This is a genomic window from Streptomyces panacea, assembly GCF_040560175.1.
Classification (GTDB): domain Bacteria; phylum Actinomycetota; class Actinomycetes; order Streptomycetales; family Streptomycetaceae; genus Streptomyces; species Streptomyces panacea.
The window spans coordinates 1-57671 of the sequence record NZ_JARJHW010000007.1; the positions used below are offsets into that span (position 1 = coordinate 1).

Below are 57671 nucleotides of genomic sequence, written 5' to 3' on the forward strand. Positions count from 1 at the left end.
CCGGGCGGCGGGCCCGATGTGGTGGCTGTCATGGTCGTTGCACGCTCCCGTCGGTGTTGCGCAGCAGGGCCCAGCGGTCGTGTTCCAGTGGCTCGGGCACCGGATGCCGGCGCGCCGCCACCTCGTCGAAGTCGACCCCGTGACCGGGCCTCTCGTGCGGGGACAGGGCGCCGTCGTTCGCCACGACCGTACCGGGGAACACGTCGAGCACGGCAGGCTTGAAGACGGCCGCTTCCTGCACCCCGAAGGCGTGGCTGCTGATGTTCATGGCGAGCGTGGCGGCCTGGGCGACGGGGCTGACGTCGGCGGGACCGTGCGGCGCGAGCCGTACGCCGCGCAGTTCGCAGTAGGCGGCGAGCTTGCGGGCCGGGGTGAGACCGCCGAGCGTCGGGACCCGGATCCTGGCGAAGTCGATGGCGGGGCCGTCGAGCAGTGGCAGGAACTGGCATACGTCGTGGAAGAGTTCGCCCACGGCGAGCGGTACGGGGGAGCCCGCGCGCAGCGCCGCGAAGTGGCCCGCGTCCTCCGGGGCGAGCAGGTCCTCCACGAAGTACAGCCCGGCGTCCTCGACCCGGCGCAGGAAGTCCCGGGCCTGCCGGGGGTCGAGGCGTTCGTGTACGTCGTGCAGCAACTCGACCTCGTCGCCGACCTGTTCGCGTACGGCTGTCAAGACACGCGGCACGGTCCGTACATACGCGGCCGAGTCCCACGGCACCGAGCGGGTGCGCAGCGCGTGGGCGTCGGCGGAGGCCGTGGCGCCGGTGCCGTAGGTGTCGGAGCCGGGCACGGACGCCTGGACGCGGACGTGGCGGTAGCCGCGCTCGCGCGCCGCCATCACCTGGTCGGCGATCTCGTCGGCGCCGGCGCCGCTGACATGGGTGTACGCCTCGGCGTGGGTACGGACCCGGCCGCCGAACAGCGAGTGCAGCGGCGCTCCGAGGCGCTTGGCCTTGAGGTCCCACAGGGCGACGTCGACCCCGCCGAGCGCGTTCCCGGTGACCGAACCGCCGCGCCAGTAGGCGCTGTTGAGGAGCAGCCGGTGGATGTCTTCGATGTCGTCGGGATCGCGCCCGACCAGCAGGGGGGCCAGGTAGTCGTCGAGCACGGACCGTACGGCGAGGGTGCGTTGCGGGTCGCTCGCGCAGCCGAGACCGTACAGCCCGGGCTCGTTGGTCTCGACGCGGACGATGAGATGGGGGCAGCCGTGCGGCGCGGTGAGGAAGGTGGAGACGGCCGTGATGCGGATCTTCGCACCGCGGTCCTCGCCCCAGGGAGCGGGGGCGAGGATGTCGGAGCGGGCATCAGGCTGAGCCATACGAACTCCAGCGTACAGATAGCAGGATGGTGTACTGCTATCCGAACGTAGAGAAGGCGCCTTTAATTTGTCAATGACTCTACCAAATATGGGTCGAGCGGTCTTCAGTGCTGCCCGAGCCGTTTGAGGAGGGTCCGCAGGGAATGTGCGGCCTCCGTGACGGCTCCGGCGATCTCCTGCGCGCGGGCGTCGTCCATCCGGCTCTTGGGGGCCGAACAGCTGATGGCGTCGCCGCCGCCGTGTCCCGTGCCGAGGGCCACGGCCACGCACCGGATGTCCACGGAGTTCTCGCCGTCGTCCATCGCCCAGCCCTGGAGCCGGGCCTCGGCGAGCCGGCGGATCAGCTCGTCGGGATCGGTCACGGTGTCGGGCGTGAGCCTGGCCAGCGGCCAGTCGAGCCGGCGCTGCACCTCGGCCGCGTCGTACTGCGACAGCATCGCCTTGCCGAGGGCCGTGGCGTGCGCCGGCAGCCGGCGGCCCACCGCCGAGTACATCCGAAGGGCGTGGCGTGACTCGCGCTTGGCCAGGTAGACGACGTCCGTCCCGTCCAGCCTGCCCAGGTGCACCGACTCGCCGGTCTCCTCGGCGAGCGCGTCCAGGACCGGCCCGGCGAGGCTCGCGACGTCGTCGCCCTCCAGATAGGCCGTGCCCGTCAGCAGGGCCTTGAGGCCCAGGCTGTAGCGGGTGCCCGAGGCGTCCAGGTCGACCCAGCGCCGGGCCTCCATCGTCCGCAGGATCGCGTGCAGGCTGCTTTTCGGCACCGCCATCGCGCTCGCCATCTCGGCGAGCGAGAGCCGGGCGCCCTCGGTGCCGAGCAGTTCGAGCACCTCGAGCACCCGAGCTGCGGACTTGACCTCCTCGGGCTTGCGCCCCCGTGCTGCTGCTGCCACCGATTCCACGGAACCTCCGCTCCCCGCACCGGCGCCCCTCGGCGATCCGGTCAGCACGATTCTCGACGTGCGTCTTGACGCTATATCACCGCAACCATAAGTTCGGTCACTCCAACGCCATTCGGTCTTCTGAACGGTTGATTCTTAGGTAGGGGCCATGCGCACACCTTTCGCGCGGAATGTCCGGCTCGTGGCTCTGGCCGCGACCACCGCACTCGCACTCACCACCCTCTCCGCCTGCGGCGGCTCGTCCGACTCCGGCAGCGATTCGAAGTCGCTGGAGATGTGGACGTTCAAGCAGTCCCACGTCGGCGCCCTGCGCGCGGCGGCGGCGGAGTTCAGGAAAGAGACCGGCATCACGGTCACGATCGAGGCGTACACGCCCGACGACGCCTACACCACCAAGGTGCAGAGCTCCGCCAAGACCGGCAATCTGCCGGACGTGCTCGAAGTGCACTCCGACGGTGAGGACTTCGTCCTCGGCGCCGCCGGCGTCACCGCCGACCTCCAGGACACGATCCCGGACTCCTGGAGCGGCCGCTTCCAGGAGGCGATCAAGGGCTCGGGCACCGTCACCGCGCAGAAGTTCAAGGAGTCGCAGGCCAAGGACTCCACCTTCAAGGGCGTCGAGCAGGACCAGCGCTTCAGCGTGCCCCTGACCGCCGGCACCTTCGGCATCGTCTACGCCAACAAGCGGAAGCTCGCCGACGCCGGAATCACCGAGGCCCCCGCCACCTGGGAGGAGTTCCTGGCCGCGGTCGAGGCCACCCACCACAAGGACCCCAGGACCGGCGGCGTCAGCCTCGGCCTGAAGGTCAAGTCCACCGGACTCACCTGGGTCCTCCAGCCCCTGGCCTACGCCCAGTTGGGCAAGCGGGACTACGAGAGTCTGTGGGGCAGGGACAAGGCGGGCGACTTCAGCTCGGCCAACGGCACCAAGGTCCTTTCCATGTACGACGAGATCACCCCGTACTGGATGCCGGGCAGCCAGACCCTCACCATCGACGAGGCCGACCAGGCCTTCGCCCAGGGCAGGTCGGCCTTCGCCGTCGGCGGCACCTTCACCCTCGCCTTCCTCCAGCAGAACGGCATGACGGCCGACGACGTCTTCGCCTTCGGACTGCCCGCGCCCAAGGACGGTGCCGTCCCCGAGCGCGCGCTCGGCCCGATCGCCCTCACCGGTCTGAGCCTCACGGCGACCAGCAAGCAGCCCGAGAACGCCAAGAAGTGGATGGAATTCCTCTCCGGCACCGACGTCGCGGCGAGGTTCGCCAAGGAGTCCGCCGATCTGCCGGCCACCGAACTGGGCGCCGACTCCGCCAAGGTCCTCGGCCCCGCCCTCACCTCGATGATGGAGAGCTTCCGGGGCACGCCCGGGACCACGTACGACCCGAGCCTCAACGACTTCCGCCCGCCGGGCTACGACCAGGACAGGGCGGGCGAACTCCTCGCCGATCTCACCCCGCTGGGGAAGGACAGCCCGACCGGGGCCGGGGGCAGGCTCAGTGACCTCAACAGCGACTACTGGGCGACGCAGTGACCACAGCACCTCGAACCACCGCACACGGGGAGGCCGGGGGCGACGGCGCGAGCCGTACGCCCCCGGCCGGGGGAGACATCGCCGAGCCGGGCCGCGAGGGCGGTGGGCGGACACCGCGCCGCGGGATCAGGACCGAGGCCGTCTCCGGCTATCTGTTCGTGGCCCCCGCCGTCGTCCTCTTCGCCGTCATGGGCCTGTACACCATCGGCTACGGCCTCCTGCTGAGCTTCGCGTCCTGGAACGGCTTCATGCCGCACTGGACCTGGGTCGGCCTGGACAACTACGCCGATCTGCTCTGGCGCAGCCCCATCTACGCGCCACGGGTGCGCAGCGCGGGCCTGAACACGCTCCAGGTCATGATCTCCGTACCGCTGCTGACGGTCCTGGTGTCGTTTCCGCTGGCCATCCTGCTCAACCGGGCCCGCGGAATGCGGTCGGTCCTCCGGTCGGTCTTCTTCCTGCCGTACGTGACCAGCGGAATCGCCGTCTTCTTCGCCTGGCAGTACATCCTCCAGCCGGACGGCGCCGTCAACCTGCTGCTCGACCAGCTCGGACTCGGCTCGCTCCAGCAGCCGCAGGGCTGGCTCGGCAACCCCGACACCGCCCTGCCCACCATGATCGTGGTGACCGTGTGGGGCCATGTCCCCGTCGCCATGCTCCTGTATCTGACGGGCCTTCAGACCATCGACCGCAGCCTGCTGGAAGCCGCCGAACTCGACGGCGCCGGCTGGTGGCGCACCAACCTGTCCGTCGTCTGGCCCCTGCTGCGCCCGATCACGGCGATCGTCGTCCTGCTCAACCTGCGGGACTCGCTCCAGGGCTTCCAGACCTTCCTGGTGATGACGAACGGCGGCCCCGGCGACCACACCAACGTGCTCGGCCTGGAGGCGTACAGCCTCGCCTTCCTCGAAGAGCTGCGGCCCACGCTCGGCCTCGCGAGCGCGCTCGGCTGGCTGCTGTTCGCCGCCGCCCTGGTACTGGCCCTGATCAATCTGCGAGCGCTGCGGAGCAAGACATGACGTCGATCCCCCTGGCCGATCCGGCCGGCGAACGCGCCCACGCGACCGAAGGCCCCCACCGGGCCGGCCCGACCGGCAAGGCGGGCCCAGGAGGCGACCGACCGGGCGGGAACAGGGCCCGCACCCGCCGGATCCTCGCCCGTACCGTCGTCGGTCTGCTGCTCGGAGGATACGGACTGGTCAGCGTCTATCCGTTCCTCTGGATGGTGTCGGCCGCGTTCAAGGACCAGCTGGAGGTGGTCAGCGGCGGTCATCTGATCCCGAGGAACCCCACCTTCGACACCCTGATCGACACCTGGAACAAGCTCCACTTCTTCGACTTCTTCCTCAACAGCCTGCTGGTCACCCTCTACACCGTGGCCCTCACACTGGTGATCTACGCGGCGGCCGGCTACGCCTTCGCCGTACTGCGTTTCCCCGGACGCACCTTCCTGTCGCGGCTGTTCGTCTCGCTGCTCTTCGTGCCCGGCGTGACGGTGATGCTGCCGATCGTGCTGCTGGAGAACGAGCTGGGCATCCTCGGCACGCACTGGGGACTGGTGCTGCCCTTCGTCAACGGCGGTGCCCCGCTGTCGATCCTGCTCATGACCGGCGCGTTCGGCGCCATCCCCGCCGAACTGCGCGACTCCGCGCGGGTCGACGGCGCGGCCGAGTTCCGGATCTTCCTCAACATCTATCTGCCACTGGCCCAACCCGCCCTGATCACCGTCGCGTTGCTCACCGCGATCCCGACCTGGAACGAGTACCTGCTCACCCGGGTCTCGCTCAACGACCGGTCGGCCTTCACCCTCCCGCTCGGCCTCCAGACCCTCGCGGCCGAGAACGTCCCGCACTACAACAACCTGATGGCCGGAGCCCTCATCGTGGTCATCCCCGTCGTACTGCTTTTTCTCTGTCTTCAGCGATACTTCGTCAACGGTCTCGTCGGGGCGGTGAAGGGCTGATGCGCGTACTGGTCACCGGAGCCGCCGGACACATCGGCGGCCATGTCATCGACGACCTGCTGGCCCACGGCCACCGGATCGTCGCCACCGACCTCGTCCCCGTCGACGACCCACGGCTGGACCGCGTCCACACCGGCGATCTGCGCGATCCGGAACTGGTGCGCGACGCCATGGCCGACGCCGACGCCGTCGTCCATCTGGGCGCCGTCCCGCACCCCAACTCCGACGACGACAGCGCCCTGTTCGCCACCAACTGCCTCACCGCCCACCGGGTCCTGGACGAGGCGGGCCGCACCGGCGTACGCCGCGTCGTCGCCGCCTCCAGCCTGGCGGCCGTGGGACTCGCCTGGTCACCGAAGCCGCAGTCCCCGCGCTACGTACCCCTGGACGAGGAACACCCCACGCTCGTCCAGGATCCGTACGGCCTCTCCAAGCTCGCCCTGGAGGAGACGGCCCGCGCCACCCACCGGCGCCACGGCACCGACATCGTCTGCATGCGGTTCCCGTTCACCGGCACCGGCGAACGGCTGGCGCGACAACTCGCCGCCGTGCGCCGGGATCCGGCCGCCCACCGGATGGACCTCTGGGGGTGGCTCGACACCAGGGACGCCGCCAGGGCCGTCCGGTACGCGCTCCTCGCCGAGCTGACGGGCTGTCATGTGCTCAACGTCGCGGCGGACGACACCTCGTCGCCCGTGCCGACGGCCCAACTGCTCGAAGAGCACCACCCGGGCGTGCCGTACTTCGCCGAACTGACCGGCCACGCCTCGCTGTTCGACACCTCGGCCTGCGCACGGCTGCTGGGCTTCGCCCCGAGACACCGCAGAAGCCCCCTCGGCGCCGAGGACGCGGACGCCGGGGGAGCGGAGGGAGGAGCGTGCTGAGGGGCGGTACGGCTCCCGCGCGGAGTACGGCTCCGACACCCCGGGCCCGCTGGGAGAAGCTGGCCGACCGCCTGCTGCTCGCCCCCAGGCCGTACGCCTCCGACCACCGCGCGCTGATCCGGCTGCCGGGGCCCGAGAGCGCCAACGGCCGCTGGAGCGACGGCCTGGAGGGCTACGCGCGCACCTTCCTGCTCGCCGCCTTCCGGCTGGCGGGCGCCAACGGCGAGGACCCGCACCACTTCGCCGAGTGGTACGCCGAAGGGCTCACCGCCGGCGTCGACCCGGCCTCCCGCGAACGCTGGCCCACCTTCGCCGAGTCCAACCAGGCGAAGGTGGAGGCGGCCTCGATCGCGATCGCCCTGCACGAGACCCGGTCATGGATCTGGGACCGGCTGACCGGACGCACCAGAGAGCAGCTGCTCCACTGGCTGGGGCAGATGGTCGGCACCGACATGCCGCCCAACAACTGGATCTGGTTCCAGGCCGTCACCGAGGCGTTCTCCCGTACGGCGGGCGGCAGTTGGCGCGCCGACGACCTCGACCGCACCATCGAGCTGACCGACGCCTGGTACACGGGCGACGGCTGGTACTCCGACGGCCTCAGCGGCGGCGCACACCGCAACTACGACCACTACAGCGGCTGGGCCATGCACTTCTACCCGCTCTGGTTCTGCCGGATCCTCGGCGACGCCGCACCCGAAGGCCCGGGACAGGATCTCGCCGACCGCTACCGGCGCCGCCTGCGCCGCTACCTCCAGGACTACCGCCGGCTCGTCGGCGCCAACGGCTCGCCACTCGTCCAAGGGCGCTCGCTGACCTACCGGTTCGCCACCCTCGCCCCACTGTGGACCGGCGCGCTCTTCGACGCCACCCCGCTCGAACCGGGCGAGACGGGCGCCCTCGCCGACCGGACCCTCGACCACTTCACCGGCCACGGCGCGGTGAACGGCGACGGACTGCTCCCACTGGGCTGGCACCACGCCTTCCCGCGGATCCGGCAGGCGTACTCGGGCCCCGCGTCGCCCTACTGGGCGAGCAAAGGCTTCGCGGGCCTGCTCCTGCCCGCCGGGCACCCCGTCTGGACCGAGCCGAGGACCGCCCTGCCCGTCGAGCGCGCGGACCACGCGCTCACGCTGGCCGCGCCCGGCTGGCTGGTCTCCACGACCGCCGCCGACGGCATCGTCCGCGTCGTCAACCACGGCAGCGACCACGCGGACCCGGCGCGCCCGGTCTCCGACGACCCCAACTACGCGCGCCTCGCCTACTCCACCCACACCGCGCCCGGCATGCCGCGGGACCCGGCGGGCGGACCGGTCGACTCCACCGTCACCCTGGTCGACGAGGCGGGACACGCCGCGCACCGCCGCCCGCTGCACCGCATCGCCGTCCAGGGCGCGACAGGCGTCTCGCGCAGCCGCGCCCACTGGCCCCACGACGAGGAGTGGGACCCCTTCGGCGGTCCCGACACCGCGCACCGCCTCGGCCCCTGGATCACCGTCGGCTCGGTGCTGCGCGGCGCCGTCGAGATCCGGGCCGTCCGCGTCGACCCCGCGGCGGAGGACAACGAGCCGCAGGGCTCCCCGCACACCGTCCACCCCGGCCCCTGGCGGCTGCGCCTCGGCGGGTGGCCACTCGCCGATGCCGACGCCGATGCCGACATCGACGCGTACCGGAACGCGACCGACGGCGCCTCGCCGCGCGTAACCGTCGGCGGACCGGACGGCACCTTCTCCACCGTCGTCGGGCTCGCCGGCTTCGACCACGCGGGGCTCTACGAGTCCCGGGGAAGCACCCCGCTCGGCGCGGTCTGCACCGTGCCGCTGCTGCTCACCGACGGCCCGCCGCGATCCGGCCGCGTCCACGCGGCGGCGGTCCACCTCGGCGGCACCCGGCTGGACGACGCCCAACTGCCGCACGTCGCCTGGCACTTCACGGAACCGGGCGGCGACGCCACGGTCACCGTCAGCTGGCCGGACGGCCGGACCGACGCCCTGCGGCTGCCCAAGCCGTAAGGGGCCGGGCCCCGACGCCCCCCTCACCGCACCCCCGACGCCAGCGATCCGCCTCTGCGAGCCGGGAGTTCAGCACCGTGCATGACGACCGTCGACTCACCGAGGAACGCGTCACCAAGTTCCTGGAACGGCGCCTGCGCCCCGCGCTCCACAGCGCGGCCGTCCCCCTCACCCCGACCGCCTGGGCGGTCCCGCGCGAACCGGTCCCGGGGCGCGGGTGGCTACGCGCTCAACCTCCCGCTCCGGGCGCGCTCCGGCCGCGCCGACACCGCCCCGCCGGTCGCCGTCGACCACCCGGACGTCGTCGTCGAGTCGGTCAAGCTCGCCGACGACCGGTCCGGCGATGTCGTGGTGCGCCGGTACGAATCGCGCGGCGGCACGGCACGGGCCGCGCTCACCGCCTCGTACGGACCGGTCGTGGCCCTCGACGCCGACCTGCTGGAGGAACCGGGAGCGGCACTGCCCGCGGCGCCGGACGGAGCCGTACCGCTGCGGTTGCGCCCCTTCGAGATCCGGGCGATCCGGCTCCGCGCACCCCATTGATCGGGACCCCCGGGAAGTGGGGTTAGGCTCGGGCGCGCCGCCCGCCCGCAGCGGAGAATCGGAGAACGCGCACCATGGACACCACCCCGCGCCCCGCCCCCGGCCTGCTCACCTACCGGGACGCCACCGCAGACGACGTCAAGCGGCTCGTCGCGCTCATCGAGTCCGCCTACCGCGGTGACAGCGCCCGCGCGTCGTGGACCTCCGAGGCCGACCTGCTGGAGGGGCAGCGCACCGACGAGCAGGGCGTGCTCGACGTGATCGAGGCCGACGGCAGCCGGCTCCTGACGGTCGAGTCGGACGGCGCGCTGGTCGCCTGCTGTCAGCTGGAACACCGCGGTCCCGCCGCGTACTTCGGCATGTTCGCCGTCGACCCCGAGGCGCAGGGCGGCGGCCTGGGCAAGCGCGTCATCGCCGAGGCGGAGCGCCGCGCCCGCGCGGACTGGGGCGTCGGCGAGATGCACATGACCGTGATCGTCCAGCGTGAGGACCTGATCGCCTGGTACGAGCGCCGCGGCTACCGCCGTACGGGACAGCTGACCCCCTTCCCGTACGGCGACGAGCGCTTCGGCATCCCGCAGCGCGACGACCTGGCGTTCGAACTGCTGGTCAAGCCGCTCGACTGACCGTGGCGCCGGCGCCACGGTCAGCACGGCGTCAGGCCGTGAAGCGGCCGGTGCGGCGGATCTCCGGGAAGTCGGTGGTCGCGCCGTCCAGGCCGAACGCGCGGACCAGCCGCAACTGGTCCGGGGTGTTCACCACCCACCCGATGATGCCGAGCCCCGCCTCGTGCGCGCGCTCGACGACCTCCAGGGTCAGCCGCCGGATGTTCAGCGCGAGCGAGTCCGCGCCGACCGCGACCGCCCGGTCCACGATGTCACCGCCCCAGCGGCCGGCGATCAGCACCGTCCGTACGCCGGGCACCAGCGCGGAGATCTCGGCGACGGCCTCGTCGTGGAACGAGGACACCTCCACCCGCCCGACCAGCTTCCGCCGGTGCATGACCTCGGCCAGCGCGCGCGCCGCCGCCACGTCCTTGATCTCCGCCTGGAGCGGTGCGCCCACCGCGTCCAGGACCTCCTCGAAGACCGGCACGCGCTCGCCCTGTCCCGCGTCGAGCTCCCGCAGCTCGGCGAGGGTCCGGTCGGCGATCGGGCCCGTTCCGTCGGTCGTGCGGTCCAGCTCGGCGTCGTGCATGACGACGAGGGCGCCGTCCTTGCTCAGATGAAGGTCGAGCTCGATGGCGTCCATACCGGCCCGCTCGGCGTGCAGGAAGGAGCGCAGGGTGTTCTCGGGTTCGACACCCATCACTCCACGATGACCGATGGTGAGGAAAGTCAAGGCTGACTCGCTTCCGTCGTCGGCGGCTCCCGCGCGGCGCTGGTGCCCCACGCGGCACGGCGGCAGCCTAACGGCCACGGTGCCGGTCTGGACCCGTGTCGTACCCGTACAGGCTGGGGACTGTCGTCCACGGGGCGAACGGCAGGAAAAACGCCCGTAAACCCAAAGTGAGGCAGGATAATTTGTGTCGTCCGTACTTGTACGGGAGAATCGAAGACCGATACGGTGCTTTGACGCCAGCTTCTCCCGTGGAGGACGTGACATGACGGAAATTCTTGTGCAGGACCGACCCGGAGGGCACACGGCCGACGCCGAGCGGGTGGTCGAGCACCCCGCCTGGACCGAGCTCAAGAACGCCGTCGAGGAGATCCGCCCCTGGCAGTCCAAGGACGGCTCCATAGATTTCGACGCCGACGACGCGCCCCCGCGCGCCCTCGCCGAGGTCACGCTCGACCGCGTGACCGCCGCCGTCGAGCAGCTGTCGCCCCTGCTGCCGCACGACGCCGCCTACCACGCCGCGCTCGTCTCGGACCTCCGCAAATGGGCCGACAGCGCCTTCGAGGTGCCCGACTTCCTGGACTCGCTGCTCGCCTTCCAGCCCGCGGCCGACCGCGTGGACCGGCTCCAGCACCTGGTCGTCTTCCCGATGTACACGCAGAACGGCAACCCGGACCGCAATCTGGAAGCGGTCGTTCTGCGCATGGTCTGGCCCGAGTGGCTCGCCGAGCTGGAGCGCACCCGCTACGACAACCCCCTCTTCTGCGGCATCACCTTCGAGGACTTCACCGCCGGTTACGACACCAACTCCGCGGTCCTCTTCCCCGAGACGATCGCCGTCCGGCAGGCCCCCGAGCGGTTCAGCTGGGGCGGCATCTTCTGCGACCGCGAGGCCGCCCGCTTCCGCCGGGTCACCGACGCCGCCGTCGGCATCCTCGGTGTCGAACTCCCCGACGACATCCACGAGATGATCGGCGACCAGGACCGCTGCCAGCAGGCCTTCGTCCTCTGGGACATGGTCCACGACCGCACCCACAGCCACGGCGACCTGCCGTTCGACCCCTTCATGATCAAGCAGCGGCAGCCGTTCTGGATGTACGGCCTGGAGGAGCTGCGCTGCGACCTCACCGCCTTCAGGGAGGCCGTGAAGCTGGAGGCCGACGGCGTCGCGCAGGGCCGCGACGTGCAGTACGCGGTCCTCTTCGACCGGATGTTCCGCTTCCCCGTCACCGGCGCCCGTGAGCGCAACTACGACGGCCTCGGCGGCCAGCTCCTCTTCTCCTACCTCCACAAGCACGACGTGGTCCGCTGGACCGACAACACCCTGCGCATCGACTGGGACCGGGCCCCGCAGGTCACCCAGCAGCTGCTCGGCGAGATCGAGAGCCTCTACCGGGCCGGTATCGACCGCCCGAAACTGGTCCACTGGTTCGCCGCCTACGACCTCGTCTCCACCTATCTGGCCCCGCACCCGGGATCGCGCTGGGCCAAGGGCCCGGACGCCCTCGACCTGGATCTGCCCCCGCGCAAGCTCGTCGACGACGTGCTTCCGGACGAGTTTCCGCTCAGCATGTTCTACGAGGCACTGGCCAAGAAGCTCAAGACCGTGATCGCCTCCACCCAGGGCATCACGGCGACGAGCCCCGAGAAGCGAGCCGCGTGAGCCCGAGCGGCGGCGCGCACACACACGAAGGACTGCGGGGGACACCGGCATGACGGAGAAGACGACCATGAGCGCAACCACCGGAGCGGGCGTCGCACTGGACGGCGCCGTTGTCGCGGTCGCCGGAGCGGGCGGCCCCGCGGGGCGCGCCACGCTGCTGCGTCTGGCCTCGGCCGGCGCGACGGTGGTGGCCGGCGACGCGGACGCCACGAGCCTCGCCGAGGCCGTCGACGCCACGCGCCGCGCCCACGGCGGCGCCACCGTCATCGGTGACACCGTCGACCTCCTCGACCCGGTGGCCACCCGCGCCTGGGCGGCCAAGACCGAGAAGGACGCCGGCCGGGTGGACGGTCTCGTCCATCTCGTCGGCGGCTGGCGCGGCGGCAAGACCTTCGCCGACACCGACCTCGCCGACTGGGACCTGCTGGAGAAGCTGCTGATCCGCACCGTCCAGCACACCTCCCTCGCCTTCCACGACGCCCTGCTGCGCAGCGACCGCGGCCGCTACGTGCTGGTCAGCGCGGCGGGCGCGAGCAGGCCCACGGCCGGCAACGCCGCCTACGCGGCGGCCAAGGCGGCGGCCGAGGCCTGGACGCTGGCGCTGGGCGACGACTTCCGCAAGGCCGGGGGCGACGAAGGGCCGCGCGCGGCGGCTGCGATCCTGGTCGTCAAGGCACTGGTGCACGACGCGATGCGCGCCGAGCGCCCGAATGCGAAGTTCGCGGGCTTCACGGACACCGGAGAGCTGGCCGACGCCATCGCCGGGGTCTGGGACCGGCCCGCCGGTGAAGTGAACGGAAACCGCCTGTGGCTGACGCCCGAGTCATGACGTCCCGTACGACGGCCGCGCGTGCGCACCACGACCCCGGCACGCGCGGCTTCGCCAGCGACAACTACGCGGGCGCCCACCCCGAGGTGCTGGCCGCGCTCGCCGTCGCCAACGGCGGCCACCAGGTCGCGTACGGCGAGGACGAGTACACCGACCATCTCCAGCGCGTCATGCACGGCCACTTCGGCCCCACCGCGCAGGCTTTCCCGGTCTTCAACGGCACCGGGGCCAATGTCGTCGCGCTCCAGGCGATGACCGACCGCTGGGGCGCGGTGATCTGCGCCGAGTCCGCGCACATCAACGTGGACGAGGGCGGGGCGCCCGAGAAGGTCGGCGGGCTCAAACTGCTCGGCGTGCCCACCCCGGACGGCAAACTCACCCCGGAGCTGGTCGACCGGCAGGCCTGGGGCTACGACGACGAGCACCGCGCCATGCCGCAGGTCGTCTCGATCACCCAGAACACCGAACTGGGCACGGTCTACACCCCGGACGAGATCCGCGCGCTCTGCGAGCACGCCCACGAGCGGGGCATGAAGGTCCATCTCGACGGGGCCCGGATATCCAACGCCGCCGCCTCCCTCGACGTACCGATGCGCACCTTCACCAACACCGTCGGTGTGGACGTGCTGAGTTACGGCGGCACGAAGAACGGCGCGATCTTCGGTGAGGCCGTCGTCGTGATCGACCCGGACTCGGTGCGCGCGATGAAGCGGCTGCGCAAGCTGTCGATGCAGCTCAGCTCCAAGATGCGGTTCGTCTCCGTGCAGTTGGAGGCGCTGCTGGCCGGTGACCTGTGGCTGCGCAACGCCCGGCACAGCAACGCCATGGCGCAGCGGCTCGCCGACGGCGTGCGCGCGGTCGACGGCGTCGAGATCCTGCACCCCGTCCAGGCCAACGCCGTCTTCGCCCGGCTGCCGCACGACGTGAGCGTGCGCCTCCAGAAGCGCTTCCGCTTCTACTTCTGGGACGAGGCGGCCGGCGACGTGCGCTGGATGTGCGCCTTCGACACCACCGAGGACGACGTCGACGCGTTCGTCCAGGCGCTGAAGGAAGAGATGGCCAGGTAACCGACGACCCGGACCCTCCTCTCGCGGTGCATTACAGTAGACCTCCCGGTGTGCTGTGATGCACCGCTTCCGTACGTCCCGAGGCAAGGCAGACGATGACCCTGACACTCACCGTGTCGGACGAGGTGCGCACCCTCGTCCCCGGCTTCACCCCGCTCGCCGTCGAGGCCCACGGGCTGGTGAACGGCCCCAGCAACGAGGCGAGTTCGGCGCTGCTCGACGACGCGGCCCGCCGGCTCGCCGCCCGTCTGGACGGGCGCGCCCCGCACGAGGACCCGCACATGGCCGCCTGGCGCGCGGCGTACACCGCCTTCGGCAGCAAGCCTTCCCGTACCCGCAACTCCGCGGAGGCACTGGCCAGGCGCGCGCTCACCGACGGCGGTCTGCCCCGGATCAATCTGCTCGTGGACCTCTACAACGCGATCAGCGTGGCCCATCTGATCCCTGTCGGCGGTGAGGACATCGACCGGATCACGGGCGCCATGCGGCTCGTACGGGCCACCGGCGACGAGCCGTTCCACACCGCCGCGGGCGGCGAGAGCGCCGTCGAGCACCCGGACGCGGGCGAGGTCGTGTGGCGCGACGACGAGGGCGTCACCTGCCGGCGCTGGAACTGGCGCCAGGGCGTGCGCACCCGGCTCACCGAGGAGTCGGTGAACGCGGTCTTCCTGCTGGAGAGCCTGGCCCCGACGACCCGCGCCGAGCTCGACACGGCGGGTACCGAACTCGCCGAATCGCTGGAGAAGTTGAGCCCCGGGGCGCGGATCACGGTGCACCCCGCGGGCTGACGAGCCGCAGGCCGGGGGACCGGCGGTACGGACCGGCTCACGGGCTGGTCCCGCGGACCTGCAGTGACGTTTCGGTGCTGTTGTCCGTAGGGCCGCGAGGCTCAGCCGGCTTCGCGGGCCTCGGCCGGGGTCGGAGCCGTACCGCCCAGGTGCGCCGGTACCCACCAGGTGTCGTTCGCGTCCTTGGGCCGTACCGGATAGGCGCGCTGGGCGGCTTCCAGCAGCTCCTGCACACGATCGCGCAGCCGCCGGGTGATCGCACCCGCGTACTGGTCGGCGGGGGCCTCCAGCGGCTCGCCGACCCGCATCGTCACCGGGATGTGGCTGCGCCGGAAGTTGCGCGGGCGCCCCTTGGTCCAGAGCCGCTGGGTGCCCCACAGCGCCATCGGGATCAGCGGCACGCCGGCCTCCTGCGCCAGGCGCGCCGCGCCGGACTTGAAGGACTTGAGCGTGAAGGACTGCGAGATGGTCGCCTCGGGGAACACCCCGATGATCTCGCCGGCGCGCAGCGAGTCGAGCGCGTGCGCGTAGGCGGTCTCGCCCTGTTCACGGTCCACCGGGATGTGCCTCATGCCGCGCATGAGCGGTCCCGAGACCCGGTGCCGGAAAACGGAGTCCTTCGCCATGAAGCGGACGAGGCGCTTCTGGGGGAGCGCGGTGAGCCCGGTGAAGATGAAGTCCAGATAGCTGATGTGGTTGCTGACGAGCACGGCACCGCCGGTACGCGGAATGTTCTCGGACCCCTGAGTCTCGATCTTGAGGTCCAGCGCCTTGAACAGTGTGCGGGCGGCGCCGACGACCGGCCGGTAGACGAGCTCTGCCATCTGGAGGGGACCCTTCTTGTTCCGGGGAGGGTTCTCCCGACGGAAGCTACGCAGCCGTAGGTTTTCGGCATTGGGCAGATCGTGCCCCAAACACGGCCTTGTGGCCAGTCCTGCCGACGGCGCGGAGCGAGATTCTCATCACGTCATTCCCGGGTGATCAGGGCGTTTGCCGCCGGCCGGCCCACCGGGCGGGCTCATTGTTCCGCCGCCACGTCAGAACGTCCGGACGGCGTCCCCGGCACCCGGCACCTCGAACTGTCCCGGGCCGACCATCTCCCCGGTCCGAAGCGGCCCGCTGAGGGGCGACGAGATCATCGAACGCGACGCGGCCTCCTGGTGAGCCGACGCGCGGAACAAGGCGATGCCACATCTCACGTACCGGCAGAATGCTGTCGACACCTGTCTGACGGTGAGCGGGATGCGCGGGGCCGCGCTCGGGGGAGATCGATGACGACACACAAGGGCCTGGACGGCGAGTCACTGGAGAGGCTGCGCATCCTGACCGAGCGGAACGTTGTGGCCCTCTGGGCCGGCGAGACCTTCTGCGGGACCGGCTTCCTCGTGACGCCCGACACCGCCCTCACGTGCGCGCACGTGGTGGCCGGGCGGGACAGGAGCGGCCTGACGGCCACGGTGGAGGGTCGCACCGTCGCAATCGAGGTCGTGCGTCTCACACCTGAGGAGAAGGGCGCAGGAAGTACCTACGGATTCCCGGATCTTGCCGAGGTCCGGCTGAGTGAGCCCGCACATGATCTGCATGGGGTGTGGCTCGGGGCCGGGCCACCCACGCAGGCGGCGTCTGTGTCCGTTCACGGATTCAGCGGCGACACGCTGGACCCGGGCGTTCAGCCCGACACTCTGCATCTCACCGTGGCCGGCCGGAGCGGGCGCTTCGTGCGGCTCCAGTGGGACAAGGTGGTTCAGGGGTTCAGCGGCGGCCCGGTGCTCGACACGACGACGGGGCGTGTGTGCGGGATGCTCAAGGCGTCCCGGCACGAGAAAGGAGCGTCGGGCGGATGGCTGATTCCGGTAAGCGCCGTGGAGGAGTGCTCGCCGGGGCTGCTGCAACGCAATCACGCCGCGCACCGGCCAGGAACGGTCTGGTTCGACCTCGTCGGCGACCGTAGGGGACGCCAGGCGGACCTCTTCGGTCCCGAACCCGGCGGTCCGGGGCAGGGGTTCGGGAACACGCCGGCGCAGATGCTGGCACGCGGGGTCATGCCGTTCGTGGACCGCCCTGAACTCGGCGAGCTCAAGAACTGGTGCTATGAACTCGACGATCAACTGTTGCGCCTGTTGTACGCGCCGGGCGGGTCGGGCAAGACCCGTCTGGCCGCCGAACTGTGCCACCAACTGCGGAACATGGGCTGGATAGCCGGATTCGCGGACAAGAGGTCACTCGGTGACCCCCTGCGACGAACGCGGTGGCTTGATGGTCTCACCGCCGCTCTCGGCGCGGGCTTTCCCTGTCTGGTGGTGTTCGACTATGCCCAAGCACGGATCGGCGACATCAGTGCTGTCATGGCGCACATCCGACGGCACCTGCCTGACGGCATCACGCTGCGCGTGCTGTTGCTGGCACGTTCCGAGGAGCCGCTGTGGCAGGCGCTGAGGGAGGAGTTCGAAGAGCAGTACATCGAGGACTGGGCTCTGAGGAGCGCGAGTTCACACAGGCTGCCCAACACACTGACCGCCAAGGATCCCGCCGCCCTGGTCACCGAGGCGTTCGGAGAGTTCGCCCGCCTGCTTGAGTGTTCGTGGGTGCTCATGCCGCCGTCTCTCGCGCAGAGGGCCGGCCGACAGGACTCGATTCTGGGAATGCTCGCGGCTGCTCTTGACGCTGTCCTCACCCTCCGCCAGGGCGAGGAGTGGAAGGAGGGCGACGACCCGCTTGCACGCATTTGCCGACACGAGATCACGGGATGGTACACGCTGCTGGAGGACCGCCTGGGGACGGGCGGTGTCCTGGCGGGACGTACCGGGCGGCTGATGGCAGAGGGCCTGCTGCTGGTGCCGACCCTGGCCCAGCGGCGTAGTCGGGGTGAACTGACCGAGCTGCTGACGTCCGTGCGCGACACAGCTTTCCCCGGACAGCCGCCCGTGAACGTGCCCGCCGTACAGGCCTGCTTACGCGCGCTGTATCCGGCGGAGGAAGGCGACCACGTCACCCCCCTCGAACCTGATCGGCTGGGCGAGATCCTGGTACGCCGGGTGTTGGCGGAGCCCGAGAGCTCGGGCGACGACGTCGCCTACCTCACGGCCGTGCTGAACGTCTCCACGCTTCGGGACGAGCAGGCGCGGACCAAGGCCGTGTCGGACACACTCGACGTCCTGGCCCGTGCCCGTGGCTGCACGACCGTGGGCCGGGTCGCGGACCATCCCGCCCACGCGGTCCTCGACCGGGCGCTTGCCCACCTTGTGCGCGCCAACCCCCAACTCCTGGTGCCGGCCCTGGTGACCGTCGCCGCGCGGGTGCCGCACGCCGAGCCCCTCGCGGACCTGCTCCAGCCGGTACTTCGGACCTGTTCCACCGACCTGCTCCTGCTGGTCGAATCCCGTCTTCCCGGCTACGCGTCCGGCCTTTCCGCCTTGTCGGCGCTCGTGCTCCAGCGGCTGCTCCAATCCCCTGACACGGGGAGCGACGACAGCGACCGGCAGCTCCGTCTGCGGCGCCTGCGCAGGTACAGCCTGCGGTTGGAGGAGAGCGGACTCCGGGACGACGCTGTGCGGGCAGCCGACGAGGCGGTCGTGCTCAGCCGCGATCTTGTCCGCGGATCCGCGCGGTACCGCTCCGACTACGCCGCCGCGTTGCACAACCTGAGCCTGCTACGGCACCGGTCCGGGGAGACGGCATCGGCATTGGGGCTCAGTGTCGAGGCTGTTGCCCTGTATCGGCAGCTCATCGAGGACAATCCCGGCATGTGGCACACCCTCATGGACATGGCGGGCGCACTGAGTCTGCTCGCCCTGCTGCGGCTCGGAGACGCACAGGTCAACGGTGCGGCTCGGGACGCCGCCGAGGGAGTCATGCGATGCGTCCAGGTCCCCGAAGGTGTTCGGCAGGACGACGTGTACCTCACCTGCCTGGAAATACTCGCCGAATGCCGCCACCGCACAGGCAGGACCGAGGAGGCGCTCAGCTCCAGTAGGCAGGCGGTCGAACGACTGGAGGAGCTGGTCAGACTCCGCCCCGGCCGTTATCTCACCCGGCTGCCCGACACCCTGCAGCGTCACGGCTTCGGCCTGATCCAGGCCGCGCGTTTCAGCGAGGCCTACCGCGCTCTGAGCCGTGCGGCGTTGGAACGCGCGGCGCTGCCGGTGCGAACCTCGCGCCGACTGCGGGAACAGCAGATTCAAGTGCTCCACGTGCTGCTCGAACTCAGCGACGAACTCGACGAATTCGCACACGAACGCTCATCATGGGTAGAGATGAAGACTGTGCTGGACAGTCACGTGAGCTGAGAGGGACCGGCGCCGATGGACAACGAATCTGTGCACGCCGAGCCCCCGCCCATCCGGCGGCAGCGCGCGGTGGAGGTCTTCCGCAACCGTTTCGGCACACTGTTCAATGACGAGGTACTCGCGCCATCGGGCGAGCGGGGCCGTTATCTGCGCTGGCAGTGGTCCAGCATCGGAGTGGTGATCGTCCCTGTCGGACGGGACGGCTTCGCCTTCGTTCCCACGTATCGCTACCCGATCGGCGGAGTTTCCCTGGAGTTCCCCCGGGGCGGATGCGAAGCCGGCGAGGGTCTCGCTGTCGCGGCCGCACGGGAACTCCGGGAGGAGACCGGCTTCGACTGCTCCCCGTCCGCGCTGCGCTCACTGGGCGTCATTCACGCCGAGACAGGTCTGATCGAATCGGACGTGCACGTCTTCGTTGCCGAAGTCCGACCCACCGGCTCGGCAGGTGCCCCGCCCGCCGCGGAGCCGGAGGGCATGGAGTCGGTGGCCCGGCCGATCTGGGTGTCGCGCACGGAGGTGGCGAAGTGGCTGCGGAACGGCAACGTCACCTGCGGTGTGACGCTGGCCGCTCTGGCACTCGCACTCGTTGACGGCCCCGACCACGGGCCAACGGCGTGAGCGACGTCCGGCTCAGCCGGCGTACGCACCTGTGATGACGCGCTGTCGCATCTGCCGCGCGTCGAGTTCTTCGATATCGGCCGCTCCGTCGGCGGTCGGCACAGTCCGGTCGACGACCTGCAGGCCGAGGTAGTCCCCGTCCTCGTCCGTCTCCGGCACATCGAGTCCGGCGCCGAGTGCGCCGGTCAGTGAGTCCTGGGAGATTCCGAAGCGCATCAAGTTGCGGTTGCTGTTGAGAACCGCTCGCGCGCGTTCGTCGTTGTCACGGAAGGTACGGACGAACGTCTCCCGCATCCATGTGCTGAACTCCGTCACAGCTTCCGAGAGGAGGTGCACGTCTGGTCCGGCGCCTCGACGCAGCAGGCCCAACTGGTGGACAAGGACGCCGCGGGACTGCTGCTCCGTGGCCTCCAGGAACACCTCGACGGGCAGTCTGCCGAGCAGGAAACTGTCGAGAATGCCGGCGGGCAGCGTAGCGCGCTCCAGGACCGTGCGGCTCGCGGCGCCGGGTCGTTCGACGCTGCGCGGGGCGGCGGTCCCGGCCCCCAGTACATGAGGGAGTGCCTGGCGGTACGACTCGCCCGCCGCTCTGTCCACGGCGGCGAGGGCGAGCACGATCTCCGTGCTTCCCGACGACTTGCGCCGGAAGGACTCCTCCCAGTCTCTGAGGGCTTTGAAGTAGAGGGGCTCCTGCCCCCTCACGAAGTCCAACGCGGCGTCAATCGTGCCACCGGTCTCTCCCCCGGCGTTCCGTGTCTGCTCTTCGAGCAGCCGGATCACACCCGACTTGAAGGCAGCCGATACGGCGTCAAGTCGGTAGGTGACCGCGTGCGCACGTGTCAACCCGTCCATCAGTTCCGCGTAGGCGGAATCCGGCGCGTGCTCGACCTGCCGCACCGCCTGAGCATCCCGGACGGCCGTCAGTGTCAGCCCGTCCCGGCATGCGACCTGGATGTGGCCGCTGCCTAGGAGCGGCGCGAGATCCGACCTTACGGCGTGGCCGTCGGCCTCGTGAGAGGACACCAGAGCACGGAAAAGGGGGGTGTTGAGTGACTGCGCGTCGCCGATGAACAGAGTGTCGGACAGCAGTACATGGAACAGCACACGCGCCCGTAAGTCCTCGGCGCTCGCGATGGGGGACTGGCGGTGGATTTCGACGTCGGAGAGGTAAATTTCCTCCGGCGGTAACTCGGCCTGTCGGCCCATCATGACCACTCTCCTCCGTGACGGCAGCATGATTTTAAGTGACTGGCCTCCCGGCGTCCCCGGAATCGGGCATCCTTCCCTCTGGAGCTGACAAACCAACAGGAGGCGCACACGTGTCCGATGCAGTGCAGGCGGTCATGCCGGACGGGACCTCCCTATGGGTGAGCGTCAACGACGATGACGACGGCCCCAGGGACACGGGCTTCGGCGAACGCCTGTCACGGCAGCTGGGCGATCTCCCTCAGACCCTGGAGACCGTCACAAACAGCGTCAGATCCGGACTCCGGCGCGCGGCCCCGGACGAGGTGACGCTGGAATTCGGCATCGAAATCGCAGCGAAGAGCGGGCAGTTGGTGAGTGTCGTGACGGATGCCGGGGGCAAGGCCACCCTCAAAGTGACGGTGACCTGGCGCAAAGGGGAGTCCGCGGTGACCGCCGTCACGCAGACAACCGGCGACAAGCCCGAGTAGGACTGCGGACGCATCGGGCCGGGGACCGGATTTCTGGGCAGGGGAAGCGCGTGATCGATTCGGTGGGGCAGCAGGGGCGGACGCCCGCCGGCCTTCGACGAGCATCTCTACAAGCGGCGCGACGTGGTGGAACGGTGCATCAACCACCTGAAGCAGTGGCGTGGCTCTAGGGTCTGTCGTTCGGATCAGGCTGGATCAGGGCGCGGTGCCAGGGACCACGAGCCCGGCAAGATCCGAACGACAGGCCCTAGCGCAGCGCCGCGGTCGTACGGCGCAGCAGGAGGTACATCTCGCAGCCGAGGCAGTAGCCGAAGACCGCGTTGAGGAAGGCGGCGGCGAGCGCGCACGCGGTGGCGGCCATTCCGAGCCAGAGAGGCCCCCACAGATAGCCGACCAGCCCGAACACCGCGAAGACCAGGCCGACCGCCTGCGCGAAACGCGGCGGCTGCGGGGACTCGAACTCCGTGGGCGGTCCGATCCTCGGCCGTACGACGGTGCGGAACAGCCATCCGTACGGCGACCGCCCCGCGCCGGCCAGCGCGCCCACCGCGAAGACCAGGGCCTGCCAGCCGAGAAGCGCGCCGCTGCCGGTGACGAGGACCACGGCCAGGACGACGGTGGTGAGGGCCGCGCCGAAGCGAGGACCCCTGACATCAATGTTCATGACACCAGCATCGCTCAGGGCCGCACGCCCGGGACCGCGGAATATTTTGCGGTCGTGTGAACGCTGCACGGGGGATGACGACGACAGGGCTCATGGTGTGCGTGGCGGTGCTCGCGGTGGCGAGTCTCTTCGGCGTGCTCCACCGCCGTACGAACGGGAGGCTCAAGGTGCGCGGGCGTGACGGTGAAAGGCGGCTCGGCGCGGCCGAGTTGGGCGCGGAGTTGGGGGAGCGCGCCACGCTCGTCCAGTTCTCCAGCGCGTTCTGCCAGCCCTGCCGTGCCACCCGGCGCACGCTCGCCGAAGTCACCGGCATGGTCGATGGCGTCGCCCATGTGGAGCTCGACGCGGAGGACCGCCTGGAGCTGGTGCGCGAGCTCGGCATCCTCAAGACACCGACGGTGCTCGTCCTCGACGCGGCGGGCCGGATCGTGCGCAGGGCGGCGGGGGCACCCCGCAGGGCCGATGTGATCGCCGCACTCGGTGTGGCCGTCTCCGGCGCGGCGCCCGGCAGTTGAGAGTTCCCGGTCGGCGGGCCGGTGGGGCGTTGGGAAGATCACAGTTCAAAGCGCTTGCTCAGCGGGCATCAGGTCGATGTACTGGTGAGTAATATTATGGTCGGTGCGCGGGTCGACCTGACCGGGAAACCCACCATCAGGCGCCTATGCTGCGAGCAGCAAGGCAGCCCAGAAAAGACGATGCGGTAGGAGAGCCGGCGTGAGCCTGAGGATCGTTGTCTGTGTGAAGTACGTGCCCGACGCCACGGGTGACCGGCATTTCGCCGATGACCTGACGCTTGACCGTGACGATGTCGACGGTCTGCTGTCGGAGCTGGACGAGTACGCGGTCGAGCAGGCGTTGCGGATCGCCGGAGCCCACAACGACGCCGGCGACGGCGACGCGGAGGTCACCGTCCTGACCGTCGGCCCCGAGGACGCGAAGGACGCCCTGCGCAAGGCGCTGTCGATGGGCGCGGACAAGGCGGTCCACGTCGAGGACGACGATCTGCACGGCACGGACGCGCTCGGCACCTCGCTGGTCCTGGCGAAGGCCGTCGAGAAGACCGGCTTCGACCTGGTGATCTGCGGCATGGCCTCCACCGACGGCACGATGGGCGTCCTGCCCGCGATGCTCTCGGAGCGCCTGGGTGTGCCGCAGGTGACGCTGCTGTCCGAGGTGTCCGTCGAGGGCGGCACCGTCAAGGGCCGCCGCGACGGCGACGCGGCGACCGAGCGGCTCGAAGCCTCCCTGCCCGCCGTCGTATCGGTGACGGACCAGTCGGGCGAGGCCCGCTACCCCTCGTTCAAGGGGATCATGGCGGCGAAGAAGAAGCCGGTGGAGTCCCTGGACCTGGGGGACCTGGACATCGAGGCCGGGGACGTCGGCCTCGAAGGCGCGTGGACGGCGGTCGACTCGGCCACGGAGCGCCCGGCCCGCACGGCGGGCACGATCGTCAACGACGAGGGCAAGGGCGGCGACCAGCTGGCCGAGTACCTCGTGAGCCAGAAGTTCATCTGACGGGTGCGGTTCACCGCCCCCGTAACCGGTCCCGGTTCCTTCACGCACACGCATTCGCAGGAGAACACATCCCATGGCTGAAGTCCTCGTCTATGTCGATCATGTGGACGGTGCCGTCCGCAAGCCCACCCTGGAGCTGCTGACGCTGGCCCGCCGCCTCGGCGACCCGGTCGCCGTCGCGCTCGGCGCGGGCGCCGCGGCCACCGCGGCCACGCTGGCCGAGCACGGCGCGGTGAAGGTGCTGACCGCCGACGCCCCCGAGTTCGCCGACTACCTCGTCGTCCCGAAGGTCGACGCCCTCCAGGCCGCGTACGACAGTGTGTCCCCGGTCGCCGTACTCGTCCCCTCGTCCGCCGAGGGCAAGGAGATCGCCGCCCGCCTCGCGGTGCGCATCGGCTCGGGTCTGATCACCGACGCGATCGACCTGACGGCCGACGACAAGGGCCCGGTGGCGACGCAGTCGGTGTTCGCCGCCGCGTACACCACCAACTCCCGTATCACCAAGGGCACTCCGGTCATCACCGTGAAGCCCAACTCGGCCCCCGTCGAGCCGGCCGCGGTCGCGGGCGCCGTCGAGGAACTGGCGGTCACCTTCGGTGAGACCGCCACCGGCACCAAGGTCGTCGCCCGCACGCCGCGCGAGTCCACCGGTCGGCCGGAGCTGACCGAGGCCGCGATCGTCGTCTCGGGCGGACGCGGCGTCAACGGCGCCGAGAACTTCGCGATCATCGAAGCGCTCGCCGACTCCCTCGGCGCGGCCGTGGGCGCCTCGCGCGCCGCTGTCGACGCCGGGTGGTACCCGCACTCCAATCAGGTCGGCCAGACCGGCAAGTCGGTCTCGCCGCAGCTGTACATCGCCTCCGGTATCTCGGGCGCGATCCAGCACCGGGCGGGTATGCAGACCTCGAAGACGATCGTCGCGGTCAACAAGGACGCCGAGGCGCCCATCTTCGACCTCGTGGACTACGGCATCGTCGGCGACCTCTTCCAGGTCGTGCCCCAGCTCACCGAGGCCATCAAGGCACGCAAGGGCTGAGCCCGAGCAGCACCCGAAGGGGCCGCGCGACGCACACGCCGCGCGGCCCCTTCGTGCTGCGCGCTCGCTTCCCGGGCCTCTCCGGGCGACCATTGACGCAACCTGGATCAGACGATTAACTTCACCACGCGGATGTTGTATTCCATATGGTGGAAAGTGGAGGCGTGGGAATGGGTCAGGGTCAGCAGGACAGGGTGACGACGAGCCTCGCGGGCGAGGTCGGGGCGAGCATCAGCGCCTCGCTCGCGCCGGTCGACGCGGAACTCGCCCGCCGGTACCCGGGAGACCCCGGCACCCGCCAGCCCGTCCACACCGTCTACGTCCCCGCGGACGCCTTCGACGCGGGCACCGTCCGTTCCTGGGGCGACCAGGCACTCGCCGCCCTCGACGAACACGCCCCCGACGCGGCCTCCCTGGCACGCGTCCTCGGCCTCTCCGGCGAACTCGCCGGCCCGGTGTACGAGCGGGTGCGGGCCAAGCTGGAGCGCGAGCCCGTCGAGGATCTGCGGATCGACTTCGAGGACGGCTACGGGGCGCACTCCGACGAGGAGGAGGACCTCGCCGCCGCGCGCGCCGCGCGCCTGGTCCACGAGGCGTACGCCGACGGCACCGCCGCCCCGTACATGGGCATCCGGATGAAGTGCCTGGAGGCCCCCGTACGGGACCGGGCCATCCGCACCCTCGATGTCTTCCTCAGCGGACTCGTGGAAGCCGGCGGGCTCCCCGCCGGACTCGTCCTCACCCTGCCGAAGGTCACCTATCCCGAACAGGTCACCGCCATGGTGCGCCTGGCGGAGGAGTTCGAGAAGGCGCGCGGCCTGGAGCGCGGCCGGATCGGCTTCGAGATCCAGATCGAGACCAGCCAGTCCATCCTCGCCGCCGACGGCACCGCCGCCGTGGCCCGGATGATCGTCGCGGCGGACGGCCGCGCCACCGGACTGCACTACGGCACCTTCGACTACAGCGCCTGTGTCGGCGTCAGCGCCGCCCACCAGTCCAGCGACCACCCGGCCGCCGACCACGCAAAGGCCGTCATGCAGGTCGCCGCCGCCGGCACCGGCGTACGGGTCTCGGACGGCTCGACCAACGTCCTGCCCGTCGGCCCCACCGGCCAGGTCCACGAGGCGTGGCGGCTCCACTACGGGCTCACCCGCCGCGCCCTGGCCCGCGCCTACTACCAGGGCTGGGACATGCACCCCGGCCACCTGCCCACGCGCTACGCCGCCGTCTACGCCTTCTACCGCGAGGGCCTGGAGGCCGCGGCCGCGCGACTCGCGGCGTACGTGGCGAAGGCCGGCGGCGACGTGATGGACGAGCCCGCCACCGCCAAGGCCCTCAGCGGTTATCTGCTGCGCGGACTGGACTGCGGAGCCCTCGACAGCGACGAGGTCGGCACGCTGACCGGTCTCACGCGCGCCGACCTGGAGAGCTTCGCGGCCCCGCGCCGCGCGGCCCTCACCGTCTCGGCGCCGTAGATCCCGCCCGTCCGGACCGGACCCGGCGCCGCCGGGTCTACCGGTCCGCCGGCGGCGGCAGTTCGCCCGAGCCGCGCGCGATCAGCCTGGTGGGCAGCACCACGCGGCTGGGCGCGTCGGCCGCCCCGTCCAGCCGGCGGAACAGCCGCTCCGCCGCGGTCCGGCCCAGGGTCGCGGAGTCCTGGGCGATGACCGTGACCCCGGGGTCCAGCAGGTCGGCGAGTTCGATGTCGTCGAATCCGACGAGGGCGACGGGCCGGTCGTGCGCGGCCAGGGCCCGTACGACGGTCACGGTCACACGGTTGTTGCCGGTGAAGATCGCCGTGACCGGCTCCGGGGCGCCGAGCATCGTGACCACGGCCTCGTGGACACGCTCGGGCACGGTCGTGCCCAGCGACACCCACGAGTCATCCACCGGCAGACCGGCCTCCGCCATCGCGGCGCGGTAGCCGCCGAGGCGCTCCACCGCCGTATGGATCCGGGGCTGGTCACCGATGAAGCCGATCCGCCGGTGGCCGTGCGCGACCAGATGGGCGGTGCCCGAGCGCGCGCCGCCGAAGCTGTCGGAGAGCACGGCGTCCGCGTCGATCTGCCCGGCGGGGCGGTCGACGAAGACCGTCGCGACACCGGCCTTGATCTCCGGCTCCAGATAGCGGTGGTCGTGACCGGCGGGAATGATGATCAACCCGTCCACCCGGCGCGCGCACAGGGCGAGCACCAACTCCTGCTCACGGTCAGGGTCCTCGGCGCTCGAACCGTTGATCAGCAGCGCCCCGTGGGCGCGCGCGACCTCTTCGACCGCGCGGTTCAGCGGGCCGTAGAACGGGTCGGCGAGGTCTTCGAGCACCAGACCGATACTGGCGGTACGGCCCTTGCGCAGCACCCGTGCCGAGTCGTTGCGGCGGAAGCCCAGCGCGTCGATGGCCTCCTGCACGCGCCGCTCGGTGTCCGGCGTCACGCCCGGCTCCGCGTTGACCACGCGGGACACCGTCTTGAGTCCGACACCGGCACGGGCTGCCACGTCTTTCATGGTGGGCCGATTACCGTAGCGGGGCTCGGGGTGACGGGCGGTGTCGGCCACTGTGCGCTGTCCTGTCGTCGTTCGGTTGTCGTGCGAGGCTTGTGGCGTTGAGCATAGGCCCTGGACAACGTTGTCAGGTGAATGGAGACTGTTCCACGAACCCGCAGGTCCCACGCGCGTCCGCGACACCCCCGCCCGCGGGGACCCTCTCGTCCACTGGAGATCCGACACTGATGCATACCGACCTCGTAGCCGCTCTCGACATCGGCGGCACCAAGATCGCCGGCGCGTTGGTGGACGGCGGCGGGAGAATCCTCGTACGGGCCCGTCGGCCGACCCCCGCGAGCGAGGACGGCGAGTCGGTGATGCGCGCGGTCACCGAGGTGCTCGACGAGATCGGCGCGTCGCCGCTGTGGGCGCGTACGACGGCCGTCGGCATCGGCAGCGCGGGCCCCGTGGACGCGGCGGCCGGCACCGTCAGCCCGGTGAACGTTCCCGGCTGGCGCGGGTTCCCGCTGGTGGAGCGGGTCCGGCGGGCCACCGGCGGGCTGCCGGTGACGCTCGTGGGCGACGGCGTCGCCATGACGGCGGCCGAGCACTGGCAGGGCGCCGCCCGCGGCTACGACAACGCGCTGTGCATGGTCGTCTCCACCGGCGTCGGCGGCGGTCTGGTGCTCGGTGGCAAGCTCCACCCCGGTCCGTCCGGAAACGCCGGTCATATCGGCCACATCAGCGTGGATCTCGACGGCGACCTCTGCCCGTGCGGCGGGCGCGGTTGCGTCGAGCGCATCGCCAGCGGTCCCAACATCGCCCGCCGGGCCCTGGAGGGCGGCTGGCGGCCCGGTCCGGACGGTGACACCTCGGCGGCGGCGGTCGCCGCGGCGGCCCGTACGGGCGACGCGGTCGCCATCGCCTCGTTCGAGCGGGCCGCGCAGGCGCTGGCCGCGGGGATCGCCGCGACCGCCACGCTCGTGGAGATCGGGATCGCGGTCGTGGGCGGGGGAGTGGCGAACGCGGGGGACGTGCTCTTCCTGCCGCTGCGCCGCGCGCTGGGCGAGTACGCGACGCTCTCGTTCGTCCAGAACCTCACCGTGGCACCGGCGTTGACCGGCACGAACGCGGGTCTGGTGGGCGCGGCGGCGGCTGCCGCGCTGGGACGCGGGCCGACCGCTCCGGCCAACGACAACTCGGCGATGACTCTCCCCACCAGCTTGTGACGGACCGCAACGCGCGTGGCTCGAAGGGGATATGACGGTCCGTCAAATCCCCTTCTCCGTAGCCGTCTTCACCTCTGTGTCATTGCGCGCGTTTGCGGTGGAGGCTGTTCGGCTCTGTTGGATGAGCCCCGGTAACGGTTGTTCGGTTTCCCGTCAGAACCCTTGACGACTCCTTCTCAGGGGAGTGAGATCCAACCCTCGCGTTCGGTTGTGTTGGGTCGCACCCCTGAGGAGGGGGACATGTCTCAGTCTCCGTTCAACGGTTCGGTGGTACCGGCGAGTCTGGCCGGACACCGGATCTCCCGGCGAAATCTTCTGCGTGGTGCGGCGGCCGGAGCGGGCGCGATCGCACTGCCGTCCCTGCTCGCCGCGTGCGGCGGGGGCCCCGGCGGTGACGGAAAGACCGTCACGATGGGCTCGAACGCCTCCGACCCGGTCCCCAAGAAGGCGTTCGCCCAGGCTTTCGCCGCCTACGAGAAACAGTCCGGGGACAAGCGGACGATCGACGTCAACACCGTCGACCACAACAGCTTCCAGGAGAACATCAGCCGGTATCTGCAGAGCAAGCCGGACGACGTCTTCATGTGGTTCGCCGGCTACCGGATGCGGTTCTTCGCCGAGAAGGGGCTGCTGCACGACATCAGTGACCTCTGGGGCGACTACACCGGCTTCTCCGCCGCGCTCAAGGCCCAGTCGACCGGCTCGGACGACAAGCAGTACCTCACGCCGTATTACTACTACCCGTGGGCGGTCTTCCACCGGAAGAGCGTCTTCGAGAGGTACGGCTACGAGGCCCCGCGCACGCTGGACGAGTACCTCGCGCTCGCCAGGCGGATGAAGAAGGACAAGCTGACCCCGATCGCGTTCTGCGACAAGGACGGCTGGCCCGCGATGGGCACCTTCGACTACATCAACATGCGCACCAACGGCTACGAGTTCCACAAGTCGCTGATGGCCGGCGAGGAAGCCTGGACCGACAAGCGTGTCAAGGACGTCTTCGACACCTGGCGCGGCATCCTCCCGTACTGCCAGCAGGGCGCCAACGGCCGTACCTGGCAGGAGGCCGCCTCCAGCCTCCAGAAGGGCGAGAGCGGAATGGCCGTCTTCGGACTCCCGCACCCCGGCCAGCAGTTCGCCGAGGACGAGCAGGACGACATCGACTTCTTCGCCTTCCCCGAGATCAACCCGGAGCACGGCCAGGACGCGGTCGAGGCGCCCATCGACGGATTCCTGCTGGCGAAGAACTCCAAGAGCCTGAAGAACGACCGGACCATGGAGAGCGCCAGGGACCTGCTGTCGTGGCTGGCCACCGGCGAGGCCGAGGACCTGTACCTCGCGGGCGACCCCAACAACATCGCGGTCAGTGAGGACGCCGACATCTCCAAGTACACGCCGCTGCAGAAGAAGGCGGTGGACCTGATCTCGGGATCGAAGCAGATATCGCAGTTCATGGACCGCGACACCCGGCCCGACTTCGCCTCCACGGTGATGATCCAAGCCATCCAGAGCTTCATCAACGATCCGAACGACGTGGACGGGCTGGTCAACGGGATCGAGCGGCAGAAGAAGACCCTCTTCGCCTCCGACGCCGGCAGCTGATCCGTGGCGTCCCTCACGACGCGCCGCGTCCGGCGCCGCACCCGGCGGCGGGGCCCCCGGCGGTTCTCCGCCCGGGACCGTGCCGTCCTGTGTGTGCTGCTGGGCGTACCGCTCCTGCTCGACCTCGTCATCGTGTGGGGTCCCACCGTCGCCTCGATCGTGCTGTCCTTCACCGGCTGGGACGGCATCAGCGACATCGAGTGGGTCGGCACGGAGAACTACGAGAACCTGTTCACCAACTACCCCCAGTTCTGGCCCGCCGTCCGGCACAACCTGCTGTGGCTGGGCTTCCTCGGACTGGTCGCCACCCCGTTCGGGCTGCTGCTCGCCGTACTCATCGACCGCGGGGTGCGCTTCAGCCGCTTCTACCAGTCCACGATCTATCTGCCGGTCGTGCTCTCGCTCGCCGTCGTCGGTTTCATCGCCCAACTCGTCTTCTCCCGCGACCAGGGCGCGCTCAACGCGATCCTCGGCGACACCACGAACCCCACCGACTGGCTCGGCGATCCGGACATCAACATCTGGATGGTCCTGCTGGCCGCCGCCTGGCGGCACACCGGCTATGTGATGATCCTCTATCTGGCGGGCCTCAAAGCCGTCGACGCCTCTCTCAAGGAGGCGGCGGCCATCGACGGGGCGAGCGAGACTCAGACATTTTTCCGGGTCGTCTTTCCCACCCTGCGACCGGTCAACGTCATCGTCGGCGTGATCACGGTGATCGAGGGGCTGCGCGCCTTCGACATCGTCTACGCCGTCAACAAGGGCAGAAACGGCCTCGAACTGCTCTCGGTGCTCGTCACGGACAACATCATCGGAGAGGCGAGCCGGATCGGCTTCGGATCGGCGATCGCCGTCGTCCTGCTCGTCGTCTCGATGGGCTTCGTCGTGACGTACCTGGTCCAGGAGATCCGAGGGGAGAAGTCCCGATGAGCGCCACCGTCGACACCGCCGGCGCGCCCGCGCCCCCGCCCGCTCCCACCGGCGGTCCCGCGCCGTCGGGGCCGCCCGCGCGCGGGCGCCGCGTCACTCCCGGCCGGCTCGGGGTGCACGCCTTCCTGATGGCGGTCTCGCTCGGGTTCCTCGCGCCGCTGCTGCTGGCCGTGTACGCCTCGCTCAGGCCGTACGACGAGACAGCCGAGCGCGGCTACTTCTCACTGCCCGACAAGCTCTCCTTCGACTACTACCGGCAGGCGTTCACCGATTCCGGGATGACGAAGTACTTCGTCAACACCCTGCTCATCGCCGTCCCCGGTGTGCTGCTCGCGCTCTTCCTCGCCTCGTTCGTCGCCTTCGCCGTGGCGCGGCTGAGGATGCGCGGATCGATCGTGCTGCTGATGCTGTTCACGGCGGGCAACCTGCTGCCGCAGCAGGTGATCATCACGCCGCTGTACGTGCTGTTCAACCGCATCCCGCTGCCGTACTGGATGTCCGACTCGATGACGATGTACGACTCGTACTGGGCCGTTGTCGCCGTCCAGGTCGGCTTCCAGATGGGCTTCTGCGTCTTCGTCCTGGCCAACTTCATGCGTACGCTGCCGATCGAGATCCTGGAGGCGGCGATCGTCGACGGCGCGAGCGTCTGGGCACAGTACTGGCGGATCACCCTGCCGCTGTGCCGGCCGGCCCTCGCGGCCCTCGGCACGCTCCAGTTCACCTGGATGTACAACGACTTCCTGTGGGCGCTGGTCTTCATCTCCGACGGGGACAAACTGCCCGTGACCTCGGCGCTCAACAATCTGCGCGGTCAATTCTTCACCGACTACAACCTGTTGGCCGCGGGCTCGATCATCGTGGCTCTGCCGACGATCATCGTCTTCCTGCTGCTCCAGCGGCACTTCATCGCCGGGCTCACCCTGGGATCCAGCAAGGGCTGACGGCCGGGGCCGCGGCCGGGGCGTCGGCAGGGGCGTCAACCGGGGCCGGTCCGTGACTCGTTGGCCGCGACTTCCTCAGGAGGCGGGTTCCCTGGACTGCTGCGGCACCACGACCAGGAAGACGTCCGACTCCAGATCCATCACCACTTCGGCGGGGGTGCCCTCGCTGCGCCGCGCCCGCGCGAACTCCTCGGCGCGTCTGCTTCCGCGCGGGTCTCCGGCGGGGAATCTCTTCAGTACGTCGCGGTGCATCGCCTGCCCCCTCGTCATATCCGGCTCCAACGACCCTCTGTCCGGATGTGTTACGGCTCCGGCTGAAAACGCTTCATGGGAGGGGACGCGCCGCCGCCTCCGTAAGAGGTGGCGAACAGGCCACGGACCGGCAACAAGAGGGTGTCGTCGTGGCAGCCGGAATCGGCCACGTGTTTCCACTGCCGGGTGTTGCGGGCAATCCACATGGGGCTACGGAAGAGGGGGAACCGTGATCGTCTGGATCAACGGTGGGCGGCGACAAGGCGTACCCATCCCGTCAGAACCGCCGATATCTGCGGCGGCGGCAGATCAAGCACACCATTCCCGAGCGCATGGACCAGAGGGTCAATCGCCAGCGTCGTGGCAGCGCGGGCGGTCGGCCTACTGGCTTTGACAAGTCGATCTATAAACGCCGCAATGAAGTGGAGCGGACATTCAATGCGCTCAAGTGCTTCCGGGCCGTAGCCACCCGTTTCGACAAGCGTGCCTACGTCTTTCACGGAACGGTGACCGCTGTCTCGCTTCGGCTGTGGCTCCGCTCGTGACCCGCCGGCCGCCCTGTCAGGGGACGTCCTGGCCGATCGCCCGGATCACGTCGGAAAGCCACACCAAGTGGTAACTCACGGCCCGGTCCTGGTGAGCAAGCAGATCCTCCAGGTGCTGCCACGACTCCGGAAGCTGCCCGATTGTGAGGGCCTGGGGCCCCGTACTGGAGCCGGACCCGCGTCACGCCGTCAGCGCTGCAGTGTCAGCAGACCCGGACGGTAGGGCAGGAGGCCGTAGTCGCCGCCGGAGTTGGGGCTGCGCCCCTGGTAGAGCAACTGCAGGTTGCAGGGATCTACGGTCATGGTCTGATCAGGGCTGCTGCGGATCAGTTCGCCATGGCTGATGTCGTTGGTCCAGCCGGCGCCACTGTTGGCCTTGCCGGCGAAGGGGTTGCTCTCGGTCGCGGCCTGGGGTGTCCATGAGCCGTTCAGACCGGTGGCCGTGAACGAGCGGAAGTAGCGGCCCTGCGAGCCGATCGCCTCGACGATCATGAGGTAGCGGTTCTGGCCCTGCAGCTTGTAGACCTGCGGGGCTTCGAACAGGTTGTTCGTCGTATCGCTCATGATCACTGTCGAGGTCGTGCCGAAGCTGCCAGGGAAGTTCCCGATCGGCATACTGGCCCGGTAGATCTTGCCGTTGTCACCGGCGAAGAACAGGAACATGTTCGTCCCGTCACCGATGAGGGTCTGGTCGATGGGTCCTGTCCCGGAGCCGGAAATGCTTCCGGAGAAGAGCTCCTGCTGGGATGACCAGCCATTCGGGTTGGTGGGGTCGCTCGACGTCCGGTAGGAGAAGGCGGTTCCGCCCCACTGATAGGCGAGCACCCAGATGTTCTTCGGTGCGAAGTAGAAGAGCGTGGGCGCCACGGTGGAAGTCGACATCGCGTTCTGGCCGGCTGAGGCCATCTCCGACCAGTTGGTGAACAGGCCGAAGCTCATCGAACCCCAACTCGTCCCCGTGTCGTGCGTCGTCGCATAGACGAGTTGCCTGCCGTTGTAGGGGACGACGGTGAAGTCCTTGAGCGAGACCCATCCCGGCTTGGGCTGCGCCAGCGCGCCCGTTGACGTCCAGCGGTATGTCGACGGAAGATCGCATGGGCCGGGGTTGTCGCCGCCGACCTTGACGAGCTGCCACTGCTGGTTGGTGCCGCCCCAGTCGTCGTACTGGACGATGTTCGCGTTGTCGGCGGTAGAGGCGCCTTGCGTTTCGAGGGCCTTGTCGCTGTGGCGCGAGATGAACCTCACGTAGCCGTCCGAGCTGTCGGCCAGCCGCCACTGCTGGTTGGTGGCGTTCAGGTCGGCCCACTGGACGATCGAGTCGCCGTTCGCGGTGGACCAGTTGTAGACGTCCAGCACCTTGCCCGAGTGGCGAGACTTGATGCGGTAGTAGCCGCCCCCGGAATCGACGAACTGCCACTGCTGCTGGTACTGATCGTTCCTGGTCCACTGGGTGATGCGGGCGCCGTCGTCGGTCGCCATGTTGTAGACATCCAGGGCCTTGCCGCTGTTGCGGTTGACCAGCACATATGGGCTCCTTTGGGGGCGGGGGCGGGGGCGAGGCAACCGCGATGAACTGCGGAGCGGCCGCTCCGGGGTGCAGAGATCAGTTTCGGAAAAGTTTCGAAGAATTGCCGAATTCCCTGACGCCACAAGCTAGGAATACGGGGCGCTCCGGTCAAGGCTCGGTGCCGGTCTGTCCATAAATAGCGCCTGCTCTTTGGTCTTGAGAAGCTTCGCGCTGACCGAAAGCACCCCACATGCTAGGCCTGGACCCGGCCCCAAGCGTCTGCGGACGACTCGGCGCCAGGCTCGCCGGGATTTCAGAAATTTTCGGGCGTAGAACCGAAACTTTCTCTGCCGGGCGTATTGACGACCCCTCGTCAGTGCCTCAATCATCACTACCTGTGAGACACCGGTCATAGTTCGCGATCTCGAACCCCGTTGGTCCTGGGCCAGCGCCGCACAGCAGATCCGCCCACAGCCGCGCAAAGAATCCGCGTACCCGAGCGCCTGCGCCACTCCGTTCTCCGGTGATTTCGTGCTGTTCGGGTTCCGGCCCGCCCCGTCCGTCTGCCCAGTGGGAGCGGGCGACGCATCCCCCCCGCGCTTCATCACTTCCGTGATTCCTACCCTGGAGGCACAGCCATGGGCCTGTATGCCCTTCCCAGAACCGTTGTCCGCCGGAAGATCCGCGGACTGCTATTGGCGCTGGTCGCCGGCGTCCTCGGTGCCGTCGCCGCGCTGGGCGCGCCACCGAGAGCACACGCCGCTGAGAGCACGCTCGGTGCCGCGGCGTCGCAGAGCGGCCGCTACTTCGGTACCGCCATCGCCTCGGGCAGGCTGGGTGACTCGGCGTACACGACGATCGCGGGCCGTGAGTTCAACTCGGTGACGGCCGAGAACGAGATGAAGATAGACGCCACCGAACCGCAGCGGGGCCAGTTCAACTTCACCGCCGGTGACCGCGTCTACAACTGGGCGGTGCAGAACGGCAAGCAGGTGCGCGGTCACACCCTGGCCTGGCACTCCCAGCAGCCCGGCTGGATGCAGAGCCTCAGCGGCGGCACGCTGCGCCAGGCGATGATCGACCACATCAACGGCGTGATGGGCCACTACAAGGGCAAGATCGCTCAGTGGGACGTCGTGAACGAGGCCTTTGCCGACGGCAGTACGGGAGCCCGGCGCGACTCCAACCTGCAGCGCACGGGCAACGACTGGATCGAGGTCGCCTTCCGCACGGCGCGCGCCGCCGACCCGGCCGCCAAGCTCTGCTACAACGACTACAACGTCGAGGACTGGACCTGGGCCAAGACCCAGGCCATGTACGCCATGGTCCGAGACTTCAAGCAGCGCGGCGTGCCGATCGACTGCGTCGGCTTCCAGTCGCACTTCAACAGTGGCAGCCCTTACAACAGCAACTTCCGCACCACCTTGCAGAGCTTCGCCGCCCTCGGCGTCGACGTGGCCATCACCGAACTCGACATCCAGGGTGCCTCGGCCACGACCTACACCAACGTGACCAACGACTGCCTGGCCGTCCCGCGCTGCCTCGGCATCACCGTCTGGGGTGTTCGCGACACCGACTCCTGGCGACCGGAGCACACGCCTCTGCTGTTCAACAGCGACGGCAGCAAGAAGCCCGCCTACACCGCCGTCCTCAGCGCACTCAACGGCGGCTCCTCCACGCCCCCTTCTGGTTCCGGACCGATCAAGGGCGTCGGTTCGGGCCGCTGTCTCGATGTACCCAACGCCGGTACCACCGACGGCACCCGGCTCAACCTGTGGGACTGCCACAACGGAACACAGCAGCAGTGGACCTATACCGCCGCCGGCGAGTTCAGGGTCTACGGCAACAAGTGCCTGGACGCCGCCGGCGCGGGCACCGGCGCCCAAGTCCAGATCTACAGCTGCTGGGGCGGCGACAACCAGAAGTGGCGCCTCAACTCCGACGGATCCATCGTCGGAGTCCAGTCCGGCCTCTGCCTCGACGCCGTCGGAGGCGGCACCGCCAACGGCACCCTGATCCAGCTCTACTCCTGCTCGAACGGCAGCAACCAACGCTGGACCCGCACCTGATGGGACCTGCCGCAAACGGAAGGCCGAATCGCTGAGGACTCACGTTGCGGCTCCCCCCGGGCCCTCCACGACGACATCGCTGTTGGTCCCGGGGCACCGCAGTGCCGTCGTGGCGGCGCCCCTCGAACGCTCCTGGATAGCCGCGCGCAGCATGGCGGCGTGCCCGGGGTCGGTGCCCTTGCGGGCCGCGCCGCGCGCCGGGCAGGAGGACGCTGCCCGTGATCTGGTCACCCCGGGCAGCGGCGACGGCGCGGTGTCGCCCGTCTGAATAGTGGGGGACAGGGCAGTGAGCGCGGGTCTTTTGAAGGCTGCTTGGCACGTTCGCTGAGCAGTACCCCCGACCTGCGTCTCTACGCCTCCCCGACGAAGCCGACTGGCCCTTCGTGGCACGGCTGTTCCGCCGTTACGAGGGCAGCGCGGACGACCCTGCGTCGCGCCGCCGGAAAGTGGAAGGCGATTGCTCATCCTGCCGGAGACCGTACCGATCTTCGTTCTATCACCGGCATGGGGATCAGCCGGCTGTCGGAGGGTCTGCGGGGCGACGCCGCCTTCCATTTCGGGAATCGCCGTACCGCCGTGGCTGTCGTCGTGCTGGTGCAGGCGGCTCTGCCGACGTGGCTCAACGCCACCGAGAGCGCCGTACTGACCGACGGACATCATCGGCTGCCGCCGGTCTGGCATCACAGCGGCCCGGCCATGGCCCTGCTCAATCTCCTGGCCGGCCTGGGCCTGGCATGGCTGCTCCGCCTGCGAGTCCGGCGGGATGCGACGGACCGCCGAACAGAACACCGCGTGGTCGAGGGCTGACCGATCGCACTGAACTTCGACCGGGCCGGCCGCTGGGGCCATCTGTCAGCGCGCGGTGACTGAATACGCCCCGAGCGCGCGGTTGCCGCGCGGCTTGGCGATGGCCCGGAGAACGTCGGCCTGGCTCAGGACGAGCTGTCGCACCGGCTCGGGCAGCGCGGCCAGACGTTCCTCCGTTGCGACCAGGTCGAGACAGGCAGCGATTTCCCAGTCGCCGTCCTGAAGGTCTTCGGTATCGACCGACCTGCTGCCGTCGGCCGTCCAGCCGGCCTCAGGCAGGAGCCGCAGCAGCCCCTCACGGGAGAAAGGCGTGCGGACGTTGCCCTGGCCATGCGATCCTGCGGCCTCGGTCTGCCCCTGGATCAGCACGGCGAGGAGGTGCGCCAGTTGGTCGCCAGATGCAGGCGTCAAGTCCCACTCGGTGAACCATAGTCGCCGCGCCCATGGCCGTACCCGGGCCAGTGTGTCTCGCAGTTGTCCGAGCGATGCGAAGTACCAGGAGCAATGGGCGAGCACCACGTGGTCAAAGGTACGTTCGGGGAAGTCGACTGATCGGTCGAGGACGTCGGTGCCGAAGCGGAAATCGATGCGCGGCCCGAGAGGGCCCGCCGCGAGCCGGGCCGCCGATTCCCCGAGCGTGACCGGCGCCCCGTAGGAGGGTTCGGCCACGTCAATGGCCACCACGCGCCCATTGGGGCCAACCGCCTCTGCAAGGACGGCGGTCATGTCGCCCTGACCGCAGCCCAATTCGAGAACGGCTGAGCCTGGCGCAATGTGCCAGCTCGCCACGAGCGCGGCACGGTGGCGAGTCTGGGACAACTGGATGTCCGGATTGCGATCGGCGGCGGCCATGCCTGCCGCGAGCGAGGGGGCCTTGGCGAGGAGATCGGAGTGATTCACAAAGTCCTTGGTGATACTCGAAGGGTTCGGTGCGGGCCGATCGTATGAGACGCGCGGGCACCGGCGCCTCCGACTTCCTGAGCATGCTGTGGCGCCGCAGCCTGAACAGATTAGAAACACGCAATCAGCTTGTCGTTCAACTCCATCAGGGACTGATGTAGTCGCCCCACCAGAAAGTTGCTACGTAGGCCCGTCCACGTGCCTCTCTGCCTCGTCCGCCCCTGATATAGGGTCGCGGCGGACGCGGGGGTCCGCGTCTGGCGAGAAGCCCGTCGCGCCCCGCGGCCGTCGCCCCAGGAGACGATGCCGACCAGGGTGTCGCTGTGGAGGAGCGGGCCGCCCTTGTCGCCCTGGCAGACGTCCTTGCCGTCCTCGGCCGCACCCGCGCCGGCAGGCGGACCGGGCCACGATGGGGACCTCGACGTACCGCAACAGGGGCACAATCGGCGGCCCGGCCTCCACGTCCAGCCCCCCTCCGGCGACAACGAGTTCGCGAGGGGAGATACCCACCACACAGCTGGCTGCGGTCAGGGCCGCTCCCGGCTTGATCAAGGTGGCACCGCAGCCGTGCGTGCGGCCCTCGTACAGCAGGCTCGACATGCCGGGGAACTGCCCCGGCTGGGCGCCCTGGCCGCCTGGCCCGGCACGGGCTGGGCGCGAAGGCGGCGAAGCTGGAGGTCCTCGGAGCCCAGGCTGCGGTGGCGACAACGATGTCGGGAGCGCGATCGCCGATCGACCGGAGGGATGTGGGAATCGGGCCATGGAACGTGGGCCGATCTCCCTGGGGGCCTGCTGATTCGAGCGGCGACGGTAGTCATGCCGCCGAGGTGATCGTGCGGGGGGCGTGTTTTCTCTCCGAACCTCATGCTCCCGTCTCCAAGTGTCCAGTCACAGGGGGAGACGTCTTCAGGTACCGGGAGAGCCGAGCCTGCGCGGCGCGGCGGTCGGCGGCACTGTCGTAGATGCCGGCCAGTTCCGATGAGTAGGCGCGGATCAGACCAGAGAGGACATACCGATCAGGACACTGCGTGCTGAGGAGGTGTTGGCGTGTCAGCTCGCCCAGCAAGGGCTTCAACGTCGCTGTCGTCACCCCTGCGAGGCTTGCTGCTGCCGCTGTGGAAATCCAGGCACCGCGAGCCAGGGAGAGTAGGCGGAACAGGCGCGCTGCGTCGGCGCTGAGGACCTGGTAGGACCACGAGAAGACCGTCCGCATGTTGGTGTTGGCGTCGGCTCCGGTGAAGAGGTCCAGGCTTCCCCTGGTCTCGTGGAGTTCGTCCGCGATGTCGGTCAGCACGCAGTTCGGGCGGGTCTGCGCAGCCGTGGCGACGATGGCCAGGGCCAGCGGCAGCCGCCCGCACAGGTCGATGATGTCCTGCACTGCTTCGGGATGCGCCTCGATCTGATCCGCGCCGAGACGTTGGGCCATTACCTGACGAGCTTCTTCCGACGAGAAGACGCGCAGTGTCATCGGACGGACTTCGTGCGTGACGATCAGACCGGGTAACTGGGCACGGCTGGTCACCAGTGCCATGCAACCGCGCGTGCTTGGCAGTAAAGGCCTGACTTGGCTCTCGTCGCGGCCGTTGTCCAGCACGACCAGCACGCGACGGCTCGCAAGCAGACTGCGGAACATGGCGATCTTCGCGTCCAGACCCGCCGGGACGCGTTCCAGCGGCACGCCGAGTGCGCACAGGAAGTCGTCCGCGGCATCGGCCGGACTCAGTGGCCGGTGGGCCTGGTCATAGCCGCGTAGATTGACGTAGAGTTGCCCATCCGGAAAGGTGGCGGCGGCCTGATGGGCCCAGTGGACCGCGAGCGCGGTCTTACCACTGCCGGCGACCCCGTCGATCAGCACCGCTCGCGTTACCGTTTCTGCCTGTTCCTCGTCGACTGACCACCAGAGTCGTGACAGCTCATCCGACCTTCCTACGAATGTCGCCAGATCCGCAGGTAGTTGGGCGGGCCGCGACATCAGGTCGAGCGGCCCCCGCTTGTGTATCGGCTCTGGCGGGCATTGGCCCGCGGTACTGGCTGACCGGCGAGAAGACGGATGCGGCAACCGGATGTCGTGGTTCAGGATCGCCTGATGCGTGTCCCTCAGTTCCGGGCCCGGTTCGACGCCGAGCTCCTCGCCGAGACGCTGGCGCACTTCAGCATAACGCTGTAAGGCGTCAGCAGGACGTCCTGAGAGATAGAGGGCTCGCAGTAAGAGGTTCCAGGTCCTCTCGCGAAGTGGGTGACGAGCCGTCAGGTCTTCAGTCACCAGAACGGCTTGCTCGAACTCGCCCTCGTTCAGTAACGCGTCCGCGCGCAACTCCACTGCCAGCACTAGCAGTTCGGCCAACCGGGCAGACTCGCGTATCGCGAACCGGTGGTGTTCCACGTCCGCGAACGCCGAGCCGCGCCACAGCGCCAACGCACTGTCGATCTCCGCACGCGCCTCCGGCGCCCGGCCGTCGGCGAGCAGTTGTCGGGCCCCGACCACCAGACGCTCGAAGCGGACGGTGTCGCGCACCTCCTCGGACAACCGCAGAGCGTAACCCGTCGACTCCCTGGCCAGGACCTCGTGGGCCGCCCGGCGTGAGCGTTTCGGTTCGAGGACATCGCGCAGTCTGCTCACGTGGGAGTGCACGGTCGCCACCGCGCTGGGCGGCGGCCGTCCCTGCCACACGTCTTCGCACAGTACGTCCACCGGCACGGAGCGGCTGTTCTCCAGAAGCAGCCGGAGCAGCAGCACGCGCCGCAGTTGTGGTCCGAGGCTGAGTTCCTGCCCTCTTTGGCGGACAACTAGGGGACCAAGCACGGCGACCTGCAAGTCGAGGTTTGCCATCAGTCGGCTTCCCAATCCCCCCCGCTGAGGATGTCCCGGCCGCCGTAAAACCTGAGGTGACGGCCATTGATCATATTAGACGGTCGAGGTCGGGATTCAGGGTTGACCGGACCGGCTTGACGGGCTGGACAGGCGCGACGGGCGAGGTCGGACACGAGTGGCGGATGCCCTTGTAGCCCTTAAACGCGGTTACGACAACGAGCCTGCCGGCGACGGGCCATCGCGCCGCCGAAGCCAGGCTCGGGCCGACTCCGTTCAGCCCGGTCAACGGCCCGCGCACCGTGCGCAAGCATTCAGCAAGTGAGCCACAAACAGGCGGCAAGTCACGGGTGAGATCGTCAAAGCGCTGTTCTCGCTGGTCGTAACCGAGCAAAACCGTATGGGAGACGCCGAAGGACCAACGCGTCAGCTTGAGAGGTATCCGCTTCTTCTACGAAAAAGCTTCCCGTTGGATGACGGCTGGGCGCGGCAAAGAAGCTCCATGCGCGCTACTGATCACGCGCTTGCCGGCAACGGCATACGTCCCAATGCCGACCGTGCTGAATCATCGCCCTTTGTCAGCTGAAAGAGCGGAATGGCGCCTTCTCCGTATCACTACGACCCGGTCGGCAGGTCACTACGGCCGCTGCGCCGGACAGCGCGCCGGGCGATGCCCTGATACGTCGCGGCGACGCGATTCCGCTCTCGTCGGCCGCGGCCGACCAGGACCCGCCAATTTCGAACGTCCCTCCAAGTTCCGCCCGTCCCGGACACTTGCGCCCATCTCGGGTTCGGCCACGGAATCCACCACCGCGTCGGCGTGCGGCCGGCGCAGGTGGAGACCGGGGCCGCGCCGCGCGAAAATTCCGCCGCCGCTGCCCGGACCGCGCCCGGCGGTCCCGGGCTGCCAACTCCGCCGACGGTCAGGACCGCACATGTGCGGCGTACCGAACCTTCCAGCCCGTTTCATCGCACAAGTCGTCTGCTCTGCACGACATCTGAGCAACGGCCAGGGACTTCTGAGGGTAGACACATCTTGAGGGAGGCTGTTCGTGGCGACGCGCGTACCGGCACAGGCAGAGAGGCCTTCGGGCATTCACCGCCAGGCCGGCAACGGTTTCATGGGGAGATCTCGCGATGTCCAGGGGGAATCCGAGACCGCCGAGCGGGGTCGGGATTCCGACTCGGAGCACGCCGTCGAGTTGTCGGCCGAACAGTGGCTCATCCACCGCACCGAGATCGTGCATTACGTCAGTCACCTGCTCGACGGTGACATCCACGCGGCCGAAGACGTGGCTCAGGAGGCCACGATCCGACTATGGCACCACCCTGAGGTACACAAACCTGGGCGGTCGTTGACGCCATGGCTGCGGACAGTGGCCCGGAACATCGTGGTCGATCGATATCGCCGGGTACGCGCCAGGCCATCCGAGGTGAACTTGGCCACGGAGCTGGACCTGGAGGGTCCGCAGGCTACTGTCAGCAACGTTCTTGATGGCCACCGGGCATTCGAGGCCATCGAATCGGAGATGGTCGTCAACGACATGTTGTCGTGCCTGTCCCCCAAACACCGGGCCGCGGTCGTCGCGGTCTACGTCCAGGGCCACAACGTGAATGAGGTGGCGACCATGCTGGGTATTCCCGCCGGCACCGTGAAATCTCGTTGCCACAAAGCGATTCGGCAGCTCCGGCAGGTATTCCGTGTCGATGCGGAATCCGGTTTGCCGGCGTAGTCACGGCCGGTCGGCTCAGGACGTGTCGTTCCGGACGCGGTCCGCCCCGTGAAAGCCCAGGAAGACGAAGCCGTCGAAGATGTGGGTGGTGTGGTTCTTCTCGTCCGAGAGGGGAGACTTCCGTTTGCGGGGCGGCAGTTCACCGATGTGGCTTGCCACCGAGAATCCAGAGTGGGGCTTCAGCCGCGTGTACGGCGAGCTACGCCTCTCCGTCGTCGGCCGCTCCACAGAGCACCATCCGGGTCACCATGTGGACAAAGTCGCGCTGGGCGCACCGGCCGCTCCGCTCGGCCCACACCGCGCCCGCGATCAGGCTGTAGAACGCCTCAGTGAGCCAGACGGCGGTCAGACCGACAGTGAACTCCCCGGACTTCTGACCCCGCTCGAAGAGCCCGCGGATCGCGGTGTCGGCCTCGTTCCAGGCCGGATGCGCGATATCCGGGGCGTCCTCCTGACTGAAGCTGTACAGCAGCGCCAGGTATGGAGCGCTCCTCTCGAAGCCGGCCACCAGGCGCCGTACCGCGTCAGCACAGTCCCCCTCGGTGAGGCGGGCCGCGGTGACCGCACCGTGCAGTCTCTCCGCGGCCGTGTCGGACAGAGCGTCCAGCAGTTCGCCGCGTCCGGCGAAGTGCCGGTGCAGGGTGGCCCGGCTCACCCCCATCGCCTTGGCGATCTCGGAGATGGTGGCGTTGGGCCGCCTGCCCAAGTAGTCGGCCGCTGCGAGTAGCATGGCTTCCCGTTCATTCGTCATCAGATGATCTCTCTCAAACATCAGCTCGTCATCGCGCGGCGCAACCGGCCTCGGTTCTCGTCGACTTGGCGGGCTTGCCGGCGAAGGATTCGGGGGCGGTGACGATGACCACCGCGATGACTCCGAGGGCGAGCGCCGCCGCGGTGGGGGCGAGCCAGAGCGGGCCGGCGCCGGTGAGTACGAGACCCCCGATTCCGGCGCCGAGCGCGGCGCCTAGGTGGTTCATCGCCCCGCTGAGGCTCAGGGCGATCACGGCAACGTCGCCGCCCGCGACGAAGATTCGGTTCTGTTGTGGGACGACCAGTGACAAGCCCGTCACGCCGAGGATGAACAAGGCGGCCAGGGTGGGCAGGAACCAGTGCTGTACGGCGGCGAGGATCCCGGAGTTCAGGGCGACGACGCCGAGACCGACGACGATCACCGCCAACGAGGCGAAGCGGTCGGCGAACAGGCCGACGAGGCGGTTGCCGACGAACACCCCCACGCCGTAGACCAACAGGGCGATCAGAACGGCCGTGGCGTTGCCCGGCGAGCTGATACCCACCACCGCCGAGGCGTACGAGCCGAGGAGGTACTGGGGCGCGAGCACCAGCGCGCTGACCGTGAGCAGCGCGAGGATGCGCGGGTTCACCAGTACCGCGAGCCGTTCACGCATCGTGGTGGCCGGCAGTGTTACCGACGGCACGAACAGACCCGCCAACACCGCCGAGACCGCGGCCAGAGCGGCGATGGTCCACAACGTCCCGCGCCATCCCCAGAGTTGGCCGATCAGCAGCCCGAAGGGCAATCCGAGGACAGCGGCCAGGCTGACGCCCGCGGCGATCATGGCGAAGGCCCGGGACCGGTGCTCGGGCGCGGCGAGGACACCCGCGACGGCGAAGGCGTTGGCTTGGAAGGCGGCGGCGCCGAGCGCGGCCACGATCTGTCCGGTCATCACAACGCCGTAGGTGGGCCCGGCGGCTTGCAGCACCATGCCGAGCAGGAACACAACCATGCCCGTACAGATGACGACGCGGCGATCCATCCGCCCGGTGAGAGTCGCGATGATCGGCGAGCCCACCGCATAGGCGACGCCGAACGCGGTCGTCAGCTGTCCAGCGGCCGCCATGCTCACCGAGAGATCCGAGGAGATCTCGGGCAGCAGACCGGGCAGCACGAACCCGTCGATGCCGAGCACAAACGTGCCGACCGACAGGATCGCCAGCCGGTGGGTCGAAGAAGGGTTCATGAAGGCAGGGCCGCGTCGGCGTTGGTGGTGATGCCCGGGGTGTTGTGGCAGCTACTGGTGGTGTGGTGAGGGAGCGGTAGGTCCAGCGCCGGGTTCCGGTCGAAGAACCCGAACGGCCGCAGGTGCATTGATGCCGTCGTGACCGGCATGATGGGCCAGTCCTCGGGGCGGACGACGTGGTGGGCGATGAAGGTGTGCCAGACAACGATGTCGGTGTCGCGGACGTTCTCGTCGCCGGCGGTGTAGCGGGGCAGCCCCTCACCCGGCCCGCTCTGGAACGGGTAGGTCCCGGCGGCGAACAACTCCCCTTCGCGGTAGGGCGTCACCCACAGGTGCTTGGTCGCGAACAACGCCCGGCCGAGCGCGGGGCTCTCGGGGTGCAGCAGCGGTAGCACGCCGGACTGAGGAACCAGTTGGTAGCCCACAGGTCCTCCGTGGGCGTTGCGGACGCCCTCGTTCTGGACCGTCCAGGTTCGCGCGACCGCGTCGTCGGCGACGCGTTGGGCCGCTAGTTCGCGCTCCAGAGGGGTGGTGTGCACGGTCCAGGCGTTCCCGATGGGGTTGTCCGGGCCGAGGGGGGCGAGTCGGCAGTCGGACTCGACGACGGTGTTGAGGTCGCCGTCCACGGCCATGTCGAGACGTACGTTGAACGCGTGCTGGTGGTGTGGCCCGTAAACTCCGGGTGCGACGACGGTGCCTGAGGCGGGGACCTCGCCGGCGAGCACACCGCCGGCGGAGATGACGCCGGTGAGCTTGACCTCGAATTCCACGCTGCCGTCGGTGTGGAAGTACCAGAAGAATCCGTAGTCGTAGTTGGCCAGGGTCGAGAACGAGGAGATGACCAGGCGGCGGCCGCGGCGGACGTCGGTGGCGAGCTCCTCGAAGTTCTCGTCGCGTCCGGTGTGCTTCCAGGCGATGCCGGTGTCCTCTTCATGGATGCAGATCGCGTTCTCGACGACGGTGGGCTTCCCGTCCCAGTCGGCGCAGACGCCGTCGAGGTAGCGGATCTCGCCGAGGCAGTCGCAGCCCAGGACCAGCGAGTTCGCGAGCTTGCCCAGCCCGGCCTCGCCCTCGTCGAACACCGCCTTGTTGCGGTGCAGGGGAGCGGGATCACCGTAGGGAACCCACATTTCCGAGAGCGACGCGCGATTGATGATCGAGCGCCGGCGGCCCTGGTCGTGGTAGCTGATCTGGTGGAGTACAAGTCCTTCGCGGTCGTTGAAGCCGACACGGATCGACCAGTTCTGCCACTGCAACAGGTGACCGTCCAGAGTGAAACTCGGGCCGTCGGGCTGGGTGATGTCCAGCCGGCGTACGCCTGCGCGAGTGGCCTGCTCCGGGCCGTGACGCCGGCCGTCGTCGCCGACCTGGACCTGAGTGACGTCCTCGACCCGCAGGACCTCGGCGGTGTCGAGATCGACGGTGACTATCACCCCTTCCACCGGGCGGGTGAACGGGTCGTCGTCCTTGGTGGGGCGTACGAACGTCAGCGCCTTGGCCACACGGCGGTGCTGGTGGTCGTCGCGCTCGTCGTTGTAACCCGGGGGCCACGGATGGACCTCGATCAGAGCGGGGTCGGTCAAACCGCGGCGACGCATCGCGGCCAGCCAGTCGGGGTCCTCCTTGATGGCGGGGACGACGGCGTTGAAGTCCGCGCTCTGTACTCGGGGACGTTGACCGATCTGTTCCGAGGTGAAGGTCACCGTCTCGCCGGTCAGCGACACCTGCACCTCGCGAACCATCCGGTGCTGGCGGTCGTAGAGCACGACCAGTGCCTCCCGGTCGGGGGCGGCGCCGGCGCGGGCGTAGTCCTTGAGCGCCGGCTTGCCCGGCTCGGCCAGCGCGATGGACGAGAAGTGCGTCCCGTCGGTGAAAACGGGGTGTACGCGGACGATCTCGCCGACTCGGGTGATCTCCTTGGCGGTCAGCGGGTCAAGGGGATGCTGGCTCACTCCGTTGCCTTTCCCTGCCGGGCCGCTCCGGCGTGCTGACGCCGGTCGGAACCCTGGTGGATGTTGACCGTGATGACCACGGCGGTGTTTCCGGACAAGTGGACCGCGGGCTCGTCCGCGCGGCCGTGGTCCGGTCCCGGCGGGTGGTCAGCCGGCCGGGCCTGATGTGCCCGCTCCTGATGTCCCCGGCTCCTGATGCCCGAAGGCCGGCCGGGGTGCCGTGTTCGAGGCTGCGGGCGTCGGGTGTGCACTGCCGGTGACGCCCAGGCGGCGCATCGCCGTCCCGGTCAGTGCTTCGCGGGCGGCGCGGTTCGCCAGCAGGGAGGTGAGCTGGCTCTTGTCGTCGAAGGGCGGGGAGACCTCGACGATGTCCATGCCGACGATGCCGACCTCCGCGCAGAGCCTGCGGACCGCGCGCAGGATCTCGGTGCTGGTCAGCCCACCCGGTTCCGGCGTGCCGGTGCCCGGGGCGAAGGCGGGGTCGGCGACGTCGATGTCCAATGACAGGTAGAGGTGGTCGGCCTGGTCGAGGGCCTCGTCGACGGCGCGCTGGAGGACGTGGTCGAACCCGAAGCGTTCGATCTCGGCCATGAAGTGTGTGCGCATCCGCTGTTCCTTCATCCAGTCGAGGGTCTCCGGGTCGGGCCAGTAGCCCCGGAGACCGACCTGAACGAAGTTCGCGCCGGGCACGGCCCCGGACTCGATGAGCTTGCGCATGGGTGTGGCGTGGCTGGCCAGGCTCTGCGGGGCGTCGGCGCCGGTGTCGGCGTGGGCGTCGAAGTGGACGATCCCGACCTTGCCGTGACCCCAGTGGTCGGCGACCGCCGTGGCGCAGGGCCAGGTGATCGCGTGGTCGCCGCCCAGGATGAGGGGGATCGCGCCGGCATCGACGATGGTGCCGACGAACTTGCGGATGCCCTCAAAGGTGACTGGGGTGTTCCCGACGCTGATCGGCGCGTCGCCGTAGTCGCAGCAGTTGAGCACGTCGAACGCGTCCACGCCGGTGTCCAGGCTCAGATGAGGGCGGCCGTAGCCGCCCAGGTAGTCCGCCGAGCGAATTGCCAGCGGGCCATGGTTGGTGCCGCTCCGGCCGCTGGTGGTTGAGTCCCAGGGCACCCCGCACACCGCGACGTCGATCTCGCCGACGGCGAGATCCTCGGGTGTCAGGCAGACCGGCAGTTTGGCGAAGGTCTGGATGCCCGAGTGGCCGCCCTCGTAGCGCCGGTTGATGTGAAGGGGGCCGGGTTTGCGGTCCTTGTTGTAGTCGTCGACGGCACCATGTCCTTCCAGGCCCGCCCCCAGGCGCGGTGGCTGGGCCCAGAACCCTTCGGGCCACATCGGGTGGTGGTGGTGACCGTTCGCGTGGTCGCCGGCCTGGTGGTCGGAGTGGTCAGGACTGTCGTGTGTGCCGGTCATGATCGGTCTCCGGGAAGGTCGGTGAGGCCGTGGTCAAGGGCGTCGGGGTGGAGCCAGTCGCGCTGGGTGATTCCGAGACGTCGCATGGCCATCCCGGTCAGGGCGTGGTGCAGAGTGCGGTGGGCCAGCAGTGTGGTGATCTGGCCGGAGTTGTCGAACTGAGGGTTGAGCTCTACGAGTTCAACGCCGACGAGATCGAGCTCGGCGCCGATGCGGCGAATGCTGCTCAGCAGGGCGGTGCTGCGCAGCCCGCCCGGTTCGGGGCTGCTTGTGCCGGGGGCGTACATCGGGTCGGCCACGTCGATGGAGATCGACAGGTAGTAACCGGCGGGCGCTCCAGGAACGGTGGCCTCGGCGATCAGCTGGTCGACCACGCTCTCGATGCCGCGCTGATCGATCTCGGCCGCCAGGTGGACGCGTACGCCGTTGTCGTTCAGCCAGGACCGGAGGCCCGCGCTGGTGTCGAAGCCGCGGGCGCCGAGCTGGACCACGTGCTCGCCGCGGATCACACCCGATTCGACCGTGCGGCGCAGCGCGCTGCGGGCGCTGCCCATGTCCCAGCCCTCGACCGGCTCCATGGCGGTGTGCGCGCCCAGGTGGATGACTCCGACCGTGCCGTGGCCGAGGTGGTCGGCCACGGCGGTCAGGCACGGCCAGGTGATGCCGTGGTCGCCGCCCAGTACCAGCGGGCGGGCTCCGGCCTCAAGGATGGTCGTGACGAACTTACGGATCTCCTCGAAGGTCTCGGGGGTGTTGCCGGAAGCGGTCGGGGAGTCGCCGTAGTCCGCGCAGCGCAGCACTTTGAAGGGGTCCACCCGGGTGTGCAGGTCGGGCAGGGTGAACTCGGGGGTGGAGTTCGTCCCGCTCGTGCGCAGCGCGACCGGGCCACGCCGGGCGCCGCTGCGGCCGGTGCCGGTGGCGTCCCAGGGCACGCCGCACGCAGCCACGTCGATCTCGCCGGCCACGAGGTCCTCAGGGGTCAGGCAGACCGGGAGCCCCATATAGCTCTGCACGCCCGACCGGCCGTATTCGTAAGCCCGCTGCACATACATGGGGCCCGCCGGCCGGTCCTTGTTGTAATCGTCGACCGCACCGTGACCTTCGGTGCCCGTGCCGAGGTGCGGTCGGGCCGCCCGCATCGGGGCACCCCACTCCGGTTCACCCAGTCCTGTCATGTCCGGGCCGAACGCCGCTGAGCTCCAGGACTCGACTCGCAGGGGCGCCGTGTCGCGCGAGTGGATCGCGCGACGGCCACGCCTTCATGGCCGATGCTTTGAGGCTCCGTCCAACTCGCATGGGTTGTCTGCTGGTTTGGGTGCACGAGGCTCGAATGGGATTGAGTCACGCACTCAACACGTACCGGGGGGAGCGCACGGTTCATCGCGGCTCCCGGGCATAGGGCGGCGGGCGGAGGGCGAAGTGCCGGCCGGGCGAGTCGCGCGGATGACCGTGGATGCCTTGCGCGAGATCCCCGCGTTGTGGAGTGAGGCGGCCGCTCCGAAGGCGTATCGCCCGCCTTTGCGGTCCTCGATTTCTCACCGAGTGAACCACTGCGGCATTCGGCGACGTGTTCTCGGTAGTGGCGGCGACACCCACAGAGACACCCAAGGCGCCGTCGCACCTCCACGTCCACGTCCACACGGGACAGATATGCGGCAACAGTCTCTGGCCGCACGTTGATTCGATCCGGAGCGCGCGTGTTCTGCGATTAAGAATCCCCTGGCAGGCGCCGAAGACCACCGAGAATCCGCGCCTGTTCGGCGATATCCATACACAGACACCCTGGAGGGGTCCGATGCTTCTTTTCAGGCGATTACTCGTGCCTGACGGAACCACGTGGGAGACCGGCGAGATCATCAATCGCGTGCGTGCCGAGGCGGATTCTCTTGTCCGTCGAGGAATCGGGCCGGGGTCGCGGGTGATGATGTGTGGTCCCAATTCGCCTGGTTGGGTGGTGGCATTGCTGGCCCTGGCCCACCTGGACGCCTCGGTGGTCCTGTGCGACCACCGGGCCACGGAGCAGTACCGCGCGTCGGTCCGGGAACGCACCCGGGCCGTGCTGGAGATCGACGGCACGTCGTCGCAGCCCGGTCCGGCCCCCGAGCCCCACAGCCATCCCGACGAGGTGCCGGATCTCACGGCCTGGTCGCAGCGACGGGACGCGGTCATCTCGTGGTCCTCGGGCACTACCGGCACGCCGAAGGGCATCGTGCGCTCCGGGCGATCGATCCTGGACAACCTCACCCTCAGTGCCGAGCGGATGGGCTACCGAACCGACGACGTCCTGCTGCCGGTCCTGCCCTACTCCCATCAGTACGGGCTGTCGCTGGTGCTGTGCTGGTGGCTGGGCGGTGGCACGCTCGTGGTCTACGGGCCGTCGACGCGCCTGGACAGTGCGCTGGAGGCCGGCGCCGAGCACGGGCTCTCGATCGTCGACGCCACCCCGCCGACCTATCACAGCCTGCTCAACCTGTTCGACGGCCGACCCGCGTTCCGGGACGCGCTGAGCGGGGTCCGAGCCTGGTGCGTCGGGGGCGCCCCGCTCGGGCAGTCGCTGGCCGCCCGCTTCAGAGCCAGCACCGGCCGGCCCCTGCTCGACGGCTACGGGGCGACCGAGGTCGGCAACATCGCCCTCGCCTCCCCGTCCGACCCCGTCCGGTGCGGCCGGCCGCTGCCCGGCGTGGTCGTCGAGGTCCATGACGAGACCGGCCGGTCCCTGCCGAGCGGGCAGCTCGGCGAGTTGGTGGTGCGCAGCGGCGGTCTGATGACCGGTCACCTCCGCGAGGACGGCGAGATCGTCCCGGTGCCCGGCCCCGTACACCACACCGGTGACATCGGCCTGCTCGACGACGACGGCCGGGTGATCCCGATCGGTCGCAAGCGCGCCGTGCACCGCGACGGCCACACGCTCTACCCCGACCATCTCGCCGAGCTGGCCGAGGCGGCCGGGTCCCCGACCCAGGTCGTCGCGCTGGACGACGAGCGCCGCGGCGCTCGCCTGGTCTTTGTGGTGGCCGACGCGCAAGGCCGCGGGCACTCGTACTGGAAGCGGGCGTTCCGCGCGGTGCTCGCCCGCTACGAGCAGCCCGACGACGTCCTCGTGGTCACTGAGTTCCCTCTGTCCAACACCGGAAAGCCCGACCCCGCCGCTCTGGAGACCCTTGCCATGAAAGTACTGTCCACATCCTCCGACACGGCCGACGGCGACAGCTCCGCATCCCACCCCGCCGAGGAACCCATCCCCTTCGCCGACCGGCTCGACGCGCTGCGCGCGGTCCGCCGCTGGGTGCACGACAACGAGGACGCGGTGCTGGAGATCCTTACCGAGGTCTCGCCCCACCACACGGCCGTCGCGGAGATACGCTCGTTCTTGTCCACCCTCGACGGGGCGGAGGAGGAGATCCGCCTCTTCCGGCCCGGCCGGATACCCCGCGCGGCGGTGTTCATGCCGTCGAACATTCCGCTGTACGCCTACGCGCTCTATCTGCTGGTGGCGTCCCTCTACACCGAGACCGTCACCTTCCGGCCGTCCTCGCAGATCGGGAATCAGGCGCGGCGGCTGCACGCCCTGCTCGCCCCGGTGCACGGCCTGCCGATCGAGCTCTCCGCGCTGTCCCAGCGCAAGTTCGTCACCGGGCCGGTCCGTGAGGCCGATCTCATCGTGTTCACCGGCGGCTACGCCAACGCCGAGACCGTGCGCGAAGGGCTGGCCGACGACCAGCTGTTCCTCTTCTTCGGCCAGGGTCTCAACCCGTTCGTCGTCGCGGCCGACGCCGACTTCGAGCACGCCGTCCATGACCTCGTGACCATCAGGCTCTACAACTCCGGGCAGGACTGCTACGGCCCGGACGCCATCTTCGTACCCCAGGAACGGTCGCGCGAGTTCATCGAACGGCTCTCGGCCAAACTCTCGTCGCTGCGTTACGGCGCCAACTCCGACCCCGATTCCGACTACGGGCCGATGTACTACGACGGGGCCCTGAGCCAGTGCTCGGACTACCTCGTGCGCTACGCGAGCCTCATCCGCCAGGGCGGGCGGCTCGACCTGCGGGCACGGCGGGTCGAACCGACCATCCTGGAATGGGGGTTCGACGACAAGATGCCCCTGGACGAGATGTTCGCCCCGGTGTTCAACGTCGTCGCCTATCCCGACGGAAAGCGCCTGCGCGAGCGGCTGTCGAGCCCGTACGTCGGCGAGCGCGCGCTGGGCGCCATGGTGTACGGAACCGACCCGGAGACGGTTGAGGTGCTGTCCAGGCGGCACCGGGTCTGTTTCGACCAGACGCTGCTGGACGCCGAGAACGGCAACAGGCCTTTCGGGGGCCTCGGGATGATGGCGAACTATCTCGCCTACGGCGGAGAACGGCGCTCCGAACCCCTGCTCATGTCCAAGGCGGCGGCCGAGTACCTGCCCTCGGTCGGCCCGGTCACGGCCGGTCGGTCATGACCGGCGACGGGGCGCGGTACGAGGGCGCGTGGTCGGCGATCGTCGACCTGCTCGTGCTTGCCGGTGTGGACACCTGCTTCGGGCTGCCCGGCGACGACATGGAGCTGCTGCGCGCCCTCGACGCCGCGGGCGTCGACCTCGTGCCGTGCCGCGACCAGCGCAACGCGGTGTACATGGCGACCGGTTACGCGCTCCAGTCCGGCCGGCCCGCCGTGTGCGCGCTGGGCAAGGGCCCGGCGGTCACGCACGCCGCGACCGGGCTGCTGGAGGCAAGGGAGTCCGGGGCGCCGGTCCTGCTGCTCGCCGCAGGCACAGCGGAACGCAGCCGGGGCAGCGGCGGGTTCCAGGAACTTGACCAGGTCGCCGCGGTGGCGCCGCTGGTCCGGTGGGCCTATCGAGTGGGCCATCCCGACCGCGTCGTTGCCGCCGCTGTGAAAGCACTCGCCCTGACCTCGGGGCCTCCGCCGGGACCGGTCTACCTCGAGATAGCCGACGACGTCCGTACGGCGGAGGTCGTGCGGACGGGCCCGTGGCCCAGCATGCCCGAGCCGTTGGCCTACGGGCCGTCCCCGGTCACCGGCAGCCCGGCGGCAGCGGCGGTCCTCGCCGCCCGGCGCCCAGTGGTGCTGGTCGGGGGCGGGATGCGCCACCACAACGCGGACGGGGCAGTCGAGCGCTTCGCCGGGGGCCTGGGCGCGGCACTGTTCACCACCGCGTCCGGCCGGGGCATCGTCGACGAGAATCACCCGCTGTTCTGCGGCGTGGCGGGCCTCTACGCCTCGACGCCCGCACGCGAGTTGTTCTCCACCTGCGACCTCGTGATCTCCCTGGCCGGCCGGCTGGAGGAGACCGTCACCGAGGGCGGCACGCCGTGGCCCCCGGTGCCGGTCGTGCAGGTCAACATCGACCCGGGCGGCCTGTCGGCCGAGTTCTCGGGCCCGCGTGTGCTCGGCGACGCCCGCCGCGCCGTGGTCGCGTGGTCGCGGGCGCTGGACGAGGCCCACGCGGACGGGCAGCGGGGCCACACCGAGACATGGGCGCGGGAGATCGCCGTCGCCCGCAAGGCCATGGCCGCCGAGGCCGACGCCGAGCGCGACCGCGCGGCGGAGCTGCCGGGGGTGCGCATCGCCGAGCTGCTGGCCGCGCTGGACGCCACGGCGAGCGAGCCCCGGGTTCTGGTGGCTGAGAACGGCCTCCAGGACATGTGGTCCTACTGCTACCCCTTCCGCGCCGGCGGCGGCTCGATCGTGCCCTCCGAGCAGACCCCGCTGGGCTTCGGGGCGGCCGCGGCGATCGGGGTCAAGCGCGCCGCGCCGCACCACGAGGTGACCGCGTTCATCGGGGACGGGGCCTTCCTCGCGGCGCGTTCCGACATCGAGGCGGCGGCCGGCTTCCACGGCGGCGTCCTCTACGTGGTGCTGTGCAACGGCGGTTACGGATGGCTGGACGCCCAGCGCGCCCGCCTCGGCCTCGACGCGGAACGCTACCCCTTCACGCGTCCCGACGCGCCGCCGCCCGTGATCGACAAGTCACGCATTCACCACCGGGTGCTGCGCGACAAGGACGCGCTGACCGACGAGGTGCGCACCGCGCGGAAAATCTGCGCACAGGGCGGGACGGCGGTGCTCATGGTGCCGGTCGCCCCCGACGACATCCCCCCGCCCATCCGCGACGCGGAGGTGGTCCCGCAATGAGCGGCGCGGCGCGCACGGTGGTCGTCACCGGATACGGGGCGGTGACGCCGCTGGGCCACACCGTCCACGACACCTGGGCCGCGATGCTGGCCGGCCGCAGCGGCATCGCCACCCTGGACGGTATCGACGTGACCGGGCTCGGGGTGCGGATCGGCGGCCAGGTCCGCGGGTTCGACCCGGCCCGCTACATGCCGGCGCCGGTCCGGCGGCGCACCGACCCCTACGCCCAGTTCGCCCTCGCGGCGGCGCTGGAGGCGTGCGAACACGCCAAGCTCGTAGTCGATGAGGAGCGGGCCCCGCGGATCGCCGTCATCATCGGCAGCGGCTACGGCCCGGTCGCGTCCCTCGGCCGCGCCGTGAACACGCTGCGCGACAAGGGCGCGCGGGCGGTCAGCCCGTTCACCCCGATCACCACCGCCATCGACAGTGCCGCGGGCGAGATCAGCATGCGCCTGGGCACGCAGGGTCCGAGCCGGGCCCAGAGCACGGCGTGCGCCAGCGGCTCCGACGCGTTGGGCGCCGCGGTGCGCATGATCCGCGGCGGGGACGCCGACGCGGTCGTGGCCGGTGGTGCCGACGCCTGCCTCACTACGCTCGACCTCGCGGGCAGCGGTAACGCCCGCGCCCTTTCGACGCGCAACGACGACCCGACCGCAGCCTGCCGTCCGTTCGACGCCGACCGCGACGGGTTCGTCATGAGCGAGGGCGCCGCGGTGGTGGTGCTCGAGGCGGCCGAGACCGCCGCAGCCCGGGGCGCGGTGGTGCTCGCCGAGCTCGCCGGCTACGGCGCGAGCTCCGACGCCCACCACTGGACCGCGCCACACCCGCGGGGCCGGGGCGCGCGCCTGGCGGTCGAGGCCGCGCTGCGCGACGCCGGGGTGGTGCCGGACGAAGTGGACTACGTCAACGCCCACGGCACCGGGACCTTGCTGAACGACGCCGTCGAGACAGCGGTCCTGCGCGAGGTCCTCGGCGAGCGGGTCACCAGAATCCCGGTCAGCTCCACCAAGTCGGTGACCGGGCACATGATCGGGGCGGCCGGGGCGGTGGAGTTGGTCGCCGCGATCCAGGCCCTGCGCACCGGCACCGTGCCACCCACGGTGAACTGCCACCAACCGATCGACCCGGAGATCAACTTCGTACCGCACGAGGCGCAGACCCACGACGGCATGAGGGTGGCCTTGAGTAACTCGTTCGGCTTCGGGGGGCACAACGCGGCCCTCGTCGTCCGTACGCCTCGGAGCGCGCTGTGACGGCTGACGCAATCCCGGTCGAGCGGCACGTCCCTCCCGTACGGGCACTCGGCCGGCGGCCACGATCCGCCACCTCGGACCACGGTGACGGCCACGGCGAGCCGGCTGCCCCAGGCGGCCCAAGTGGCGATCTGTCCGTGACCGCAATTCGCATCCAGCAACTCAGGGAAGGAACACAGCAGATGGCGACGAACGAGAAAATCCTGGCCGATCTCGGCGAGATCATCGAGGAGATCGCCGGTGTGACGGCGGCCGACGTGACCCCGGAGAAGTCCTTCGTGGACGACCTGGACATCGACTCGCTGTCGCTGGTGGAGATCGTGGTCCAGGCCGAAGACAGGTTCGGGGTCAAGATCCCCGACGACGAGATGGCCAATACGGTCGACGACGCGGTCCGCTACATCGCGGCCAACCAGAGCTGACCTCAGGGGTACATAGACCGGCCCGGGCGACCGGCCGGAACCGCACAACGAGATTGGCGAACGAGGGACGGCGGAGACGACATGGACGACGAACTGCCGGTCAACTGCGCCTGCTCGCCGACCGAGAACCTGCTCGGAGCGGAGGTCCGCCGACTGGAACGTTGCGAGCGGGTGGTAGTGATCGACGCCCGACAGACGGGGGGAGACGCCAAGCTGACAACGCGGTGGACCCGGCGCCTCGGCGTGGCGGCCGGCACCGGCATGGGCGGCGTGCACACCCTGCTCGCGCATGACGAACTGCCGCGCACCGTCGTCCCGCACAGATCTCCCCGCTGCGCCACCAGACCGTGCCGCGCCTGATGAACGCCGACAACGACCTTCACACGACCGCCCGCCTCCACGGGGTGGGCACCGAGCCCTTCACGCTGGCCACGGTTGCCCACCGGGTGGCCGCGCTCACCGAGGAGTACCCATTCCTCGCATCCGGTGGTGGTGTCCAACCGTGCCCGGACCGCGCTACGTGGGGCTTTGGGCGTCCACGCGCCTACGGCCCCGAGCCGGACCGAGGAAGCGCCGCGCCGCCTCCCCGGCGGACATGAAGGCGAGTCCGGAGCTGGAGCCCCCCGTCCCATGCCCCCGCCGAAGGAGACAGCACACCATGACCAGCACCTCCCACCCCAACGACCGCCTCGCCCCATGGGCCTTCGCGGAATTCGTCGACGCGACCGGTTACGAGATGATCTCCCGCCCGCCGGTGGTAGACGGCGTCGTCGGGCCCACGATCGTCCGCGACGGCCGTGAGCTGGTGAACTTCGCGAGCATCAACTTTCTCGACCTGGGACGGCGCCTTTCGCTCACCCGCGAGTTCGCCGACGCGGCCCACACGTACGGCCTGACCACCGGTGGCTCCCGGATGACCCAGGGCATCTGCCGCCCGCATCAGGCACTGGAGGAGTCCATCGCCCGCCAAACCGGCAAGGAGCGGGCCATCACCTTCGCGACCGGGATGCTGGCCAACATCGGCTTCGTCCACGCGATGAGCCACTCCGCCCGGTTTGACACCGAGCTGGAGGTGCACAACCGCGACACGGTCTTCGTAATCGACCGGGACTCCCACTGGTCCATCTGGAAAGCCGTCGAGGGCCTCAGGCACGGACGCCTCGTCCACGCGTTCCGGCACAACGATGTCGCTGACCTGGCCCGCGTCCTGAACCGCGTCCGGTCGAAGAAGGTCGTGGTGATCATCGAGAGCGTCTACTCGGCCGACGGCTCGATGGCTCCGGTGACTGAACTCCTCGACGAGTGCGACCGCCATGGCGCGATCAGCATGGTCGACGACGCGAACGGCTTCATGCTCTACGGGCCGTCCCACCGGCCCTTCGCCGCGGAGTACGCCGCGATCCGGGAGCGGGCCGACTTCGTCATGGTCTCGCTGTCCAAGGCCGTCGGTCTGGAGGGCGGTGCTCTTGCCGGGCCGGCGCACGCCATTGACGCGTTCGAGGTGCTCTCCGGCACCTCGATGTTCACCGCGGCCATCCAGCCACCCACCGCCCACGTTGCCGAGCGCACCATCCACGCCCTGGAGAGTGACCCGTCGATAGTCGACGACTACTTGGCGCGGGCCGACCGGCTGCGCGCAGACATGCACGAGATGGGCATGCCCACCACTCCGGCCGCGTCCTACGTGCTCTCGGTGCCGGTCGGCGACGACAACGCCGCGCTGACGATGCGCGAGTGGTTCGTCAAGGACGGCTACCTCGTGCCGGTCTTCTGCTACCCGGCGGTCCCCCGAAATCAGGCGCTGCTGCGGCTGATACCGCATGCCGGCCACACCGAGGAGCAGGTCGAAGGCTTCTTGCGCACCCTCGCGACCTACCGCCAGCGCTTGGGCTTCTGACATGACAAACATGACCAACACCACCGAGGCCGGCGCGCGGACCGTGCGGAGCGACGGGCTCACGCCCACCGCCTTGCCGCGCGACGGCTTCCTCGCCGCACCGGGCCCCGAGCGCCGCGAGACGGAGCCGGACCACGCACCGCACAACGTGGTCGAGAGCGTCGGCCCTCCGCCCG

The 57671-nt window shown here is 69.5% G+C and carries 51 protein-coding genes and 3 pseudogenes (1 of these 54 running past the window's edge); 35 read left to right on the plus strand and 19 right to left on the minus strand.

Annotation, left to right across the window (positions count from 1 at the left end):
- Window positions 1-28: 28 nt before the first annotated feature.
- A complete protein-coding gene (locus P3L51_RS03295; protein WP_354603491.1) occupies window positions 29-1315 on the minus strand; it encodes an enolase C-terminal domain-like protein in 1287 nt (428 codons plus the stop codon).
- 104 nt (window positions 1316-1419) lie between these two features.
- Window positions 1420-2205, minus strand: coding sequence for an IclR family transcriptional regulator (locus P3L51_RS03300; RefSeq protein ID WP_354603492.1), 786 nt, complete (start codon window positions 2203-2205; stop codon window positions 1420-1422).
- A 157-nt stretch (window positions 2206-2362) separates the two neighbouring features.
- Between P3L51_RS03300 and P3L51_RS03305 the strand changes: the two genes are divergently transcribed.
- The 7 genes from P3L51_RS03305 (at window position 2363) to P3L51_RS03335 (ending at window position 9773) form a co-directional block, all read left to right on the plus strand.
- Window positions 2363-3745, plus strand: a complete 1383-nt coding sequence (locus tag P3L51_RS03305; protein WP_354603493.1) for an extracellular solute-binding protein — start codon at window positions 2363-2365, stop codon at window positions 3743-3745.
- Window positions 3742-4764, plus strand: a complete 1023-nt coding sequence (locus tag P3L51_RS03310; protein WP_354603494.1) for a carbohydrate ABC transporter permease — start codon at window positions 3742-3744, stop codon at window positions 4762-4764. Before P3L51_RS03305 ends, P3L51_RS03310 begins: the two co-directional genes overlap by 4 nt.
- Window positions 4761-5708, plus strand: coding sequence for a carbohydrate ABC transporter permease (locus P3L51_RS03315; RefSeq protein ID WP_354603495.1), 948 nt, complete (start codon window positions 4761-4763; stop codon window positions 5706-5708). The genes P3L51_RS03310 and P3L51_RS03315 overlap by 4 nt, the downstream gene beginning before the upstream one ends.
- Complete coding sequence (locus P3L51_RS03320) at window positions 5708-6592, plus strand: NAD-dependent epimerase/dehydratase family protein (protein WP_354603496.1); 885 nt, start codon at window positions 5708-5710, stop codon at window positions 6590-6592. The genes P3L51_RS03315 and P3L51_RS03320 overlap by 1 nt, the downstream gene beginning before the upstream one ends.
- A complete protein-coding gene (locus P3L51_RS03325; RefSeq protein ID WP_354603497.1) occupies window positions 6586-8604 on the plus strand; it encodes a DUF2264 domain-containing protein in 2019 nt (672 codons plus the stop codon). Before P3L51_RS03320 ends, P3L51_RS03325 begins: the two co-directional genes overlap by 7 nt.
- Window positions 8605-8685: 81 nt before the next feature.
- Complete coding sequence (locus tag P3L51_RS03330; RefSeq protein WP_354603498.1) at window positions 8686-9147, plus strand: glycosyl hydrolase-related protein; 462 nt, start codon at window positions 8686-8688, stop codon at window positions 9145-9147.
- 74 nt (window positions 9148-9221) lie between these two features.
- Complete coding sequence (locus P3L51_RS03335) at window positions 9222-9773, plus strand: GNAT family N-acetyltransferase (RefSeq protein ID WP_354603499.1); 552 nt, start codon at window positions 9222-9224, stop codon at window positions 9771-9773.
- A 31-nt stretch (window positions 9774-9804) separates the two neighbouring features.
- Here P3L51_RS03335 and P3L51_RS03340 read toward each other — a convergent pair whose 3' ends face one another.
- A complete protein-coding gene (locus P3L51_RS03340; protein ID WP_354603500.1) occupies window positions 9805-10488 on the minus strand; it encodes a glycerophosphodiester phosphodiesterase in 684 nt (227 codons plus the stop codon).
- Window positions 10489-10750: 262 nt separating this feature from the next.
- Between P3L51_RS03340 and P3L51_RS03345 the strand changes: the two genes are divergently transcribed.
- From P3L51_RS03345 to P3L51_RS03360, 4 genes are all read left to right on the plus strand, one after another.
- On the plus strand, window positions 10751-12148 hold the full coding sequence (locus P3L51_RS03345) for a DUF6421 family protein (RefSeq protein ID WP_354603501.1): 1398 nt from the start codon (window positions 10751-10753) through the stop codon (window positions 12146-12148).
- Window positions 12149-12215: 67 nt separating this feature from the next.
- A complete protein-coding gene (locus P3L51_RS03350) occupies window positions 12216-12977 on the plus strand; it encodes an SDR family NAD(P)-dependent oxidoreductase (protein WP_354603502.1) in 762 nt (253 codons plus the stop codon).
- Entirely contained in the window at window positions 12974-14044 is a 1071-nt protein-coding gene (locus P3L51_RS03355) for a threonine aldolase family protein (RefSeq protein WP_354603564.1), read from the plus strand. The genes P3L51_RS03350 and P3L51_RS03355 overlap by 4 nt, the downstream gene beginning before the upstream one ends.
- 95 nt (window positions 14045-14139) lie before the next feature.
- Entirely contained in the window at window positions 14140-14832 is a 693-nt protein-coding gene (locus P3L51_RS03360) for a B3/B4 domain-containing protein (protein ID WP_354603503.1), read from the plus strand.
- Between the two features lie 101 nt (window positions 14833-14933).
- On the opposite strand, the gene P3L51_RS03365 is transcribed toward P3L51_RS03360, so the two are convergent.
- Window positions 14934-15656, minus strand: a complete 723-nt coding sequence (locus tag P3L51_RS03365; RefSeq protein WP_354603504.1) for a lysophospholipid acyltransferase family protein — start codon at window positions 15654-15656, stop codon at window positions 14934-14936.
- A 447-nt stretch (window positions 15657-16103) separates the two neighbouring features.
- Here P3L51_RS03365 and P3L51_RS03370 point away from each other — a divergent pair, with 447 nt between their 5' ends.
- The gene (locus P3L51_RS03370; RefSeq protein WP_354603505.1) at window positions 16104-19118 is read left to right on the plus strand and encodes a trypsin-like peptidase domain-containing protein; all 3015 of its coding nucleotides are present in this window, start codon (window positions 16104-16106) and stop codon (window positions 19116-19118) included.
- Window positions 19119-19133: 15 nt separating this feature from the next.
- Window positions 19134-19736, plus strand: coding sequence for an NUDIX hydrolase (locus P3L51_RS03375; RefSeq protein ID WP_354603506.1), 603 nt, complete (start codon window positions 19134-19136; stop codon window positions 19734-19736).
- Between the two features lie 12 nt (window positions 19737-19748).
- Here the strand turns inward: P3L51_RS03375 and P3L51_RS03380 are convergent, their stop codons facing one another.
- Window positions 19749-20945, minus strand: a complete 1197-nt coding sequence (locus P3L51_RS03380) for a hypothetical protein (protein ID WP_354603507.1) — start codon at window positions 20943-20945, stop codon at window positions 19749-19751.
- Between the two features lie 110 nt (window positions 20946-21055).
- Here P3L51_RS03380 and P3L51_RS03385 point away from each other — a divergent pair, with 110 nt between their 5' ends.
- The gene (locus P3L51_RS03385; RefSeq protein ID WP_354603508.1) at window positions 21056-21412 is read left to right on the plus strand and encodes a CU044_2847 family protein; all 357 of its coding nucleotides are present in this window, start codon (window positions 21056-21058) and stop codon (window positions 21410-21412) included.
- Between the two features lie 57 nt (window positions 21413-21469).
- Window positions 21470-21577, plus strand: a pseudogene (locus tag P3L51_RS03390) (IS5/IS1182 family transposase); the annotation flags it as partial.
- Window positions 21578-21659: 82 nt separating this feature from the next.
- Here the strand turns inward: P3L51_RS03390 and P3L51_RS03395 are convergent.
- A complete protein-coding gene (locus tag P3L51_RS03395) occupies window positions 21660-22076 on the minus strand; it encodes a DUF4395 domain-containing protein (protein WP_354603509.1) in 417 nt (138 codons plus the stop codon).
- Window positions 22077-22168: 92 nt separating this feature from the next.
- Between P3L51_RS03395 and P3L51_RS03400 the strand changes: the two genes are divergently transcribed.
- The 4 genes from P3L51_RS03400 (at window position 22169) to P3L51_RS03415 (ending at window position 26102) form a co-directional block, all read left to right on the plus strand.
- A complete protein-coding gene (locus P3L51_RS03400) occupies window positions 22169-22591 on the plus strand; it encodes a TlpA family protein disulfide reductase (protein ID WP_354603565.1) in 423 nt (140 codons plus the stop codon).
- A gap of 199 nt (window positions 22592-22790) precedes the next feature.
- A complete protein-coding gene (locus P3L51_RS03405) occupies window positions 22791-23591 on the plus strand; it encodes an electron transfer flavoprotein subunit beta/FixA family protein (protein ID WP_354603510.1) in 801 nt (266 codons plus the stop codon).
- A 73-nt stretch (window positions 23592-23664) separates the two neighbouring features.
- Entirely contained in the window at window positions 23665-24627 is a 963-nt protein-coding gene (locus P3L51_RS03410; protein WP_354603511.1) for an electron transfer flavoprotein subunit alpha/FixB family protein, read from the plus strand.
- A 170-nt stretch (window positions 24628-24797) separates the two neighbouring features.
- Window positions 24798-26102, plus strand: coding sequence for a DUF6986 family protein (locus P3L51_RS03415; protein ID WP_354603512.1), 1305 nt, complete (start codon window positions 24798-24800; stop codon window positions 26100-26102).
- Window positions 26103-26139: 37 nt separating this feature from the next.
- Here the strand turns inward: P3L51_RS03415 and P3L51_RS03420 are convergent, their stop codons facing one another.
- Window positions 26140-27183 carry a LacI family DNA-binding transcriptional regulator gene (locus P3L51_RS03420; protein WP_354603513.1) on the minus strand — a complete coding sequence of 348 codons (1044 nt, stop codon included), beginning with the start codon at window positions 27181-27183 and terminating at the stop codon, window positions 26140-26142.
- 173 nt (window positions 27184-27356) lie between these two features.
- Here P3L51_RS03420 and P3L51_RS03425 point away from each other — a divergent pair, with 173 nt between their 5' ends.
- The 4 genes from P3L51_RS03425 (at window position 27357) to P3L51_RS03440 (ending at window position 31813) form a co-directional block, all read left to right on the plus strand.
- Window positions 27357-28340, plus strand: a complete 984-nt coding sequence (locus P3L51_RS03425; protein WP_354603514.1) for an ROK family protein — start codon at window positions 27357-27359, stop codon at window positions 28338-28340.
- 240 nt (window positions 28341-28580) lie between these two features.
- Window positions 28581-29939 (plus strand): ABC transporter substrate-binding protein, encoded by a 1359-nt coding sequence (locus P3L51_RS03430; RefSeq protein ID WP_354603515.1) that lies wholly within the window; start codon window positions 28581-28583, stop codon window positions 29937-29939.
- 3 nt (window positions 29940-29942) lie between these two features.
- A complete protein-coding gene (locus P3L51_RS03435; protein ID WP_354603516.1) occupies window positions 29943-30869 on the plus strand; it encodes a carbohydrate ABC transporter permease in 927 nt (308 codons plus the stop codon).
- A complete protein-coding gene (locus P3L51_RS03440) occupies window positions 30866-31813 on the plus strand; it encodes a carbohydrate ABC transporter permease (RefSeq protein ID WP_354603517.1) in 948 nt (315 codons plus the stop codon). Before P3L51_RS03435 ends, P3L51_RS03440 begins: the two co-directional genes overlap by 4 nt.
- A gap of 75 nt (window positions 31814-31888) precedes the next feature.
- On the opposite strand, the gene P3L51_RS03445 is transcribed toward P3L51_RS03440, so the two are convergent.
- Entirely contained in the window at window positions 31889-32065 is a 177-nt protein-coding gene (locus P3L51_RS03445; RefSeq protein ID WP_494338536.1) for a DUF8839 family protein, read from the minus strand.
- Between the two features lie 248 nt (window positions 32066-32313).
- Here P3L51_RS03445 and P3L51_RS03450 point away from each other — a divergent pair.
- Window positions 32314-32610: pseudogene (locus P3L51_RS03450) on the plus strand (transposase); the annotation flags it as partial.
- Between the two features lie 189 nt (window positions 32611-32799).
- Here the strand turns inward: P3L51_RS03450 and P3L51_RS03455 are convergent.
- A complete protein-coding gene (locus P3L51_RS03455) occupies window positions 32800-34173 on the minus strand; it encodes a non-reducing end alpha-L-arabinofuranosidase family hydrolase (RefSeq protein ID WP_435594363.1) in 1374 nt (457 codons plus the stop codon).
- A gap of 582 nt (window positions 34174-34755) precedes the next feature.
- On the opposite strand from P3L51_RS03455, the gene P3L51_RS03460 reads away from it, so the two are divergent.
- The 3 genes from P3L51_RS03460 (at window position 34756) to P3L51_RS03470 (ending at window position 36993) form a co-directional block, all read left to right on the plus strand.
- Window positions 34756-36186, plus strand: a complete 1431-nt coding sequence (locus P3L51_RS03460; RefSeq protein WP_354603518.1) for an endo-1,4-beta-xylanase — start codon at window positions 34756-34758, stop codon at window positions 36184-36186.
- Between the two features lie 109 nt (window positions 36187-36295).
- On the plus strand, window positions 36296-36454 hold the full coding sequence (locus P3L51_RS03465) for a hypothetical protein (protein ID WP_354603519.1): 159 nt from the start codon (window positions 36296-36298) through the stop codon (window positions 36452-36454).
- 236 nt (window positions 36455-36690) lie between these two features.
- Window positions 36691-36993 (plus strand): hypothetical protein, encoded by a 303-nt coding sequence (locus P3L51_RS03470; RefSeq protein ID WP_354603520.1) that lies wholly within the window; start codon window positions 36691-36693, stop codon window positions 36991-36993.
- Window positions 36994-37038: 45 nt separating this feature from the next.
- On the opposite strand, the gene P3L51_RS03475 is transcribed toward P3L51_RS03470, so the two are convergent.
- The 4 genes and pseudogenes from P3L51_RS03475 to P3L51_RS03490 all read right to left on the minus strand — a co-directional run bounded on the left by P3L51_RS03475 (window position 37039) and on the right by P3L51_RS03490 (window position 40723).
- A complete protein-coding gene (locus P3L51_RS03475; RefSeq protein ID WP_354603521.1) occupies window positions 37039-37893 on the minus strand; it encodes a class I SAM-dependent methyltransferase in 855 nt (284 codons plus the stop codon).
- A 110-nt stretch (window positions 37894-38003) separates the two neighbouring features.
- Window positions 38004-38408, minus strand: coding sequence for a trypsin-like serine protease (locus tag P3L51_RS03480; RefSeq protein WP_354603522.1), 405 nt, complete (start codon window positions 38406-38408; stop codon window positions 38004-38006).
- Window positions 38398-38655, minus strand: a pseudogene (locus tag P3L51_RS03485) (trypsin-like serine protease); the annotation flags it as partial. The gene P3L51_RS03480 and the pseudogene P3L51_RS03485, both read right to left, overlap by 11 nt.
- A gap of 100 nt (window positions 38656-38755) precedes the next feature.
- On the minus strand, window positions 38756-40723 hold the full coding sequence (locus P3L51_RS03490; protein WP_354603523.1) for an AfsR/SARP family transcriptional regulator: 1968 nt from the start codon (window positions 40721-40723) through the stop codon (window positions 38756-38758).
- A 1031-nt stretch (window positions 40724-41754) separates the two neighbouring features.
- On the opposite strand from P3L51_RS03490, the gene P3L51_RS03495 reads away from it, so the two are divergent.
- Window positions 41755-42435 carry a sigma-70 family RNA polymerase sigma factor gene (locus P3L51_RS03495; protein ID WP_354603524.1) on the plus strand — a complete coding sequence of 227 codons (681 nt, stop codon included), beginning with the start codon at window positions 41755-41757 and terminating at the stop codon, window positions 42433-42435.
- A gap of 15 nt (window positions 42436-42450) precedes the next feature.
- Here the strand turns inward: P3L51_RS03495 and P3L51_RS03500 are convergent, their stop codons facing one another.
- The 6 genes from P3L51_RS03500 to P3L51_RS03525 form a co-directional block, all read right to left on the minus strand.
- On the minus strand, window positions 42451-42594 hold the full coding sequence (locus P3L51_RS03500; protein ID WP_354603525.1) for a hypothetical protein: 144 nt from the start codon (window positions 42592-42594) through the stop codon (window positions 42451-42453).
- 40 nt (window positions 42595-42634) lie between these two features.
- Entirely contained in the window at window positions 42635-43165 is a 531-nt protein-coding gene (locus P3L51_RS03505; RefSeq protein WP_354603526.1) for a TetR/AcrR family transcriptional regulator, read from the minus strand.
- A gap of 49 nt (window positions 43166-43214) precedes the next feature.
- Window positions 43215-44414 (minus strand): MFS transporter, encoded by a 1200-nt coding sequence (locus P3L51_RS03510; protein WP_354603527.1) that lies wholly within the window; start codon window positions 44412-44414, stop codon window positions 43215-43217.
- Window positions 44411-46366: a primary-amine oxidase gene (locus P3L51_RS03515; protein WP_354603528.1), complete on the minus strand. Its 1956-nt coding sequence runs from the start codon at window positions 46364-46366 to the stop codon at window positions 44411-44413. The genes P3L51_RS03510 and P3L51_RS03515 overlap by 4 nt, the downstream gene beginning before the upstream one ends.
- A 147-nt stretch (window positions 46367-46513) precedes the next feature.
- On the minus strand, window positions 46514-47782 hold the full coding sequence (speB, locus tag P3L51_RS03520) for an agmatinase (protein WP_354603529.1): 1269 nt from the start codon (window positions 47780-47782) through the stop codon (window positions 46514-46516).
- Complete coding sequence (locus tag P3L51_RS03525) at window positions 47779-48957, minus strand: agmatinase family protein (RefSeq protein ID WP_354603530.1); 1179 nt, start codon at window positions 48955-48957, stop codon at window positions 47779-47781. The genes speB and P3L51_RS03525 overlap by 4 nt, the downstream gene beginning before the upstream one ends.
- Window positions 48958-49577: 620 nt before the next feature.
- Here P3L51_RS03525 and P3L51_RS03530 point away from each other — a divergent pair.
- From P3L51_RS03530 to P3L51_RS03560, 7 genes are all read left to right on the plus strand, one after another.
- Window positions 49578-52229, plus strand: coding sequence for an aldehyde dehydrogenase family protein (locus P3L51_RS03530; protein ID WP_354603531.1), 2652 nt, complete (start codon window positions 49578-49580; stop codon window positions 52227-52229).
- The gene (locus tag P3L51_RS03535; RefSeq protein WP_354603532.1) at window positions 52226-53923 is read left to right on the plus strand and encodes a thiamine pyrophosphate-binding protein; all 1698 of its coding nucleotides are present in this window, start codon (window positions 52226-52228) and stop codon (window positions 53921-53923) included. Before P3L51_RS03530 ends, P3L51_RS03535 begins: the two co-directional genes overlap by 4 nt.
- The gene (gene fabF, locus P3L51_RS03540; RefSeq protein ID WP_354603533.1) at window positions 53920-55176 is read left to right on the plus strand and encodes a beta-ketoacyl-ACP synthase II; all 1257 of its coding nucleotides are present in this window, start codon (window positions 53920-53922) and stop codon (window positions 55174-55176) included. Before P3L51_RS03535 ends, fabF begins: the two co-directional genes overlap by 4 nt.
- 182 nt (window positions 55177-55358) lie before the next feature.
- The gene (locus tag P3L51_RS03545; protein ID WP_354603534.1) at window positions 55359-55598 is read left to right on the plus strand and encodes an acyl carrier protein; all 240 of its coding nucleotides are present in this window, start codon (window positions 55359-55361) and stop codon (window positions 55596-55598) included.
- An 81-nt stretch (window positions 55599-55679) separates the two neighbouring features.
- The gene (locus P3L51_RS03550; RefSeq protein ID WP_354603535.1) at window positions 55680-55958 is read left to right on the plus strand and encodes a hypothetical protein; all 279 of its coding nucleotides are present in this window, start codon (window positions 55680-55682) and stop codon (window positions 55956-55958) included.
- A gap of 298 nt (window positions 55959-56256) precedes the next feature.
- Window positions 56257-57495, plus strand: coding sequence for an aminotransferase class I/II-fold pyridoxal phosphate-dependent enzyme (locus P3L51_RS03555; protein ID WP_354603536.1), 1239 nt, complete (start codon window positions 56257-56259; stop codon window positions 57493-57495).
- Window positions 57496-57505: 10 nt separating this feature from the next.
- Window positions 57506-57671 carry the 5' portion of a hypothetical protein gene (locus P3L51_RS03560; RefSeq protein WP_354603537.1) on the plus strand. It continues 53 nt past the right edge of the window, so 166 of the gene's 219 nt are visible here — the first part of the coding sequence; the start codon lies at window positions 57506-57508; its stop codon lies off the right edge, out of view.

Bases quoted from the DNA above. Each gene is read 5' to 3' on its own strand.
- P3L51_RS03545 (WP_354603534.1), top strand. From the start codon at position 55,359: ATGGCGACGAACGAGAAAATCCTGGCCGATCTCGGCGAGATCATCGAG.
- P3L51_RS03470 (WP_354603520.1), top strand. From the start codon at position 36,691: ATGGGGATCAGCCGGCTGTCGGAGGGTCTGCGGGGCGACGCCGCCTTC.
- P3L51_RS03440 (WP_354603517.1), top strand. From the start codon at position 30,866: ATGAGCGCCACCGTCGACACCGCCGGCGCGCCCGCGCCCCCGCCCGCT.
- P3L51_RS03510 (WP_354603527.1), bottom strand. From the start codon at position 44,414: ATGAACCCTTCTTCGACCCACCGGCTGGCGATCCTGTCGGTCGGCACG.
- P3L51_RS03320 (WP_354603496.1), top strand. From the start codon at position 5,708: ATGCGCGTACTGGTCACCGGAGCCGCCGGACACATCGGCGGCCATGTC.
- P3L51_RS03505 (WP_354603526.1), bottom strand. From the start codon at position 43,165: ATGCTACTCGCAGCGGCCGACTACTTGGGCAGGCGGCCCAACGCCACC.
- P3L51_RS03410 (WP_354603511.1), top strand. From the start codon at position 23,665: ATGGCTGAAGTCCTCGTCTATGTCGATCATGTGGACGGTGCCGTCCGC.
- P3L51_RS03490 (WP_354603523.1), bottom strand. From the start codon at position 40,723: ATGGCAAACCTCGACTTGCAGGTCGCCGTGCTTGGTCCCCTAGTTGTC.
- P3L51_RS03415 (WP_354603512.1), top strand. From the start codon at position 24,798: ATGGGTCAGGGTCAGCAGGACAGGGTGACGACGAGCCTCGCGGGCGAG.
- P3L51_RS03350 (WP_354603502.1), top strand. From the start codon at position 12,216: ATGAGCGCAACCACCGGAGCGGGCGTCGCACTGGACGGCGCCGTTGTC.
- P3L51_RS03430 (WP_354603515.1), top strand. From the start codon at position 28,581: ATGTCTCAGTCTCCGTTCAACGGTTCGGTGGTACCGGCGAGTCTGGCC.
- P3L51_RS03375 (WP_354603506.1), top strand. From the start codon at position 19,134: ATGGACAACGAATCTGTGCACGCCGAGCCCCCGCCCATCCGGCGGCAG.
- P3L51_RS03525 (WP_354603530.1), bottom strand. From the start codon at position 48,957: ATGACAGGACTGGGTGAACCGGAGTGGGGTGCCCCGATGCGGGCGGCC.
- P3L51_RS03345 (WP_354603501.1), top strand. From the start codon at position 10,751: ATGACGGAAATTCTTGTGCAGGACCGACCCGGAGGGCACACGGCCGAC.
- P3L51_RS03425 (WP_354603514.1), top strand. From the start codon at position 27,357: ATGCATACCGACCTCGTAGCCGCTCTCGACATCGGCGGCACCAAGATC.
- P3L51_RS03305 (WP_354603493.1), top strand. From the start codon at position 2,363: ATGCGCACACCTTTCGCGCGGAATGTCCGGCTCGTGGCTCTGGCCGCG.
- P3L51_RS03530 (WP_354603531.1), top strand. From the start codon at position 49,578: ATGCTTCTTTTCAGGCGATTACTCGTGCCTGACGGAACCACGTGGGAG.
- speB (WP_354603529.1), bottom strand. From the start codon at position 47,782: ATGACCGGCACACACGACAGTCCTGACCACTCCGACCACCAGGCCGGC.
- P3L51_RS03295 (WP_354603491.1), bottom strand. From the start codon at position 1,315: ATGGCTCAGCCTGATGCCCGCTCCGACATCCTCGCCCCCGCTCCCTGG.
- P3L51_RS03355 (WP_354603564.1), top strand. From the start codon at position 12,974: ATGACGTCCCGTACGACGGCCGCGCGTGCGCACCACGACCCCGGCACG.
- P3L51_RS03330 (WP_354603498.1), top strand. From the start codon at position 8,686: ATGACGACCGTCGACTCACCGAGGAACGCGTCACCAAGTTCCTGGAAC.
- P3L51_RS03445 (WP_494338536.1), bottom strand. From the start codon at position 32,065: ATGCACCGCGACGTACTGAAGAGATTCCCCGCCGGAGACCCGCGCGGA.
- P3L51_RS03535 (WP_354603532.1), top strand. From the start codon at position 52,226: ATGACCGGCGACGGGGCGCGGTACGAGGGCGCGTGGTCGGCGATCGTC.
- P3L51_RS03460 (WP_354603518.1), top strand. From the start codon at position 34,756: ATGGGCCTGTATGCCCTTCCCAGAACCGTTGTCCGCCGGAAGATCCGC.
- P3L51_RS03400 (WP_354603565.1), top strand. From the start codon at position 22,169: ATGGTGTGCGTGGCGGTGCTCGCGGTGGCGAGTCTCTTCGGCGTGCTC.
- P3L51_RS03395 (WP_354603509.1), bottom strand. From the start codon at position 22,076: ATGAACATTGATGTCAGGGGTCCTCGCTTCGGCGCGGCCCTCACCACC.
- P3L51_RS03380 (WP_354603507.1), bottom strand. From the start codon at position 20,945: ATGATGGGCCGACAGGCCGAGTTACCGCCGGAGGAAATTTACCTCTCC.
- P3L51_RS03365 (WP_354603504.1), bottom strand. From the start codon at position 15,656: ATGGCAGAGCTCGTCTACCGGCCGGTCGTCGGCGCCGCCCGCACACTG.
- P3L51_RS03370 (WP_354603505.1), top strand. From the start codon at position 16,104: ATGACGACACACAAGGGCCTGGACGGCGAGTCACTGGAGAGGCTGCGC.
- P3L51_RS03335 (WP_354603499.1), top strand. From the start codon at position 9,222: ATGGACACCACCCCGCGCCCCGCCCCCGGCCTGCTCACCTACCGGGAC.
- P3L51_RS03360 (WP_354603503.1), top strand. From the start codon at position 14,140: ATGACCCTGACACTCACCGTGTCGGACGAGGTGCGCACCCTCGTCCCC.
- fabF (WP_354603533.1), top strand. From the start codon at position 53,920: ATGAGCGGCGCGGCGCGCACGGTGGTCGTCACCGGATACGGGGCGGTG.
- P3L51_RS03550 (WP_354603535.1), top strand. From the start codon at position 55,680: ATGGACGACGAACTGCCGGTCAACTGCGCCTGCTCGCCGACCGAGAAC.
- P3L51_RS03555 (WP_354603536.1), top strand. From the start codon at position 56,257: ATGACCAGCACCTCCCACCCCAACGACCGCCTCGCCCCATGGGCCTTC.
- P3L51_RS03315 (WP_354603495.1), top strand. From the start codon at position 4,761: ATGACGTCGATCCCCCTGGCCGATCCGGCCGGCGAACGCGCCCACGCG.